This is a genomic window from Streptomyces fradiae, assembly GCF_041270065.1.
GTDB lineage: Bacteria > Actinomycetota > Actinomycetes > Streptomycetales > Streptomycetaceae > Streptomyces.
This window is the reverse complement of sequence record NZ_CP065958.1, coordinates 2,113,253-2,170,923: the sequence shown is the minus strand read 5'-3', so window position 1 is coordinate 2,170,923 and position 57,671 is coordinate 2,113,253. Positions and strand designations below refer to the sequence as shown.

Below are 57,671 nucleotides of genomic sequence, written 5' to 3'. Positions count from 1 at the left end.
CACCCACTGGTACGCCTGGGCGATGGTCGCCCCGGTGGTGCTCGTGATCGGCGTGATCATCGGATACCCGCTGGTCCGCGGCATCTGGCTGTCGCTCACCGACGCCAACGAACGCAATGTGGAACGCTCCATCGGCGTCAACCACATCCCGGCGACCTACGAGTTCGTCGGCGTCGACAACTACGTCGACGCGCTCACCGGAAACCAGTTCCTGGCCACCCTCGGCTGGACCCTGGTGTGGACGGTGGCGTGCGTGTCGGTGACCTTCGCCCTCGGCCTCGTCCTCGCGAACATGCTCCACCGCAAGATCGCCGGCCGCGGTGTCTACCGCATGCTGCTGATCCTGCCCTGGGCCGTCCCCGGCTTCGTCTCCGTCTTCGCCTGGCGCTTCCTCTACGACGAGCGCCGCGGCATCCTCAACCAGGTGCTCGCGGGCGGCGGCATCGACGCCGTCCCGTGGCTCAACGACCCCACCTGGGCCAAGTTCTCGGTCATCGCCGTCAACGTCTGGCTCGGCGTCCCCTTCATGATGGTCGCCCTGCTCGGCGGTCTGCAGTCCATCCCCGGCGAGATGTACGAGGCCGCCGAGATGGACGGCGCCAACGCCTGGCAGCGCTTCCGGCACATCACCCTGCCCGGCCTCCGGTCCGTCAGCACCACGGTGATCCTGCTGAGCACCATCTGGACCTTCAACATGTTCCCGGTGATCTTCCTGCTCACCCGGGGCGGTCCCGGCGAGGCCACCCAGATCCTGGTGACCCAGGCCTACAAGTTCTCCTTCGAGATCAGCCCGCGCGACTACGCGCAGTCCTCCACGTGGGGCGTGCTGATCCTGATCCTCCTGATGGTCTTCGCCGCGGTCTACCGGCGGGTCCTCCGCAAGCAGGGAGAAGTCTGGTGACCACCACGACCCCCGCGACCACCGCACCGCGCCACGCGCAGAACCGTGCCACGGCCCCGGCCCGCAAGAACGTCCGCCGCCGCGGCAGCCGTTCGCCGCTCGCCTCCGCCGGGCTGCACCTCGGCCTGATCGTCGCCTCCGTGATCGCCGTCTTCCCGGTGCTCTGGGTGCTGCTGACCTCGCTCAAGCCGGCGAAGTACGCGACCACCACGGACTTCGTGAAGGAGCCGACGCTCGAGAACTACACGAACCTGCTGAACGACACCCCGTTCCTCACCTGGTTCGGCAACTCGCTGCTCGTCGCCGCCCTCACCACCCTGCTCGGCGTCTTCGTCTCCTCCACCACCGGCTACGCCGTCAGCCGCTTCCGCTTCCCCGGCAAGCGCGGGCTGATGTGGACCCTGCTGATCACCCAGATGTTCCCGGTCGCCGTCCTCATCGTGCCGATCTACAACATCATGGCGTCGATGGGCCTGCTCAACACCTCGACCGGCCTGGTCGTCACGTACCTGACCATCGCCGTGCCGTTCTGCGCGTGGATGATGAAGGGCTTCTTCGACACCATCCCGAAGGAGATCGACGAGTCCGGTTACGTCGACGGGCTCACCCCCTTCGGCACCTTCTGGCGGCTCATCCTGCCGCTCGCCAAGCCGGGCATCGCGGTCACCGCGTTCTACTCCTTCATCACCGCCTGGGGCGAGGTCGCCTACGCCTCCGCCTTCATGGTCGGCGACGAGAACATGACCCTCGCCGGCGGACTGCAGAAGTTCGTCAACCAGTACGGCGCCCAGTGGGGCCCGATGACCGCCGCCTCCGTGCTCATCGCCATCCCCGCCGCCCTGGTGTTCCTCTTCGCCCAGCGCCACCTGGTGACCGGCATGTCGGCCGGCGCCGTCAAGGGCTGAGCCGAAGAGCGCCCGTGGCCGCGCACCCCGTGCCCGCACCCACACCCTCCTTACGAAGCAAGGAAGACATGACCCAGCACCTCGCCGCCCCCGCCGACGCCGCAACTCCCACCGGCACGCCGTCGGGCTGGTGGAGAGACGCGGTGATCTACCAGGTCTATCCGCGCAGCTTCGCCGACGGCAACGGTGACGGCATGGGCGACCTGCCCGGCATCCGCAGCCGGCTGCCCTACCTCAAGGCGCTCGGCGTCGACGCCGTCTGGCTGTCCCCCTTCTACGCCTCCCCGCAGGCCGACGCCGGCTACGACGTCGCCGACTACCGGGCCATCGACCCCATGTTCGGCACCCTGCACGACGCCGACGCGGTGATCCGCGAGGCCCACGCGCTCGGCCTGCGGATCATCGTCGACCTGGTCCCCAACCACTCCTCCGACCAGCACGAGTGGTTCCAGCGCGCGCTGCGCGAGGGCCCCGGCTCCCCGCTGCGCGAGCGCTACCACTTCCGTACCGGCAAGGGCGCGAACGGCGAACTCCCGCCGAACGACTGGGAGTCCATCTTCGGCGGCCCCGCCTGGACCCGCACCGAGAACCCGGACGGCACCCCCGGCGACTGGTACCTGCACCTCTTCGCGCCCGAGCAGCCCGACTTCAACTGGGAACACCCCGCCGTCCGCGACGAGTTCCGCTCCATCCTGCGCTTCTGGCTCGACATGGGCGTCGACGGCTTCCGCGTCGACGTCGCCCACGGCCTGGTCAAGGCCGCGGGCCTGCCCGACATCGGCGCCCACGACCAGCTGAAGCTGCTCGGCAACGACGTCATGCCCTTCTTCGACCAGGACGGCGTCCACGAGATCTACCGCTCCTGGCGGAACGTCCTGAGCGAGTATGACGGCGAGCGCGTCCTCGTCGCCGAGGCCTGGACCCCCACCGTCGACCGCACCGCGAACTACGTGCGCCCCGACGAGATGCACCAGGCCTTCAACTTCCAGTACCTGGGCACCCACTGGGACGCGGCCGAGCTGCGTACGGTGATCGACGCCTCGCTCGCCGCGATGCGCCCGGTCGGCGCCCCCACCACCTGGGTGCTCTCCAACCACGACGTCACCCGGCACGCCACCCGCTTCGCCAACCCGGCGGGCCTCGGCACCCAGCTGCGCACCCCCGGCGACCGCGAACTCGGCCTGCGCCGGGCCCGCGCCGCCACCCTGCTGATGCTGGCCCTGCCCGGCTCCGCCTACGTCTACCAGGGCGAGGAGCTCGGCCTGCCCGACGTCACCGACCTGCCCGACGAGGTCCGCCAGGACCCGTCCTTCTTCCGGGCCACCGGCCAGGACGGCTTCCGCGACGGCTGCCGGGTGCCGATCCCGTGGACCGCCGAGGGCTCCTCGTACGGCTTCGGCGCCGGCGGCTCCTGGCTGCCGCAGCCCGCCACCTGGGCCGCGCTCAGCGTCGAGGCGCAGACCGGCGACCCCGGCTCCACCCTGGAGCTGTACCGCAGCGCGCTCGCCGTGCGCCGCGAGCGCCCCGAACTCGGTGCGGGCGAGTCCGTCGAGTGGCTGGAGGCACCCGAGGGTGTGCTCTCCTTCCGCCGCGACGGATTCGCCTGCACCGCCAACACCACCGGCCGGGCCATCTCCGTCCCGCTGCCCGGCCGGTTGCTCCTCTCGTCCGCCGATTCGGCCGGCGAGGAGATCAGGATCGTCGACGACGAGGCCGTGCTGCCCGCCGACACCACCGCCTGGTGGGCGGTGTGACGATCCCCCTGCCGCGGGGCGCCGGAGGGGGCGCCCCGCGGCTCGCGGACATCGCGGCCCAGTCCGGGGTCAGCGAGGCCACCGTCAGCCGGGTCCTCAACGGCAAGGCGGGCGTGGCCGGCGCGACCCGGCACAAGGTGCTCGCCGCGCTCGACGTGCTCGGCTACGAACGTCCCGTACGTCTCAAACGGCGCAGCGCCGGCCTGATCGGCCTGGTGGTGCCCGAGCTGACCAACCCGATCTTCCCGGCCTTCGCCCAGGTCGTCGAACAGGTCCTGGCCGGGCACGGCTACACCCCGGTGCTCTGCACCCAGATGCCCGGCGGCGCCACCGAGGACGAGCTGGTCGAGCAGCTGGTGGAACGCGGGGTGGCCGGCATCGTGTTCCTGTCCGGGCTGCACGCGGACGCCTCCGCCGACCCGGCCCGCTACACCCGACTCGCCGACCGCGGTGTGCCGTTCGTCCTCATCAACGGCTTCAACGAGCACATCGACGCCAACTTCGTCTCGCCCGACGACCGGGCCGCGGCCCGGATGGCCGTACGGCACCTGGTGGAACTCGGCCACGAACGGATCGGGCTCGCCATCGGGCCGACCCGCTACGTCCCCTCGCGCCGCAAGGCCGAGGGCTTCGCCGCCGAGCTGCACGCCCTGCTCGGCATCGAGCGGGAGGAGGCCGAACGCTTCGTCCGGCCCACCCTGTTCGGCGTCGAGGGCGGGCACGCCGCCGCCGATCTGCTGCTCGCCGAGGGCTGCACCGGCATCGTGTGCGGCTCCGACCTGATGGCCCTCGGGGTGGTCCGGGCGGCCCGCGCCCGGGGCCTCGACGTGCCCCGGGACGTCTCGGTGGTCGGCTTCGACGACTCCCCGCTGATCGCGTTCACCGACCCGCCGCTGACCACCGTGCGCCAGCCGGTGCAGGCCATGGCGACGGCGGCGGTCGGCGCGCTCCTGGAGGAGATCGAGGGAAACCCGGTGCAGCGCACGGAGTTCGTGTTCCAGCCGGAGCTGGTGGTGCGCGGCTCCACGGCTGCGGCGGCTGCGGTGATCCCGTAACTCCTTGCGCAAGATGTTGCGTTCGGTTGTTCGAAGTATTGACCGCACGCCTGTACGCCCCTACGGTCGCGGCTGAAAACAGTTGCTGTCATTTTCGGCAACTTCTTGCGACAGGGACGTCGTACAGGAGGAAACATGGCCCGAAAGACCGTGGCCGCTGCACTCGCCCTCGTGGCGGGAGCCGCTGTGGCCGTCACGGGAGCCCCCACCGTTCAGGCCGCCCCGCCCGGCACGAAGGACGTCACGGCCGTGCTGTTCGAGTGGAACTTCGCCTCGGTGGCGAAGGCCTGCACCGAACAGCTCGGCCCCGCCGGTTACGGATACGTGCAGGTCTCCCCGCCTCAGGAACGTATCCAGGGCTCGCAGTGGTGGACGGCCTACCAGCCGGTCAGCTACAAGATCGCCGGCCCGCTCGGCGACCGCACCGCCTTCAAGAACATGGTCGACACCTGCCACGCCGCCGGGGTGAAGGTCGTCGCCGACTCCGTCATCAACCACATGGCCGGCCCGGCGGACCCCAACGCCGGCTACACCGGCACCGGCGGGTCCAGCTACAGCAAGTACAACTACCCCGGTGTCTACTCCGGCTCCGACCTGGACGACTGCCGCGCCAGCGTCTCCAACTACCAGGACAAGGCGAACGTCCAGAACTGCGAGCTCGTCGGCCTCGCCGACCTCGACACCGGCGAGGAGTACGTCCGCGGCAGGATAGCCGGGTACCTCAACGACCTGCTGACGCTCGGCGTCGACGGCTTCCGCATCGACGCCGCCAAGCACATGCCGGCCGCCGACCTCGCCAACATCAAGTCCCGGCTGACGAATCCTTCCGTCTACTGGAAGCAGGAGGCCATCTACGGCGCCGGCGAGGCCGTCTCCCCGAGCGAGTACCTCGGCAACGGCGACGTCCAGGAGTTCCGCTACGCCCGCGACCTCAAGAGGGTCCTGCAGGGCGAGAAGCTCGCCTACCTCAAGAACTTCGGCGAGGCATGGGGCTACATGCCGTCCGGCCAGTCCGCCGTCTTCGTCGACAACCACGACACCGAGCGCGGCGGCGACACCCTCAACTACAAGAACGGCGCCCAGTACACCCTGGCCTCCGTCTTCATGCTCGCCTGGCCGTACGGCTCCCCGGACGTCCACTCCGGCTACGAGTGGACCGACAAGGACGCCGGCGCGCCCAACGGGCACCAGGTGAACGCCTGTTACAGCGACGGCTGGAAGTGCCAGCACGCCTGGCGCGAGATCTCCTCCATGGTGGCCTTCCGCAACACCGCCCGCGGGCAGGCCGTCACCGACTGGTGGGACAACGGCAACAACGCGATCGCGTTCGGCCGGGGCGCCAAGGCGTACGTGGCCATCAACCACGAGTCCTCCGCCCTCACCCGCACCTTCCAGACCTCCCTGCCCGCCGGCACCTACTGCGACGTGCAGAGCGGCGGCTCGGTGACGGTGAACTCCGCCGGCCAGTTCACGGCCACGGTGGCCGCCAACACGGCCGTCGCCCTGCACACCGGTGCCATGAGCTGCACCACCCCGCCGGCCACCACCACCGGCGCCTCGTTCAACGTCACCGCCACCACCGTGGTGGGCCAGAACATCTACGTCACCGGCAACCGCCCCGAACTCGGCAACTGGTCCCCGACGGCGGCCCTGAAGCTCGACCCGGCGGCGTACCCCGTCTGGAAGCTGACCGTCCCGCTCCCCGCCGGCACGTCCTTCGAATACAAGTACATCCGCAAGGACGCCGCCGGAAACACCACCTGGGAGTCCGGCGCCAACCGCACCGCGACGGTCCCGTCCTCGGGCCAGCTGGTCCTGAACGACACCTTCCGCAACTAACGCCTCCCCCCACGCAAGGGCCGCCCCGGCCGGGGCGGCCCTCTCTTCCCGTACCTCCAGGGAGCACCCCGTGACCCGCAAGCGAACGGCGGCCGCACTGGCCGCCGCCCTGTGCGCCGCGCTCGTGCCCGCCGTCCCCGCGACGGCGGCCGCACCCCGGCCGTCCGCCCCGCCCTCCGACCGCGCCCTCGCCGCGACCCCCGCCCGGCACGACCTCACCCGCGAGCAGTTCTACTTCGTGCTGCCCGACCGCTTCGCCAACGGCGACCCGGCCAACGACCGCGGCGGTCTCACCGGCAGCCGCACCGCCACCGGCTTCGACCCGACGGACAAGGGGTTCTACCAGGGCGGCGACCTCAAGGGGCTGACCGAGCGCCTGGACTACATCAAGGGGCTCGGCACCACCGCCATCTGGATGGCGCCGATCTTCAAGAACCGGCCCGTGCAGGGCGAGGGCAAGGACGCCAGCGCCGGCTACCACGGCTACTGGATCACCGACTTCACCCAGGTCGACCCGCACTTCGGCACCAACGACGACCTGAAGAAGCTGATCGACGCCGCCCACGCCAAGGGCATGAAGGTCTTCTTCGACGTCATCACCAACCACACCGCCGACACCGTCGACTACGCCGAGAAGAAGTACGGCTACCGCCCCAAGGGCGCCTACCCCTACCTGGACAAGACCGGCCGCCCCTTCGACGACCGCACGACGATGCCGGATGCGCGGAAGGTCGACGCCGACTCCTTCCCGTACACCCCGGTCCAGAAGGCCGAGGCCGGCGCCGGCACCAAGGTCCCCGCCTGGCTCAACGACCCCACGATGTACCACAACCGCGGCGACTCCACCTGGGCCGGCGAGTCCGCCGAGTACGGCGACTTCGTCGGTCTCGACGACCTGTGGACCGAGCGCCCCGAGGTCGTCGAGGGCATGAAGAGGATCTACGAGAAGTGGGTCCGGGACTTCCGGATAGACGGCTTCCGCATCGACACCGTCAAGCACGTCGACCTGGACTTCTGGACCCAGTGGGCCACCGCCCTGGACGCGTACGCGAAGAAGCAGGGCCGCGAGGACTTCTTCATGTTCGGCGAGGTCTACTCCGCCGACACCTCCGTCACCAGCCCGTACGTCACCCGCGGCCGGCTCGACGCCACCCTCGACTTCCCCTTCCAGGACGCCGCCCGCGCCTTCGCGTCGCAGGGCGCCGGCGCCGACCGGCTCGCCAAGGTCTTCGCCGACGACTACAAGTACGGCTCCGACAAGGCCAACGCCTACGAGCAGGTCACCTTCCTCGGCAACCACGACATGGGCCGCATCGGCACCTTCCTCAAGCAGGACCACCGGGACGCGAGCGACGCCGAACTCGTGCAGCGGGCCCGGCTCGCCAACGAGCTGATGTTCCTCAGCCGCGGCAACCCCGTCGTCTACTACGGAGACGAGCAGGGCTTCACCGGCCCCGGCGGCGACAAGGACGCCCGCCAGACCCTCTTCGCCTCGCAGACCGCCGACTACCTCGACGACGACCAGCTCGGCACCGACCGCACGCACGCGACGGACGCGTACGACACCGGCCACCCGATCTACCGCTCCATCGCCGAGCTGTCGAAGCTCACGAAGGCCAACCCCGCCCTGCGCGACGGCGTCCAGCAGGAGCGCTACGCCGAGGGCTCCGTCTACGCCTTCTCCCGTACGGACGCCAAGGCGAAGACCGAGTACCTGGTCGCCACCAACAGCGCCACCGAGCCGAAGACGGTCACCGTCCCCGTCGACTCGGCCGACTTCCGCACCCTGTACGGGGGCCAGGGCGCCGTCGCCGCGAAGGACGGCAAGGTCACCGTCACCGTCCCGGCGCTCTCCTCCCTCGTCCTGAAGGCCGACGCGCCGCTGCCCGCCCCCGCCACCGCGCCCGCCGTCACCCTCAAGGCCCCGGCAGCCGGCGCCACCGGCACCGTCGAGCTGTCCGCCGACGTCACCGGCGGCGGCCTCAACCGGGTCGTCTTCGCCGCCCAGGTCGGCAACGGACGCTGGCAGACCCTCGGCACCGCCGACCACGCCCCGTACAAGATCACCCAGTACGTCACCGCGCCCGCCGGCACCGCCCTGCGCTACAAGGCCGTCGCGGTCGACGCCGCAGGCCGCACCGCGAGCGCTCTGGCCACCAGCACCGCCGGTCAGGCCCCCGCCCCCGAGAAGCCCGTGGCCGTCGAGCGCACCTACGCCGTCGTCCACTACAAGCGCGAGGACGGGAACTACGACGGCTGGAAGCTGAAGGCCGCGGACCAGGAGGCCGCGTTCACCGGCCGCGACGCCTACGGCGCCTTCGCCTGGGTCCGCGTCCCCGAGGGCGCGTCCACCCTCCCGTACACCGTGGAGAATGGGGGTACCTCCCAGGCCGGAGGCTCTGGGGGAGGAGCCGCCGACGGCCCGCAGCGAAGCATCAGCCTCGGCCGCACCGGCGAGGTCTGGATCACGCAGGGCGCCGACGGCCAGTCCGACACCAACCCGGCCCCCGCCCCGCAGGACAAGACCAAGGCCGTCATCCACTACCAGCGCGCCGACGGGAACTACGACGGCTGGGGCCTGCACCTGTGGACCGGCGCCGCCCAGCCCACCGACTGGTCCAGGCCGCTGATGCCGACCCGCGTCGACGCGTACGGCGCCGTGTACGAGGTCCCGCTGGCGGAGGGCGCGAGCTCGCTCTCGTACATCGTCCACAAGGGCGACGAGAAGGACCTGCCCACCGACCAGTCGCTCGACCTCGCCACGTACGGCAACGAGGTCTGGCTGCTCGCCGGCCAGCCCAAGTACCTCCTTCCGACCACCGGCGGCGCCCCGAACCTCGACCTCGGCAAGGCCGAGGCGCAGTGGATCGACCGGAACACCGTCGTCTGGAAGGTGAAGGCCACCGACGCCACCAGCCAGCAGCTGGTGTACGCGCCGGGCGCGGCGGCCGGCGGCATCACCGTCACCGACGGCGCCCTCAGCGACGAGGGCCGCTGGCTCCGGCTCAACGCCTCAAGCCTCACCGACGCCCAGAAAGCGAAGTATCCGCACCTCAAGGACTACCCGGCCTTCACCGTCGACCCGCGGGACGCGGACCGGGTACGGGACTCCCTGCGCGGTCAGCTCGTCGCCACCCAGCGGGCCGCCAACGGCGCCCTGCTCGCCGCCACCGGCGTGCAGACGGCGGGCGTGCTCGACGACCTGTACGCCGCCAAGGCCACGAAGGCCGCCCTCGGCCCGGTGTTCCGGAACGGCCGACCCACCCTCTCCCTGTGGGCCCCCACCGCCCAGTCCGTCGCCCTCGAACTCGACGGGCGCACCGTGCCGATGCGCCGTGACGCCGCCTCCGGCGTCTGGTCGGTCACCGGACCGCGGACCTGGGCGGGCAAGCCGTACCGCTACGTCGTGAAGGTGTGGGCGCCGAGCGTCCAGAAGCTCGTCGAGAACCGGGTCACCGACCCGTACTCCACCGCGCTCACCACCGACTCCGCCCGCAGCCTCGTCGTCGACCTCGCCGACCCCCGGCTCGCCCCCAAGGGCTGGCAGGGCCTGAAGAAGCCGGCCGCCGTGCCGCTGCGCGACGCGCAGATCCAGGAACTCCACATCCGCGACTTCTCCGTCGCCGACCCCACGGCGAAGGCCGACCACCGCGGCACCTACCTCGCCTTCACCGACCTCGGCAGCGCCGGCTCGCAGCACCTCAAGGCGCTCGCCGACTCCGGCACCTCCTATGTGCACCTCCTCCCGGCCTTCGACATCGGCACCATCCCCGAGAAGAAGTCCGACCGCACCGAACCCGCCTGCGACCTCAAGGTCTACGCCCCCGACTCGGAGGAGCAGCAGGCCTGCGTCGCCGCCGCGGCGGCGAAGGACGCCTACAACTGGGGCTACGACCCGCTGCACTACACGGTGCCGGAGGGCTCGTACGCCACCGACCCCAACGGCACCCGCCGCACCGTCGAGTTCCGGCAGATGGTCCAGGCGCTCAACGGCGAGGGCCTGCGCACCGTCATGGACGTGGTCTACAACCACACCGTGGCCGCCGGCCAGTCCGACAAGTCGGTGCTCGACCGCATCGTGCCCGGCTACTACCAGCGCCTCCAGGCCGACGGCTCCGTCGCCACCTCCACCTGCTGCGCCAACACCGCACCCGAGAACGCCATGATGGGCAAGCTCGTCGTGGACTCGGTCGTCACCTGGGCCAAGCAGTACAAGGTCGACGGCTTCCGCTTCGACCTCATGGGCCACCACCCCAAGGCCAACATCCTGGCGGTGCGCCACGCCCTGGACGAGCTGACCGTCGCCCGCGACGGCGTCGACGGAAAGTCGATCATTCTGTACGGCGAGGGCTGGAACTTCGGCGAGATCGCCGACGACGCCCGCTTCGTCCAGGCCACCCAGAAGAACATGGCCGGTACGGGCGTCGCCACCTTCTCCGACCGGGCCCGTGACGCCGTCCGCGGCGGCGGCCCCTTCGACGAGGACCCCGGCATCCAGGGCTTCGCCTCCGGCCTCTACACCGACCCCAACGGCTCCGCCGCCAACGGCACCCCGGCCGAGCAGAAGGCCCGCCTCCTGCACTACCAGGACCTCATCAAGGTCGGCCTGACCGGCAACCTCGCCGCGTACACCTTCACCGACAGCTCCGGCCGTACGGTCAAGGGCTCCGAGGTCGACTACAACGGCGCCCCGGCCGGGTACGCCGCCGCACCCGGCGACGCCCTCGCCTACGCCGACGCCCACGACAACGAGAGCCTGTACGACGCGCTCGCCTTCAAGCTCCCGGCCGGGACGTCGCCGGCCGACCGGGCCCGCATGCAGGTCCTCGCCATGGCCACCGGCACCGTCTCCCAGGGCCCGGCGCTCGCCCAGGCGGGCAGCGACCTGCTCCGCTCCAAGTCCCTCGACCGCAACTCGTACGACAGCGGCGACTGGTTCAACGCGATCCACTGGGACTGCCGCGACGGCAACGGCTTCGGGCGGGGCCTCCCGCCGGCCGCCGACAACAAGGCCAAGTGGTCCTACGGCAAGCCGCTGCTCGTCAACCCGGCCCTGACGGCCGGCTGCGCGGAGATCGACGGCGCCTCCGCCGCCTACCGCGACCTCCAGAAGATCCGCACCACCGAGCCCGCCTTCTCCCTCGCCACGACCGCCCGCGTCCAGGACGCCCTGTCCTTCCCGCTGTCCGGCCGCGACGAGACCCCGGGCGTGATCACCATGCGCCTGGGCGACCTGGTCGTCGTCCTCAACGCGACCCCGGGCAGCACCACGCAGCAGGTCGCCGAGCTGGCCGGCAAGGGCTACCGCCTGCACCCGGTCCAGGCCGCCGGCTCCGACGCGGTGGTGAAGTCCGCCGCGTACGACAAGGCCTCGGGCACCTTCACGGTCCCGGCCCGCACGGTGGCGGTCTTCACCGCCCGCTGATCCCGCACCCGTAACCCACATCCCCCCACGGGACACAAGGGACCGTCCGCTCGGCGGACGGTCCCTTGTGCGTGGGGCGGGGGCGCGGTCAAGCTGGGCCCGACATCCGCATCACCAGGAGTGACCCCCATGCCGTTCATCACCGTCGACTACTCCGCGCCCCTCGACCGGCGCGGCTTCGCGCTCGCGCTGCACCCGCTCGTCGCGGAGACCGTCGACGCCAGCGTCGAAGCCTGCAAGACCCGCTTCCGCGAGGTCGAGGAACTCGTCGTCGGCGACGGCTCCGGCGACGGTACCGTCGTGCACGTGGAGATCGCCCTGCTCACGGGCCGTACCGACGAGGCCAAGTCCCGGCTGCGCAAGGCCGTCCTCGCGCTCGTACCGGAATACCTCAAGGAGACGGACGGCGTGCACGTCTCCGCCGAGGTGCGCGACCTCGACCCGTCCTACTGACCGGGGACCCGCAGCCCTACTGGCCGGGGACCTGAGGCACCAGCGCCACGAGCCGGCCCACGAGGTCGCCGAACGGCCCGTCGGCCGGCTCGTCGGCGAGCATCCCCACCACGAGCCCCGCCATCTCCTCGTCGTACGCGGCGCTGACCGCGGTGAGCGCCGCGAAGTCGTGCACGAGCTGCAACTCCAGCTCCGCGCGCGGCACCCGGCGCCCGTCCAGCCACAGCAGCGCCGTCGACTCGGCGAGCGACACCCAGGAACGGACGACCAGTTCGAGCCGCGCGGAGGGCTTCTCGACCTCCAGGTGCGCCAGGATCTGCTCGTATGCCGCCTGCCGCACCTCGTCGATCATCGCGTTCGTCGTCGACGAGCCGACCGCGGGACCGCCCCGCATCAGCGCGGCGAAGCCCGGCCCGTGGTCGTCCACGAAGTCGAAGAAGCGGCCCATCACGCGCAGCAGCCGCGCCCCCAACGGGCCCTGCGGCGGCTCCAGGAAGCGGGCGGCCAGCTCGTCGGCCGCGCGGCGCAGGGCCGCCTCGTACAGGGACTGCTTCCCGGGGAAGTAGTGGTAGACGAGCGGCCGGGAGATGCCCGCGGCCGCGGCGATCTCGTCGATGGAGACCTCGTCGGGGGAACGGTGGCTGAACAGCTCAAGCGCCACCCCGATCAGCTGCTGTTTGCGCTCCTCGACGCCCATCCTTCGGCGTACCCCGGTCGTCATGCGAACAGCCTAACGGGAGTCCGTTACGCTCCCGCCACATGAGCGCTTCTGAGCAGGACATCCCGGAGACCGAGACAGAGACTGAGATCGGGACCGAGGCCGGGACCGAGGCGGAGTCGACCGGACTCACGCCCAGGCAGGCACGGCTCGCGCGTATCGTCGCCGGCTCGGTGCTGCTCGTCGTGACGGCCACGGTCCTGGTGACCCGCCTGGCGGCCCATACGTCCGTCCTCGTCGTCGGCGTGTACGGGCTCGCCATGATCCTGTGCGGCGTCGTCATCGAGCTGTCCCGCAACGGGCGTACGCGGCTTGCCACCTGGCTCCTGGTGGGCGGCCTGGCCACCGCGTTCGCCCTGGACTGGCTGGTGCTCCCGTAACGACTACAGATCGAGGACGAGCCGTTCCCCGGCGCACCGCGAGACGCAGATCAGCATCGAGTCGGCGCGCTCGGCGTCGGTGAGCAGCTCGTCGCGGTGGTCCACCTCGCCCGCCAGGACCCGCTGTTGGCAGGTCCCGCAGAAGCCCTGCCGGCAGGAGTACAGGACGCCCGGGACCGCCTCGCGCACCGCCGAGAGCACCGACTGGTCGCCCGCCACGGTCAACGTGCGCCCGGTGCGCCGCAGTTCGACCTCGAAGGGCGTACCGCCCTCCATACGGGTCGCGGAGAAGCGCTCCAGATGCGGCACCCGGCCCTCGGGCAGGGCGGCGGACACCGCGTCCATCAGACCCTCGGGCCCGCAGCAGTGCACCTCGGTCCCTTCCGGGAGGTCGGAGAGGAATCCGAGCTCCGGCCGCCCGTCGGTGTCCTCCGCCACGACCGTCGTCCGGTCGCCGCCCAGCTTCTCGACCTCGTCGAGATACGGCATCGTGGCCCGGCTGCGCCCGCAGTACAGCAGCCGCCAGTCGGCCCCGGCCGCCTCCGCCGCGCGCAGCATGGGCAGGACCGGCGTGATCCCGATGCCGCCGGCGACGAAGACGTACGAGGGCGCGGACGCCAGCGGGAAGCGGTTGCGCGGGCCGCGGATCTCGATCTCGGTGCCCACGTGGAGCTGCTCGTGGACCTCGCGCGAGCCGCCGCGACCGCCCTGTTCGGCCTCGATCAGCCGGGTCGCGACGGTGTAGACGTCGCGCTCGCCCGGGTCGCCGCAGAGCGAGTACTGGCGGACGGTGCCGGACGGCAGCACCAGGTCGATGTGCGCGCCCGGCTGCCACTCGGGCAGCCCGGAGCCCTCGAGGCGCAGCTGGACGACCCCCTCGGCGGGCTCGGTGCGGGCGGCGACCAGGACGTGCCGGGTCACGGTGGACTGCCGGCCGCGGCCCGAGACCGGGACGTCGAGGGCGGGCAACGGCCACAGCGGGGAGGCGTCGATCCGGCGCCGCAGCGCCCGCTTGGCGAGCAGCGCGGCCCCGGCGACGAGGACGACGGTACGCAGACGCATCAGACCCGGCCTCCGTTGGCGCCGGGGGAGGCGGCCAGATAGGCGGCGGCCTGGGCGGTGGAACCCTCCTGGGAGGGGTGGTAGTCCCGGCTGAGGTAGCGCGGGATCGCGCGCAGCAGGTCGGGGGTGGTCGGCAGCACGCCCTGGCGCCCCTTCCGTACGAACTGCCCGACGCTCGGCTTCGCGTCGAGGACCGTCGGGTCGTGCTCCATGAAGAAGCGCACCCCGCGCTGCCAGAGGAAGACCAGCGCGCCGAACGCGGTCGCCCAGGTGCGGGCCCGCCGCCGGTAGCCGCCGTCGAGGTGCATGAACAGCTCGAAGGCGACCGCGCGGTGCTCGACCTCCTCGGCGCCGTGCCAGCGCAGCAGGTCCAGCATCACCGGGTCGGCGCCGACCCGGTCCAGCTCCTCCGCGTTGAGCACCCAGTTGCCGAGGAAGGCGGTGTAGTGCTCGATGGCGGCGATCAGCGCGACCCGCTCCATCAGCCACCAGCGCCGCGGCCGCCCCGGCGGCAGCGTCCGGTCGCCGAGCAGCTTCTCGAAGAACCAGTCGACCTGCGCGGTGTACGGCGTGGGGTCGAGCCCCTGCTTCTTCAGGTGCGGCAGGACGTCGTCGTGCGCCTGCGAGTGCACGGCCTCCTGCCCGATGAAGCCGATCACGTCCGCACGTAGCCGCTCGTCGGTGATGTACGGCAGGACCTGCTTGTAGACGTGCACGAACCAGCGTTCGCCGGCCGGGAGCAGCAGGTGCAGCACATTGATGGTGTGGGTGGTGAACGGGTCGCCGGGAACCCAGTGGAGCGGTGTCTGTTCCCAGTCGAAGGAGACCTTGCGGGCCTTGAGCTCGATGTGCTCCGACGCGACCGGGGCGGGCTGCGTATTAGACATGGCGTCAATGTACTGAGGGGTAAGCCCGAGGAACAGGGGTCGCGCAGGTGCTTTTTCCCGGGGCGGGTACGGGGCCGGGCCGGGGCGGGTACGGGGCCGGGCCGGGTACGGCGCGGGTGTGCGTACGGGGCCGAGCCGGGGTGGGCACGGAGGCGGGCACCGTACGGAACCCGGATACGCGCAACGCGCCGTGTGCCCGCGGCTCAGCGCAGGGCGCCCACCCGCCGCCCGTCGTCGAGCGTCCCGGTGAGGTCCGCGCGGCTGCCCGCCGCGGCCTTCACCGCGAGCAGCGGTCCCTCCTCGCGCGCCTTCACCCCGCCCGACAGCGTCAGCGACGCGAAGTCCTTCGAGCCGGCCGCGAGCACGTACCACTGCCCGCTCCGCGCCTGCCACACCACGCCCGCGAGCACCCGCGGATCCTTCGGCCCGCACGCCGGGGTCCCCTCCGAGCGGGCGGCCGGCGCCGCGGGCCCGGTCGCACCCGGCGCCCCGAACAGCGCCAGGCTCCGGCTCCCCGTACCCCGCCAGGTCTCCGCCCGCGCGCACCACCACTCGGCGCGCCCGGCGCCCTCCGGGAGCCGCTGGGTCGCGTACGCCCAGGAGTTCACCGTCCGCACCCCGTGCGAGCTCAGCGCCGGCAGCCGGCACGCGATCCGCGCCCACTGCCCGAGCGCCGCCGCGCCCGTCACGTCGGCCGGCCGGTCGGGCGGGCCCGCGGTCAGCCGGGCCGGGGCCAGCTCGCCCAGGTCGGTGAGCAGCCGCGTCCCCGACCCGTCGCGCAGCTGGAGCGCCGACCAGCGGGTGCAGCTCGCGGCCGTCACCGGGCTCGGGATCGGCTCGGTCACCCCGGCCGCGTCCCGGGTCAGCACCCGCGGCGCCTTGCCCGGCAGAAGCAGGTCCCGGACCGCCGCCTCCCGCACCCACGGCGCCGTCAGATAGCGCACGTTGCCCCCGGCCCGGGACACCACGAGCGCCGCCGAACCCACCGCGTCCGCCCCGTCCGTACGCGCGAAGTCGAGCGCCACGCCGCTCGCGTCGCCGACCGGCTCCGCGTACCGCACCACCCGCAGTCCGTCGTGGAAGATCACCACCCGGTTCGCGTCCACCTCGCCCGCGAACAGCAGCTGCGGCGAGCCCATCGGCGGCCCCGGCGGGGTGCCCGGCGTCGCCGAGGCCCGCACGGCCGGCCCCGGCCGCGCCCACACCGCGAGCGCCCGGCGAAGCAGCGCCCGGTCCTCGGTCAGCCCGCCGCGGACCGGCCACACCGAGAAGTCGGTACGCGTCGAGATCCGCCAGTCGGCCGTCCCCACCCGCTTCAGGCCGCCCGGGTCGAGCGCCGCCTCCGCCGCCGGATTACGGGCGTACGAAGGGGCCGCAGCACCGTTTCTGCCCCACCCGTCACCCGGCAGCCCGAGCAGCGCCCCGCACACCGCCACCGCCACGGCCGCCACGAGCGCCGCCCGGCCGTGCTGGCGCCGCCGCATCAGATCCGTCGGCCGCGCCTGCAGCGAGCAGGGGTCGAACTCCGGTGACTCCAGGAGCACATACTGCGCCTCGACCCCGTCCGCCTCCGCGAGCGCCCCCTTCGGATCCGCCACCCCGGCCGCGCCGAGCACCCGCAGCACCTCCGGATCGCCCTGCCGCTCAAGACCGCGCAGCACGTACGCCGCCCTGGCCGGCCCGGACAGCGCGGAGAGCCGCTGGTCCAGGGCGAGTTCATCGGCGCCGCCGGCCCGCGGGAACACCCGCAGCCCCCACACCATCGGCAGCAGCGGCGGGAACTGTGCCCGCCGGGGCAGCGCCCGGCGCCGCAGCGGCAGCCCGGCCACCAGCGCCTGCCGCAGCACCTCGCCCCGTACGAACGCGTACCCGGGGTCGACCGCGTCCTCGTCCGCCCGCCGCGCCCCCGGCACCGCCCCGGCTCCGGCCCCCGACGCCCGGCGGCGCGGCAGCGAACGCTGCACGAGCGCGTGCGCGGTCAGCACCCGGCGGTTGCGGCCGAGGGAGGGCGGAAGCACCAGATAGGCGATCCGGACCAGCCGCGGATAGTGCTCGACGAGCGCGGCCTCGGCCTGCTCGACATCGACCGGACCGGGGGAGTCGGGGGTGGGGGCGAGTTCCTCGGTTTCCTGGCTGCTCACGTTCAGCAGAACGAGCGATTGGTGCGATGGTCACCCCGGCAGGCGTCCCCCGAACGGGTCAACCGTCTGCGCCCTGGTGGTTCAGGCGCCCTGGTGGTTCAGGCGGCGTGGACGGTCAGGCGGCGTGGACGGTCAGGCGGCGTGGACGGTCAGGCGCTCGCGCATCAGGCCGACGACCTCGTCCGGGACGCCGAGCCCCTCCCGTACGTACTTCTCCATCGACCCGTGCCGGACCGCCACCTCGTCCAGGGCCGCCTCCAGGTACGCCGGCACCACCCCGACGAGCGCGAGCGCCAGCTCCGGGTCGCCGCCCTGCGCCGTGAACCCCTCGATCAGCGGCCCGAACGCCTCCCGCACCCCCGGATTGACCGCCAGATACTCCGCCATCACCGTCCGCTCGTCCGCCCCGAGCAGCGACAGCACGATCGTCGCCGCCCACCCCGTGCGGTCCTTGCCCGCCGTGCAGTGGAACAGCAGCGGACCGGCGGCCGGATCGCCCAGCTCGGTGAGGAAGGCGCCGTACGAGGCCCGCGCCGACTCCGTGTTCACGAAGGCCCGGTAGGTGCGCGCGAACGCGGCCTGCGCCCTGCCCCCGCCGAGATGCTCCTCGGCCAGCGCCGGATCCGACAGCAGGGTCTTCAGCCGGGCGGCCGGCGGCAGCCCGCTGGTCGCCAGGAAGTCGGCGAGCACATCGGCCACCACCGTCCGGATCCCCGGCCCGCCCGGCGGCAGCCGGTCCGGCCGGTCGGCCCGCTCGGCGGCGGTCCGGAAGTCCACCACCGTCCGGATCCCCAGCCCGCCCACCACCGAATCCGCCGGATCGAGCCGGTCCAACTGCCCGGACCGGAACACCAGCCCCTCCCGCACACTGCGCCCCGCACCGAGCGGAAGCGTCCCGAGATCACGGAGGTTGGCGACGGTGGCGGCGGGGATGGCGGGCATACGTCGACTCCTCCGAACCAGAACGAAGCGCTGCAATTCCTACTTTTCCTCTATGCCCTCTATATCCCCTATTTCCTCCATTCCTGCGAACCGTAACCGATGGGCTCCGGCCCGGCCCCGGGAGGTGCCCTCCCGCCCGCGGCCCCGGGATGACACCATGTCCCCACCATGACGCACCCCCGGTCGCCCCTGCGCGCCCTCCGCGCCACGCTCTTCGCGGTGGTGTGCGTGACATTGGCGGCGACGGGTCATTCCTCCATGTCTGCCCACTCCGTCCCCCTCCCCTCCCTCCTCGCGGCCTTCGCGGTGACGGGCGCGCTCGCCTGGGCGGCCGCGGGCCGCCGACGGGGAGCGGTCGCTGTGGCGACCGGCTTGACGGGTGTGCAGGGCGCACTGCACGTGATTTTCGGGGCGGGGGAGCGGGGTGCGTCTGGCGCCGGGGCCGGGACCGGGGCGGGGGCGTTGAGCCTGATCTTCGGGCCGGGGCGGTCCGGCGCGCCCACCGGCTCCACCGAGATGCCGACGGCGATGCTCGCCGACCCCTCCCTCGCGCATACGGCGCACATGGCCCACGCCATGGGCGGGGCGGCCGGGATGGACCAGGCTCCGGGCTCGGGCGCCGGCATGTTCGCCGCGCACCTGCTCGCCGCGCTGGCCTGCGGCCTGTGGCTCGCCCGGGGCGAGGCGGCGCTCTTCACCCTGGCCCGTACGGCCGGCTCCCGCGCCCGCACCCCACTGCGGCTGCTCCTCGCCGCCGCCCGCCTCCGACTCCGCCTCCCCACCCCACCACCCCACCCCTCCCTCCGCCCCACCCCCCGGACCCGCCGCCTCCACGGCGTCGTCCTCACCCACGCCGTCTCCCGCCGCGGCCCACCGGCCCTGCCCGTACCCCGCGCCACGACCCTCGGAGCACTCGTCTGACATGACCGACCGGGGGTCGCTTCTCCCTTGTCGACACACGACCTGTGTCGCACGCAGGGTGCTGGATGCCGAGCAACGCCGAACGCCCGACGCTGTACGGCGCCGGCGCGGCGGCGGATGCCTATCGGTGAACGCCCGGCAACGCATGCCTGACGGTGAATGCCCAGCGGCAAGCGCCGGACGGCGGGTGCCTGGAGGGCTGGGGCCTGGCGGCGGACGCCCCCTGGCGGTCCTCCGCCCGTGCGGGTCAGTCGCCAGAGCGTCTCACGCCGGACGGGCGGAAGTCTGACGGCGGATGCCCGGCGGCGAGCGCCGGATGGCGGATGCCTGGAGGGCTGGGGCCTGATGGCGGACGCCCCGTGGCGGAGTTCCGCCCGTGTGGGTCAGTCGCCAGGCGCCTGACGCCCGACGGGCGGATGCCTGTGGCGAAAGCCCGGCGGCGGATGCCTGAAGGCTGAGGCCTGGCGGCGGACGCCTCGTGGCGGTCTTCCCCTCGTGGGGGTCAGTCGCCAGGCGGCTGACGCCGGACGGGTGGATGTCTGGTGGCGAAAGCCTGGCGGTGCACGCCCAGCGGTGGGCGCCGGACGACGGATGCCTGTGGCGAATGCCCGGCGGCGAGCGCCTGACGGTAAAGGCCTGCGGCCGAGTGCCCGACGGCGGATGCCCGGCGGTGGCTGCCTGATGGCGGACGCCGAGCGGCGAGCGCCTGGCATTGGACGACGCCTAAGGCGACTCGCTGGCGGCGAATGCCTGACTGCGGATGCCCCGTGGCGAGCACCTGCTGGTGAACGCCGGCGGCGGATGCCTCAGGGCGACTGGCTGACGGCGAATGCCGGACGGTCAAGGCCTGACGGTGAACGCCCGGCGGAATCCAGGCGGCGAGTTTGCCTGCGCTGATGCCTAGCGGCGGCTACCTGCTGGCAGAAGCCGAGGGCGAGCACCTGACGGTGAACGCCTGACGGTGAGCGCCCGGCGGCGGACGCTTAAGGGCGACTGGCCAGCGGCGGAAGCCGGACGGCAGCGGCCTGACGGCAGACGCCAGACGGCGGACGCCCAGCGGTGGCTGCCCGATGGCGCACGCCTAGCGGCGAGCGCCTGGCGTTGGACGACGCCCAGGGCAACTCGCCGGCGGCGAGCGCCGGACGGCAGGTGCCCGAGGGCCCGACGCGCGTCGGCCTCCGCCCGGCAGCGTCGCGCGCCGCTGGCACCGCGCCCGCCAGGCACCGGACGCCAGACGGCGGAGGCCGCAGGGGGGGGCGCGAGCAGCCCGCTCGCGCTCGTCGCAACGGCCACGCACCCGCGCATCCGCACCCGCGTACCCCCAGGTCGACGACCCCTAGGACCGTGATGACTCTCGACGACCTCGCACGCCGCCGTCCGGAACCGACCGGACCCACCGACCCGGCGGCCCCGGACGGGCCCCCGAACCCATCCCCCACCCGCCCGCGCGGCTGGGCCGCACTCCGCCCGCTCGTGCTGCGGATGCACTTCTTCGCGGGGGTGCTCGTCGCCCCGTTCCTGCTCCTGGCCGCCGTCAGCGGACTGCTCTACGCACTCTCCGTACCGGCGGAGAAGGTGCTGTACGCGCACGAGCTGGAAGTTCCGGCTCCCGCCGGCGGCGCCACCGCACTCCCGCTCGAACGGCAGGTCGCGGCGGCCCGCGCCGCCCGCCCCGACGGCGCGGTGACCGCCGTCTGGCCCGGGGCCGAACCCGGCGCCACCACGCGGGTGTTGATGGCCGACCCGGCGGCGCCCGAAGGCACCTCGACGGCCGTCTTCGTGGACCCGTACACCGCCGCGATACGAGGCGAGCTGCCCAGTTACGGAAGCTCCGGCGCGCTGCCGCTGCGCACCTGGATCTCGGGTCTGCACGTGGACCTGCACCTCGGTGAGCTGGGCCGCAACTACAGTGAACTGGCCGCCAGTTGGCTGTGGGTGGTCGCGCTCGGCGGCGTACTGCTCTGGGTGGGGCGGCGGCGCAGGAACCGGCGGGCGCTGTTCCTGCCCGAGGGCGGGGCGAAGTCCCGCCGTCGTACCCTCTCCTGGCACGGAACGGTCGGCCTGTGGGCGGCGGCCGGTCTCGTGGCGCTGTCGGCGACCGGGCTGACCTGGTCGCGGTACGCGGGCGAGAACATCGGCGGCGTGCAGGACCGCCTCGGCGGTGCGACCCCGAAGCTCTCCGCGACCGTCACCCCCGGCCCGGCCGCCGGTACGGGCGCGGGTACGGGCGCGGGTACGGGTACCGGTACGGGCGGGGAGCACGCGGGCCACGGCGCCGGCCACCACGAGTCGCCCACACCCGCAGCCCCCGGCACGGACATCGGCATCGACAGGGCGGTCGCGGCGGCCCGTGCCGCCGGCATCGACAGCCCGTCGATCGCGGTCGTACTGCCTGCCGACGGCAGCGGTTACGTCGTGAAGGAGACCGACAAGCAGTTCCCGGCGGAGCTGGACTCGGTCGCCGTGAACCCCGCCGACGGCGCCGTCCTGGACGAGCTCCGCTTCGCGGACTACCCGCTGCTCGCGAAGCTCACGAGGGTCGGCATCGACGCCCATATGGGCCTGTACCTCGGCCTGTTCAACCAGCTGGCGCTCGCCGCCCTCGCGCTCGCCCTGATCCTGCTGATCGTCTGGGGCTACCGCATGTGGTGGCTGCGCCGCCCGGGCCGCCCGGTCGCCAGGGGCGCCTGGCGCAAGGTCCCGCCGACGGTGCTGCTTCCGCTGCTCGCGGCGACGGCGCTCGTGGGCTGGTTCGTGCCGCTGCTCGGCCTCAGCCTGGTGGCCTTCCTGGCCGTCGACCTCGCCCTCGGGCTGATCTCGCGGACGAGGTCGAGGACGAGGTCGCGGCAGACCGGCTGAAATCCGGCTGATCAGGGGATGTACTTGTAGCCGACCCGCCGCACGGTCTGGATCGTGCGGCGGTGCTCGGCGCCCAGCTTGCGGCGCAGCCGCGCCACGTGCACGTCGACGGTCCGGCCGTCGCCCACGTGCCCGTACCCCCACACCGTGGTGACCAACTGGTCGCGGGTGTGCACCCGGTGCGGGTGGGTGACGAGATGGGCGAGGAGTTCGAACTCCAGATACGTCAGGTCCAGCGACCGCCCGTCGACACGGGCGATCCGCTGCACGCCGTCGATGACCACCGGACCAGGCGCCGGAACCGCCGCCGGCGCCGGCGCGGAAGCGGCGGCCGCCGTCTGCTGGTCGGCGGGCAGCAGCACCAGATAACCGACCATCGGCGGGCGCCCGGGCAGCGTGGGCAGGGCGTTCGGGGGCGCCGGCAGCAGCGTGGCGCCCGGCGGCAGGAAGTCGGCCACCCGGGCGAGCCCGGCGACCTCGTCGGCCGCCACGGCGCGCAGCCGCGGGCGCGGCAGGGCCAGGGGAGCGGCGGTGGCAGTGGTGGTGACAGCAGTGGCGGCGGTACGGGTGTGGGCCAGGTGGGCCATGGGAGCTCAGCTCATTTCGCGCGAGTCACGGACGGACGGAAGGCGTCGTACGTCGAACGTCATGCGCGGCGGCCGAAGGCCGTGGGACCGGAGACGGCTCCGGTCGGGCTTTAGAGGGCCGACGCGTTCCTCACGCGCCGACAGCACCGGTCGAAGTCGTGGTGCTGGCGGGAGGGCCAGAACGGCTCGAGGTCGTGGCGACCTGTCGCGGTGTCGTTCTGCGTCCTCTCCATATCCCTATTAAACCAGCAGGGAAGTGCGGTGGGCAGCCCCCGGCATCCCAAACCCCTTGTCGCCCTTCCCACATGCCGAGAGGGGCGCCCCCGTACGAAACGGGGGCGCCCCTCTCAGGACTGCTCGGGTCAGACCCGACCTCAGACCTGGCCTCAGACCTGGCCGGCCTTCTCCAGGGCCTCGCAGCAGGTGTCCACCAGGAGGCGGGTCACCGTGTACGGGTCCACGTTCGCGTTCGGACGGCGGTCCTCGATGTAGCCCTTCTGGTCCTGCTCGACCTGCCACGGGATGCGGACCGAGGCGCCGCGGTCGGAGACGCCGTAGGAGTACTGGTCCCACGGGGCGGTCTCGTGCAGGCCGGTCAGACGGTCGTCGATGCCAGCGCCGTAGTTCTTGACGTGGTCGAGCGGCTTCGAGCCCTCGCCCAGCGCCTCGCACGCGGTGATGATCGCGTCGTAGCCCTCGCGCATCGCCTTCGTGGAGAAGTTGGTGTGCGCGCCCGCGCCGTTCCAGTCGCCCTTCACCGGCTTCGGGTCCAGCGTCGCGGAGACGTTGAAGTCCTCGGCCGTGCGGTAGAGCAGCCAGCGGGCCACCCACAGCTGGTCGGCGACCTCGAGCGGCGCCAGCGGACCGACCTGGAACTCCCACTGGCCCGGCATGACCTCGGCGTTGATGCCGGAGATGCCCAGACCCGCCTTCAGGCAGTTCTCCAGGTGCGCCTCGACGACGTCACGGCCGAAGATCTCGTCCGCGCCGACACCGCAGTAGTAGCCGCCCTGCGGGGCCGGGAAGCCGCCGACCGGGAAGCCGAGCGGACGCTCGCCGTCGAAGAAGGTGTACTCCTGCTCGATGCCGAAGATCGGCTCCTGCGCGGCGTACTTCGCGTACACCTCGGCCAGCGCGGCCCGGGTGTTCGACTCGTGCGGCGTCATGTCCGTGTTCAGGACCTCGCACATCACCAGGATGTCGTTGCCGCCGCGGATCGGGTCCGGGCAGGAGAAGACCGGCTTGAGCACCCGGTCCGAGGCGTGACCCTTGGCCTGGTTCGTGCTCGAACCGTCGAAGCCCCAGATCGGCAGCTCCTCCAGCGGAAGGACCTCACCGGGGATGATCTTCGTCTTGGAACGGAGCTTGGCGGTCGGCTCGGTGCCGTCGATCCAGATGTACTCAGCCTTGAAGGTCACGGGGCCTCATCCTTTGGCGTGCTGCGGGTGCTGGTGCTCCGCGCTGCGGCGGCGGCTCGCGACATTGCGAGAGCTGCGGTGGCGGTGTCTGCGTCGTCCGCAGCTTCGCAACACCGGATTTCCCGTCGGTTGCCCGTTTGTGAACCCCGTGTTACTCAGCCTTCCTCCATTTCCCGCCCCCGCCGTGCGACGACGTGCGCGTCCAGGAGTCCACCGAACCCGGCCCGCCGGATCCGTCCCACGGGGTCCGCGCCGTATACGAGGCTTCACACGCGCCGGTCAGCGTGCCCCGGCCGCGCGCCCCGGGCGTGCGCTCCGGGGTGGGTCCGGGGTGGATCGGGGGGATCCCGGAGCCGCTACGGCCGGGGGGCCCGGCAGACTGTGGGCATGACGAACCTTCCTGGCACGAAGACCCGCATCGGACTCCTCGGCACCGGCCCCTGGGCCGAGCGCACCCACGCCCCCGCGCTCGCGGCGCATCCCGACGTGGAGTTCAGCGGGGTGTGGGGCAGACGGCCGGAGGCCGCGGCCGCGCTCGCCGCCGCGTGCGGGACGAAGGCGTACGAGGACGTGGACGCGCTGTTCGAGGCGAGCGACGCGGTCGCGCTCGCGCTGCCGCCGGACGTCCAGGCTCCGCTGGCCGCGCGGGCCGCCGCGGCGGGCTGCCATGTCATCCTCGACAAGCCGGTGACGACCTCGGCGGCGACGGCGCGCGAGCTCGCCGACGCCGTCACGGGCGCCGGTGTGGCCTCCGTCGTGTTCTGCACCCTCCGCTTCGCGCCGCCCACCGCGCGCTGGATAGACGAACAGGTCGCCGCCGGCGGCTGGTTCCTCGGCGAGGCGCACTGGCTGGGCGCGCTGTTCTCGCCCGACGCCGACAGCGTCTACGCCGCCTCGCCCTGGCGGCGCGACAAGGGCGGTCTGTGGGACGTCGGCCCGCACGTCCTCTCCGTCTTCCTGCCGATCCTCGGCGACGTCACCTCCATCAGCTGCACCGAGGGCCGGGCGGACACCCGCCACCTGACCCTGCGCCACACCTCCGGCGCGAGCAGCACCGCCACCCTCACGCTCAGCGCCCCGGCCGCCTCCGCCGAGGCCGCGCTCTCCCTCTACGGCGAGCGGGGCAAGGCCGTCATGCCGCACTGGGACGGCGCCCTCGACGCCTTCGGCGGCGCCGTCGACGGCCTCCTGGAGGCCGTCCGCACCGGCCGCCCCCACCCCTGCGACGTACGGTTCGGAGCCCGGCTCACCGAGATCCTCGCCGAGGCGGAAGCCGTGGCCCGGGCCGAGCGGGTCGCGGTCCGGTGAACCGCGCCGTGCCCCGTGAGCCGCGTGAGCCGTCCGCGTTCGACCTCGCCTACGACGCCGTCCTCGCGCACTGGCCGCAGGGCACCACCACGGCGGCCGTCCCCACCCCGTACGGCGCGACCCATGTCATCAGCCACGGCCCCGCCGACGGCCCGCCCGTGCTCCTGCTGCCCGGCGGCGGGGCCACCGCCACCGGGTGGTACGGCACGGCGGCGGCGCTCGGCGCGACCCACCGGGTGCACGCCGTCGACCTGGTCGGCGAGCCCGGCCGCAGCCTCGCGGACCCGGGCCGCCCGATCCGTACCGCCGCCGACCTCACGGGCTGGCTCGACGCGCTCCTCGACGCCCTCGCGATACCCGCCGAGCAGCCGGTGGGCCTGGCCGGGCACTCCTACGGCGCGTGGATCGCCCTGCAGTACGCGCTCGCCGCGCCCGACCGCGTCGGCCGGCTCGTGCTGCTCGACCCCACCAACTGCTTCACCGGCTTCGCCCCGCGCTTCCTGCTGCGGGCCCTGCCGGTGCTGCTGCGGCCGGGCGCGGCCCGCCGGGCCGCGTTCCTCGACTGGGAGACCGGGGGCGCCGCGCTCGACCCCGACTGGCGCCGGCTGCAGGTGCTCGCCGCCGACGTCCCGTCCGTCCGCCCGGTCAACGGGCCCCGGCCCGCGCCCGAGCGGCTCGCCGGGCTGCGCCCGCCCACCCTGGTGCTGCTCGCCGGACGCAGCCGGACCCATGACTCGTACGCCGTGGAGCGCAAGGCCCGCGCCGCCGTCCCCGGCGGGCGCCTGGAGACGGAGGTGCTGCCCGACGCCACCCACTTCGCCCTCCCGGTGGGCGCGGGGCCGGAGGCACACGCTCGAATGGCCCGCCACCTCACGGGAGAGGGGAACTGACCCGGGGGAGTCGGCTCAGCGGGACAGGGCGTCCCGCACCGCCTCCTCGGAGCGGCCGACCACGGCCGTGCCGTCCTCGGCGGTGATGATCGGGCGCTGGATCAGCTTCGGGTGCTCGGCAAGGGCCGTCACCCAGCGGTCGCGGCTCGCCTCGTCCCGCGGCCAGTCCTTGAGGCCCAGCTCCTTGGCGTCGGCCTCCTGGGTGCGGGTGATGTCCCACGGCTCCAGGCCGAGCCGCTCCAGGACCGCGCGGATCTCGTCCGGCGAGGGCACGTCCTCCAGGTAGCGGCGCACCGTGTAGTCGGCGCCCTCGGCGTCCAGCAGGGTCAGTGCGCTGCGGCACTTGGAACAGGCGGGATTGATCCAGATCTCCATGTCCCCAACGTACCGGCAAACGTCCCGCCGAACGTCCCGCCGAACGTCCCGTCAAACCTCCCTTCCATACCCCCTCAAGATGCGTCTGGCCAGGGGCGATTGTCAGTGGGGGGCACTAAAATAGGGGGTGAAGGTGAGGGTCCCGGGGAGGGCCCGCACCCCACCGTTCGCCAGGAGGTCGCCCATGGCTGTCGCCATGATCCGGACACCGTCCCTCGAACCCTGGAAGCCGCTCCAGAAGAAGCCGCTCCCCGCGGGCCGCCCCCGCGAGTGGTACGTCACGCACAACCGCCGGCTGAAGGCCATGCGCCTGGCCATCGCCCTGCTCGACGCGGGCGTCTACCTGCCCTCGCGGGCGACGAACGCGAAGATACGCACCACGGCGACCCAGCTCGGCATCCACCCGCCGTCCGACACCACCTGCCGCATGGTCCGCGCCCTGATCCGTTACGGCCGCTGACAACGGAAGGGCGCTGCCCGACCCCGACCCCGGCTCCGGCCGGGCCGGGCAGCGCCCCCGCGTGATCACATCCGACCGCTACCAGGCCACCGGCAGCCGCTCGGGGAGGCGCTTCATGAAGTTGGTGCGCCACACCAGCTGTTCGACCGGCACCGCGAGCCGCAGCTCCGGCAGCCGGTCGAGGAGCGTCTCCAGGGCGATCTCGGCGTGCCGCTTGCCGAGCGCCGTCGCCGGGCAGTAATGCGAGCCGCCGCCGAAGGACAGGTGGTCGGAGGCGTTCTCCCGGTCCGGCCGGAAGGTCAGCGGGTCGGGGAAGTGCTCCGGATCGTGGTTCGCGGCCTCCACGAGCACGAGGACCAGCTCACCGGCCCGCACGAGCGTGTCCCCGAGCCGTACGTCCTCCAGGGCGAGCCGCGGCAGCCCGTCGCCGATCGACAGATTGACCCGCAGCAGTTCGTCCATCGCCCCGGCGACCCCGCCACCGGAACCGCCCCCGCCGGTCAGCGCCTCCCGCACGTCCGGCCGGGTCAGCACCGACACAAGGGCCATCGTCAGGAACCCGGCGGTGGAGATCACCCCGGCCCCGAACAGCGTGACGCCCACCGTCGCCAGCATCTCGTCCGTCAGATGCGCGTAGTCGGGATCCTCGCGCAGCGCCGCGAGCTCCGCCATCAGCCCGCCGGTCGCCGGATCGTCCAGCCGCTCGGTCATGTACGCGATGTCCCGGTCCCAGTTGAGCCGGGCCGCCTCGATCTCGCGCGGCGCGTTCATGAAGGCCACGTCCAGGCTGCGCAGCAGTCGCGGTCCGTCCTCCTCCGGGATGCCCAGCATCCGGCAGTGCAGCCCCGCCGAGTACGGATCGGCGTACCCGCTGCGCAGCTCTCCGGGCGCCCCCTCGCCGACCAGCGCGTCCACCAGGCCCCCGGCCCGGGCCCGCAGCCACTCCTCCAGGCCGGGCGCCTTCGGGTTGATCGCCTTCATCACGGCCTTGCGCAGCCCGGCCCCGGTGATGTTGCCCATGTTGTTCACCACGTGCGGCGGGATCGTCAGCGCGTACTGCCGGGGCGCCCCGGGCGCGGACGTGTCCTTGAGGCTGAACCTCGGGTCCTCCAGGACCTGTCGGCACAGCTCGTACGAGGAGACCAGCCAGGCCTCGGCCCCGGCGATCGTGCGGACCTTGCGCACCGGCTCGGCGCGCAGCGCGCCGATCTCGGCGGGCAGCCGGGTCCCGTCCCAGTCGAAGGGGAAGGCCGGCAGTGCGCCTGCGCTTGCGGTGCCGGTGTCGGTGGCGGTGCTCATGCGGAGACTCCTTCGGCGGGCGTGAGGATGCCGTGGCCCTGGTTGCGCGAGGCCCGGAGCCCGGACCCCCGCCCGTACAGCAGATCGGCCAGCGGCAGCGCCTGGTGGTAGCAGTTGAGCGAGGACGGCACCCCGAGGATCGCCGGGGTGTCCAGGAACAGCGGCACCTCGGCGCAGATGTACGCCCGGCACACCTCCCGCTGCCGCTCGTCGATCAACTGCCCCGGCGCCAGCTTCCCGGCCAGGAAGATCCCGGTCAGCGCGTCGCAGGTCTCCCGCACCACCGGATCCGCCGCCACCGCGTCGAGCACGGTGCGGTGCAGCTCCCGGTACGCCGGGACGTCCCCGAACTCCGACATCCCCCGGGCCCGTACCCGTACCCCCGTGGGATCGGCCTCCGCCACGGCCGCCCCGACCTTGGCCCGCACCCCCCGCAGGTTCTTGACGGCCTTCCGCCGCGCCTCGTCGGCCCCGTACCCCAGCGCCTCGTACATGTCGGCGACATGCAGATCGGTGTAGACGAGATCGACCTGATCGAAGTGGTCCAAGCCCCAGCGCGTCAGCTCGCGCAGCCGCTGGGCGGTGAAATAACTGTTCCCCGGTGAGACGCCGATGACCACGTGCGCGCCCTCGTCGGCGATGACGCGGCAGTGATCGGTGTACGGCTGGAGTCGGAGCGTCTCTGCAGGGGCGAAAGCCGCCTGAGTCACGTCGGCAGTCCTCAATCGCGCCAGCTAGTCCCAGCGGAGCCCTGTGCTCCGGGTGTGGCGGCAGCGACGACGACACGCTATCGATCAGTCGCGGAGCGTGAACCCCCTACTCGTAGGTACGCACGAGAGTTCGTCAGCTGTTCGCCTTCTCGTGATCTTGGCCGGATCCCGGCGGCCCCGACCGGCCGGAAACGGCGAGGCCCGCCGCCCCCGTGAAGGGGGCGACGGGCCTCGGAAGAGCCTCGCTCGCGGGGTACGGCTTAGAGGTCGAAGTAGAGCTCGAACTCGTGCGGGTGCGGGCGGAGCTGGATCGGGGCGATCTCGTGGGTGCGCTTGTAGTCGATCCAGGTCTCGATCAGGTCGGACGTGAAGACGCCGCCGGCCTGCAGGTACTCGTTGTCCTCCTCCAGGGCGGTGAGGACGGCCTCCAGGTTGGTCGGGACCTGGGCGACGTTCGCGTGCTCCTCGGGAGCGAGCTCGTACAGGTCCTTGTCGATCGGCTCGGCCGGCTCGATCTTGTTCTTGACGCCGTCGAGGCCCGCGAGGAGGAGCGCGGAGAAGGCGAGGTACGGGTTCGAGGACGGGTCCGGGGCGCGGAACTCGACGCGCTTGGCCTTCGGGTTCGAGCCCGTGATCGGGATGCGCATCGCGGCGGAGCGGTTGCGCTGCGAGTAGACCAGGTTGATCGGGGCCTCGAAGCCCGGCACCAGGCGGTGGTACGAGTTCACCGTCGGGTTGGTGAAGGCGAGCAGCGACGGGGCGTGCTTCAGGATGCCGCCGATGTAGTAGCGCGCGGTGTCCGACAGGCCCGCGTAGCCGGCCTCGTCGTAGAACAGCGGGTCGCCGTTCGACCACAGCGACTGGTGGACGTGCATGCCCGAGCCGTTGTCGCCGAAGATCGGCTTCGGCATGAAGGTCGCGGTCTTGCCGTTGCGCCAGGCGACGTTCTTCACGATGTACTTGAAGAGCATCAGGTCGTCGGCTGCGGCGAGCAGCGTGTTGAACTTGTAGTTGATCTCCGCCTGGCCGGCGGTGCCGACCTCGTGGTGCTGGCGCTCGACCTTGAGGCCGACGTTCTCCAGCTCCAGGGAGATCTCCGCACGCAGGTCGGCGAAGTGGTCGACCGGCGGGGCCGGGAAGTAGCCGCCCTTGTAGCGGACCTTGTAACCCCGGTTGTCCTCCTCCTTGCCGGTGTTCCAGGCGCCGGCCTCGGAGTCGATGTGGTAGAAGCCCTGGTTCGCGGAGGTCTCGAAGCGGACCGAGTCGAACACGTAGAACTCGGCCTCGGGACCGAAGTACGCGGTGTCGGCGATGCCGGTGGAGGCCAGGTACGCCTCCGCCTTCTTCGCGATGTTGCGCGGGTCACGGCTGTACTGCTCGCCCGTGATCGGGTCGTGGATGAAGAAGTTGATGTTCAGCGTCTTGTCGCGGCGGAACGGGTCCAGGCGGGCCGTCGACAGGTCGGCGCGCAGGGCCATGTCCGACTCGTGGATGGCCTGGAAACCGCGGATCGACGAGCCGTCGAAGGCCAGCTCCTCGGACGGGTCGAACGCCGTCGCCGGGATCGTGAAGTGCTGCATCACGCCCGGAAGGTCGCAGAAACGGACGTCGACCATCTTGACGTCGTTGTCCTGAATGAACTTCTTGGCCTCGTCGGCGTTCTGGAACATCCAACTCCTCCTACTCCCGGCCCGGGGAGGGGCGGGGTTGCAGCTCGGTCGTGCGGCCAGTGCGGTGGCACACGCAGGACCCGACCATAGGCAGACGGGATTTCTCAAGCATGACCCATTTGTTTCGTCGAAGTTAACCGGGGCGGGTGCGGTCCAGGGGCCTCCGGGGACTCTCCGGGAACTCTTCGGGGCCTTGGCGACCCGGGCCGAAGTGATCAAAAACGGGCACAGTACCGTGGTCGGGTGGACAACAGGCAAGCACTCGGATCATGGCTCTCCGGCCCGCGCGCCGCGGCCGAAGAAGCGGGCGTGGACTTCGGTTACCGCGGGCAGCAGCTCGGCCTGCCCGAGGAGGGCCCCGGCTCCATCGCCCGCCCCGGCCGCCGCCTCGGCGCCCTCGCCGTCGACTGGGCCCTCTGCATGCTGATCGCATACGGCCTCATCACGCACGGCTACAACCAGGCCACCGGCAACTGGGCCCTGGTGATCCTGCTGGTCATGAGCGTGCTCACGGTCGGCACCATCGGCTTCACCCCCGGCAAGCGCCTCTTCGGCCTCCGGGTCGTCTCGGCGAACGGCGGCCGCCTCGGCCTCCTCCGGGTCGTGCTCCGCTCCCTCCTGGTCTGCCTCGCCATCCCGGCCCTCATCTGGGACCGCGACGGCCGCGGCCTGCACGACCGCTTCTCCGGCGCCGTCCAGGTCCGGATCTGAGTCGGCCTACGAGCAACGGGAAGCGCCCCGGACCTGTTCGGTCCGGGGCGCTTCCCGTTGCTCGTAGGGGTCTGGTGCGCGCTCAGCGCATCTTTCCGCCCCGCGGCATCCGCATGCCCTTCGGCATCGGACCCTTCGGCAGCGGCATGTTGCTCATCAGGTCGCCCATCGCGCGCAGCCGGTCGTTGGCCGCCGTCACCTGCGGGCCGGACAGCAGTCGCGGCAGCTTCAGCATCTTGGTGCGGACCTTCTTCAGCGGGATCTGGCCCGCCTCCTCGTCGTTGCCGACGAGGATGTCCGTCACCGGGACGTCCACCACGATTCGGGCCATCTTCTTCTTCTCGGCCGCGAGCAGCGTCTTCAGCCGGTTCGGGTTGCCCTCGCCGACCAGCACGATGCCCTGACGGCCGACCGCCCGGTGCACGACGTCCTGGTTGCGGTTCATCGCGACCGCCGGGGTCACCGTCCAGCCGCGCCCGATGTTCTGCAGCACCGCCGCGGCCGCGCCCGGCTGGCCCTCCATCTGACCGAAGGCCGCCTTCTCGGCGCGCCGGCCGAAGACGATGGCCATCGCCAGGAACGCCAGGACGAAACCGAGAATGCCCAGGTAAACGGGGTGACCGATCAGGAAGCCGATCGCGAGGAGGACACCGAGTACAACGATGCCCACGCCCGCGACGACGAGCCCGACCTTGGGGTCGGCCTTCCGGGTCATCTTGTACGTGAGGGCGATCTGCTTCAGTCGCCCGGGGTTCGCGGCGTCAGCGCCGCCCGTGTTTGCACTCCTCGCCATGTCCTGAAGTTTACGTGCCCCGGGACGCGAGGCCCTCCACGGCCTCCATCACGTGCTGGGCCTCCACCCGGTCCTTGGCCCGGCGGCGGTCCTCCAGGACCGAGGTCCAGGCGTTGCGCCGGGCGGTGCGCTGCCCGCGGGCGAGCAGCACGGACTCCACGGCGCGCAGGGCGTCGGTGACGGTCGGGATGGCGTTGGCTCGGATGTGCGCGGCCTGCATGGGCGAGGGCCTCCGTGAACGCTCGGTGGCGGTGAGTGAGAACAGCCTCACAGAACGGTGTTACCAGGGCGTGACCCGGGGGTCAAACACTGATGAAACCCTGAGGCCCGTACGCACACGCGTACGGGCCTCGGAGGAGAGCGGGGGCCGGCGGGGCCGGCAGGGGCCATAACGGCCCGCGGGGGCGTGGCCGGGGGCCTCAGACCGCCTGCGTGGCGTTGTCGACCGCGCCACGGCGCTCGATGGCCTGCTGGAAGAGCCGCCCGGCCCGGTACGAGGAGCGGACCAGCGGGCCCGACATCACACCGGAGAAGCCGATCTCCTCGGCCTCCTCCTTCAGCTCCACGAACTCCTGCGGCTTCACCCAGCGCTCCACGGGGTGGTGCCGGACGGAGGGGCGCAGGTACTGCGTGATGGTGATCAGCTCGCAGCCGGCGTCGTGCAGGTGCTGCAGCGCCTCGCTGACCTCCTCGCGGGTCTCGCCCATGCCGAGGATCAGGTTGGACTTCGTGACCAGACCGTAGTCCCGCGCCTTGGTGATGACGTCGAGGGAGCGCTCGTAGCGGAAGCCGGGGCGGATCCGCTTGAAGATCCGTGGCACCGTCTCCACGTTGTGCGCGAAGACCTCGGGGCGGGAGTCGAAGACCTGCTCCAGGAGCTCCGGCACCGCGTTGAAGTCGGGGGCGAGCAGCTCGACCTTGGTGCGGCCGGCGGCGCGCTCCGCGGTCTGCTGGTGGATCTGGCGCACGGTCTCCGCGTACAGCCAGGCGCCGCCGTCCTCCAGGTCGTCGCGCGCGACGCCGGTGATGGTGGCGTAGTTCAGGTCCATCGTGACGACGGACTCGCCGACGCGGCGCGGCTCGTCGCGGTCCAGCGCCTCCGGCTTGCCGGTGTCGATCTGACAGAAGTCACAGCGGCGGGTGCACTGGTCACCGCCGATGAGGAAGGTCGCCTCGCGGTCCTCCCAGCACTCGAAGATGTTGGGACAGCCCGCCTCCTGGCAGACCGTGTGCAGTCCCTCGCTCTTCACCAGGCCCTGGAGCTTGTTGTACTCGGGCCCCATCTTCGCGCGGGTCTTGATCCACTCGGGCTTGCGCTCGATGGGGGTCTGGCTGTTCCGGACCTCCAGGCGCAGCATCTTGCGTCCGTCGGGTGCGACTGCGGACACATCGGCTCCTGTAGCTTCGATTCTTCGGCGCCCACCAGGGTACGCCCGTTGCTTCCATGCCTTAACGCTCTGGCCAACCCTGGGCCAGAGCTCGGCATTCCTCAGGCGGTGGCCGGCTCGGCGGCCCGCTCCGTCTCACGCTCGGACACGGCTGTCGCCGGTGCCGCCGGTGCCGCGGTCTCCGCCTCGCGCACGATCTCGCGCGGCTTGAGCACCGCGTCCGCCATGACGTCCCGCAGGTGCTTCTCGACGACCGGGAGCACCTCCTCGATCGTGAGGTCGCGGCCCAGCTCGTTGGCGAGCGAGGTGACGCCCGCGTCGCGGATGCCGCACGGGATGATCCGGTCGAACCACGCGTTGTCCGGGTTCACGTTCAGGGCGAAGCCGTGCATGGTGACGCCCTTGGCGACCCGGATGCCGATGGCCGCGAGCTTGCGGTCCTCCCGGCGCTGGCCGGCGTTGGAGGGGGCGTACTCCGGGCCGTTCAGGCGGGGGTCGAACTCCTCGTCCTGCAGTCGCGGGTCGAAGTCCAGCGAGAGTCCGCCGATCTGCGGCCGCTGCTCGACCGGGTCGCCGAGCACCCACACACCGCTGCGGCCCTCGACCCGGGTGGTGGCCACGCCGAAGTCGGCGGCGGTACGGATCAGTGCCTCCTCCAGGCGGCGTACGTGCGCGACCACGTCGACCGGGCGGGGCAGCTTCATGATCGGGTAGCCCACCAGCTGGCCGGGGCCGTGCCAGGTGATCTTCCCGCCGCGGTCGACGTCCACGACCGGCGTCCCGTCGAGCGGGCGCTCGTTCTCTGCGGTGCGCCGGCCCGCCGTGTACACGGGCGGGTGCTCCAGGAGCAGACAGGTGTCCTCGACCTCGTCGGCGAACCGGGCGGCGTGCACCTCGCGCTGCTTGTCCCACGCCACCTGGTAGTCGACGGCGTCGTCGCCGAAGCCCAGACGGACGAATCGCAGCTCACTCACGGCCATGCCTCCTCCTGGGGTGCCGCGGGCCGGGTTCCCGGGGATCGTCCCGGGGGCGGGAGCCGGCTCGGCACCATGCGTCATTCGCGCCCATGCCACTGTACGGCGGTACGCCCGATCGCCCTCCGGCAGGTGCGCGAGCGCCCCTCCGGCGCAAGGACGAGAGCTTCTACGCCGGTCCGCGAGCCCCTCGTCAGCGGACAGTCAATCCTCACACGATCGGATGAATGTGGGGCGAAGGTGGCGGTAATGGCCGTGACTGCCGCTAAATTCACGCCGTTCCATGAGGGCCACGAGGGTCCATACGGGCTGCCACCCCGGGCCCGGAAGGCAGGAGACCGCACAGCTGATGACGGAACGACCCTCGCAGCGCATCCCGAACCGCCAGCTCGCCGCGCTCATCGCCGAGGCGGGCTTCTCCAACGCGGGTCTCGCCAGACGGGTGGACCAGCTCGGACTGGAACACGGCCTCGACCTCCGGTACGACAAGACCTCGGTGACCCGGTGGCTGCGCGGGCAGCAGCCGCGCGGCACCACGCCGGCGCTGATCGCCGAGGTGTTCACCCGCCGCCTCGGCCGCCGGCTCTCCGCGCAGGACCTCGGCCTGGACGCCTGCGCACCCGTCTACGCGGGCCTGGAGTTCGCGGCCACCCCCGAGGAGGCCGTCGACATCGTCAGCGGCCTGTGGCGCAAGGACTCCGGCAGCCACGCGGAGCTGCGGAAGATCGCCTTCACCCCGGCCGGTCTGGTGGTCCCCAGCCGCGACTGGCTGATCGGCCGCGCGGACGAACGGGTGGCGCGCGGCGAGCCCGCCGGCCCGGGCGCAGGCCATGGACCCGCCGGCCACGGACCCGCCGGGCACGGCCCCGGCGGCCGGGGCGGCCCGGCCGGTGCCGACCCGCGGGTGCCCCTCCAGGGCCGCTACTCCGTGCCCCGTCAGCGCGGTACGGACCGGGGCCCCGGCCAGCGGGTGTCCAGCGGCGACATCGCCGCCCTGCGCTCGGTCGGCGAGCTCTTCCGCACCCTCGACCACGCATACGGCGGCGGCCACGCCCGCCAGGCCCTGGTGCGCTACCTGGAGCACGAGGCCGAGCCGATGCTGCGCGGCACGTACGGGGAGAGCGTCGGCCGCCGCCTGTTCGGCGCCGCCGCCGACCTGACCCGCCTGGCCGGCTGGACCTCGTACGACATCGCCGCGCACGGCCTGGCCCAGCGCTACTTCGTGCAGGCGCTGCGGCTCGCCCAGGCCGCCGGGGACCGGGCCTACGGCTCGTACGTCCTCATCACCATGAGCCACCAGGCGGTCTACCTCGGGCACGGCCGCGAGGCCGTCCAGCTCGCCCGGGTCGCCCAGCAGGGCGTCGGCGCCGCCGCCCCGCCGGTCGTCCAGGCCCTGCTCCACTCGGTCGAGGCGCGCGGGCACGGCGTCCTCGGCGACTCCCGGGCCTGCGGCGCCGCGCTCGCCCGCGCCGAACGGGCCCTGGAGGCGGCCCGGCCCGGCGACGAGGTGCCGTACTGGGCGCGCTCCTTCGACGAGGCACAGCTCGCCGACGAGTTCGGGCACTGCCACCGCGACCTCCAGCAGTACCGCGCCGCCGCCCAGCACGCCGAACGCGCCCTCCAGCTCCGGCCCCCGGGCTTCGCCCGCAGCCGCCTCTTCTGCCGGGTCGTCCTCGCCTCCGCCCGCCTCGCCCTCGGCGAACTCGACCAGGCCTGCGCGCTCGGCGCCGAAGCCGCCCAGCAGGCCGCCGAGATGCGCTCGGCCCGCGCCGTGGAGTACGTCCGCGACTTCGAACGCCGCCTGGAGCCCTACCGCGACGCCCCCGCCGTCCGCACGTACCGGGACCGGGTCTCGGCGCTGGGCTGACCCCTCTAGTGGCCTGTCCGGCCTTGATCCGCCGGACAGGCCCTAGGCCGCCTTCGCCTCCGTGGGCGTTTCCCGGCGCATCCCCAGGTCCGAGAGCAGCGCCGTCGCCGTCCTGCGGGCCGTCGTCAGGGCGCCGAAGGGGGTGCCGGTGCCGCGGTGGGCGCCGCAGACGTAGAGGCCGGCGAGGAGCCGGACGGGGCGCTCGGGGTCGAAGGGCGGGCGCAGGGACGGGTGGGCGTGCGGGGTGTGGCGCAGGGCCAGCAGCTCCCAGTCGTCCGTGGAGACCCCGTACAGCGTCGCCAGGTGCTTGCGGACCCGCCGCTCGGTGTCGTCGGGAGGCGTGCCGAGGACGACTGAGGTGATCAGGACCCGGCCGTCCGGCGCGCGGCCCGGGTCGACCGCGCTCATCACCGCCGTGTGCGCCACCGGGCCGCCGGGGTCGGACTCCAGGATCAGCACCGGGTCCGCCGTCGGGGCGGCCGGCGCCGTGTGGTGCAGGACGGTCGCCGCGTGGTACTCCGGCACCCGCAGCCCGGGCAGCAGCTCCGCCGCCGTCCGGCCGTCCGTCGCCACGACCACCGCGCGGCAGCCGAACACCCCGTGCTCCGCCGTCGTCACCCGCGAGATCGACGCGTCGGTGACCCGGACGCCGGTACGGACCGTGCCCGGCGGCAGCGCCGCCGCGAGCCGCGCCACCAGCGCGCCCGACCCGCCCTCCGGCACCCCGAGCCGGCCGCGTGCGAAGGAGCGCAGTGCGAGGTCCGCGCGCCGGCTGGAGGTCGACAGGTCCGGATCGCCGAGCAGCGCGGCGAGCAGCGGGCGCAGCACCCCCTGCACGGTACGGGCGGGCAGCCGGGCCGACAGGGCCTCCTGCGCGGTGCGCTCCGTACGGGTGAGGATCCGCTGGGCGGGCGTGGTGGCGAGCCGTACCAGCGAGGCCCCCAGGCGCGCCTGGTCGAGCGAGACGGCGGGGTTCCGGGGGGCGCCCGCGAGGGCGCGCGCCATACCGCGCGCGCCCCCCAGGCTCCGTACGCCGCCTCCCAGGCCCCGTACGCCCCCCGTGCCCCAGGGGCCCGTGCCCCACGGTGTGTGCGGCGCCCCCCAGCGGGCGCAGCGCCCGTCGCTGTGCACGAGCACCCCCGGGGCGAACGGGCGCAGCGGCACGCCCGCGACCTCCGGCGCGGTGAACAGCGGCCCGACCCGGTCGAGCCGGAAGCCGTCGACGGTGTCGGTCGCCATCCGGCCGCCGACCTGCGGCGCGGCCTCCAGGACCGTGACCGAGAGACCGGCCGCGGTCAGCTGATGAGCGGTCGCGAGACCCGCGATCCCGGCTCCTACGACGACGACGTCCGCGTTGTTGAGCACGTGCCCCTCCCCAGGTCGGCGCGGCTTGTGGGAGGCCTATGCCCCCAACGGGCCCCCGGAATGCCCTCGTTCGGCACGAGACTAGGGAGCGCTCCCGCGGCGGGCAGCCGCGCGCGACGGGGTGCACGCAGCACGGGGGAGCACACCCGGGAGCACACCGGGAAGGCGCGCGGGTGAAGGGAGGGTGGCGGTTCGTCAGCGGGCGGCGGCCCGCACCGCCTCGTCGATCGTCGGGAAGGCGAAGTCGAAACCGGTCTCCAACAGGCGCCCCGGCAGCACCCGCTGACTGCCGAGCACATCCGCGGCGAACTCCCCGAGCGCCACCCGCAGAGCGGGCGCCGGTACGTGGAGGACGGCCGGGCGGCGCAGCACCCGCCCCATCGCCGCCGTCACCTCGCGGTTGGTGACCGGCTCGGGCGCCGTCAGGTTCACCGGACCGGACGCGGCCGGGGTGTCGACGAGATGGCGCAGGGCCGCGACCTCGTCGTGCAGCGAGATGAAGCTCCAGTACTGGCGCCCGTCGCCCATCCGCCCGCCCAGCCCGGCGCGGAACAGCGGGAAGAGCCGCCCCCAGGCGCCGCCCTGACGGGCCACCACCAGACCGGTACGGGCGTACGCGACGCGGATCCCGGCCGCCTCGGCGGGCGCCGCCGCGGCCTCCCAGTCCACGCACACCTCAGGGAGGAAGCCCTCGCCGGCGGGCGCGCTCTCGTCGACCGCGCGGGTGCCGGTGTCGCCGTAGTAGCCGAGGGCGGTGCCGCAGACCAGGACCTCGGGCGGGTCGGCGAGCGAGGCCAGGGCCTCGGCGATCGCCCGGGTGCCGAGCACCCGGCTGTCCCGGATCTCCTTCTTGTACGCGTCGTTCCAGCGCCGCTCGCCGACGCCCGCGCCCGCCAGGTGCACGACCGCGTCGACCCCGACCAGGCCCGCGGTGTCCACGTACAGCCGGGCCGGGTCCCATTCGACCTCGTCGGCCAGGACGGCAGGGCGGCGGACGAGCCGCAGGACCTCGTGGCCGTCGGCGCGCAGGGAGCGCACGAGGGCGGCGCCGATGAGCCCGGACGCGCCGGTGACGGCGATGCGCTGGCGAGTCTGTCGCTTCATACCGCCATCCTGCCCCTCCCGGGTCCTGCCATGGCACAGTGGCCCGCATGATCGTGCCGGAGACACCGCGACACCTGGAGCGCCCGGAGATACGGGTCCGCGCCGCGACGCCCGCCGACGAGCCCGCCCTCGCCGCGCTCGACCGGTCCACCTGGTCGCCCCTGCACGCCGTGCTGCCGGCGCCCGAGGCCGGGGAGCCGTTCTTCGACGAGCGGCACCTGCCCGCGCACTACCTGGTGGCGGAGTCCGAGGAGGCCGGGGTGCTCGGCTACCTCCGCCTCGTCCCGCCCACCCCGATGGCCTGCAACGCCCACGTCCGCCAGATCCAGGGCCTCGCCGTCGCCGAGTCCGCCCGCGGCCGGGGCGTGGCCCGCACCCTGCTGCGCGCCGCCATGGACCGGGCCCGGGCCGAGGGCGCCCGGCGCATCACCCTCCGCGTACTCGGCCACAACGCCCCGGCCCGGGCGCTCTACGAGAGCGAGGGCTTCGCGGTCGAGGGCGTGCTGCCGGGCGAGTTCTTCCTGGCCGGCGGGTATGTGGACGACGTCCTGATGGGGCGCTCACTCCTCCCCTGAACCGGGCGCGAGGAGCCGCATCCCGCCCATGAGTTCGCGCAGGCAGCGCACCGCCAGGTCGGCCGGCGAGCCGGGGCCGTGCACCGGGGCGTCGGTCTCGGCCCAGGTCTCCAGGGCGATCCGGATCGCGTCGGTGGCCGCCGCGGCCGCGAGCCGCAGCTCCAAGGGGTCGGTGCCGGGGCCCGCCAGCTCGGCGAGCACCGCGCGCAGCCGGTCCTCGGACTCCTGGTTGACCCGGTACCAGACGGCCCGCAGGGCCGGGTCGTGCTCGGCCGCGCGCAGCAGCCCGCGGGTCCAGCGCAGGCCCTCCTCGGCCTCGGTGTCCGCGGCGGCCAGTGAGTCGGCGATGGACCGCTCCAGGGCGGTGGGCACGGCGGTGCCCGGTCCGGCGGCGGCGAGCTCGGCGCGCCAGCGGTCGGCGCCGCCCGCGAGCAGCGGGGCGACGGCGTCCTGCTTGGAGCGGAAGTAGCGGTAGAAGGTGCGCAGGGCGACCCCGGCCCGCTGGGCGATGTCCTCGGCGGTGGTGTCGTCCGGCCCGCGCTCGGTGAACAGCTCGGCCGCCGCACGGGCGATGTCGAGCTGGGTGGCGGCCTTGCGGCGCTCCGTCAGGGAGGGGGGCTTGGTGCTCACGCGACCAGCGTACGCCCGCGCCTGCCAGAAATGCACTCCATGCAGCTATGGCAAATCGTGCCACTTAGGCGTACGGTGGTCAGTACCCTGGAAAGTGTGAGATCGAGAGGTTGTCGTCATGAATCAGCTGACCCGTTACGAGGGACGCCGCGCACTCGTCACCGGCGGCGGCTCCGGCATCGGCCAGGCCACCGTCCTGCGCATGCTGGCCGAGGGCGGGCGCGTCGTCGCCGCCGACATCAGCGAAGACGGCCTCAAGGACACCGTCGCCAAGGCGGGAGCCGACGCCGACCGCCTCACCACGCTCGTCGTGAACATCGGCGACGAGAGCTCCGTGCGCGCGGGCGTCGCCGCCGCCGTCGAGACCCTCGGCGGCCTTGACGTGCTGGTCAACGCGGCGGGCATCCTGCGCTCCGCGCACACCCACGAGACCACCCTCGACTCCTTCGAGCAGGTCCTGCGGATCAACCTCACCGGTACGTTCCTGATGATCCGGCAGGCCATACCGGCGCTCCTGGAGGGCAACGGCTCCGCCGTCGTCAACTTCTCCTCCACCTCGGCGATGTTCGCCCACCCCTACATGGCGGCCTACGCGGCCAGCAAGGGCGGCATCCAGTCCATGACCCACGCGCTCGCCGCCGAGTACGCCAAGCAGGGCATCCGCTTCACCGCCGTCCAGCCCGGCTCCATCTCCTCCGGTATGACCGACGGCTCCGGCGAGTCCAAGCAGTCCCAGGGCCCCGGCCTGCCCGAGGACACCGACTGGTCGCTCTTCGCCAAGCTGGCCCCCGCCCTCGGCCAGGGCTTCGCCGGCCCCGAGACCGTCGCCGGCGTCGTCGCGATGCTCGCCTCCGAGGACGGGAAGTTCATCACCGGCACCGAGATACGCATCGACGGCGGCACGCACTTCTGACGTACGCCCCGAGCGCTGCCGAGCGGGGGCCTCTCAGCCGGGGCCGAAGCGGGCCCACAGGCGCGGGAAGCGGGCCGCGAGCACGCCGTCGTCGTCCAGGTCGAACGGCGTGCCCAGCGGCTCCGCGCCCTGCGGCGGAATGCCCAGCTCGGGCGTCTCGCCGCCGGTCAGTCCCTCGTACGCCTCGTCCGCCGCGAAGCCCAGCTCCTCGCCGTCCCCGTCGATCTCCGGATCGAAGTCCTCAAGGAGCTCCGCCAGCGCGTCCGGATCGTGCACCGCGCCCTCGAAGACCTCCCGCCCCTGGCCGATCAGCCAGCAGCGGAACCAGTCGAAGGTGTCGTCCGCCGCACCGTCGAGCAGCACGGCGGCCGCACCCCACAGCTCCCAGGTGAAGGCGCGGTTGTAGCGGGCCTCGAAATGCCGGGCGAAGTCCACCACGGAGTCCGGGTCGAGCCGGGTGAGGCGCTCCACGAGCAGGTCGGCGTGCTCCTCCGGGTCGCCCTCGGCGCGCTCCCGGGTGGAGTCGATGATCTCCCAGAACTCCGTCTCGTCCATCACGGGACAAGCATCGTGCGTGCCGCCGGGCGACGCACCCGGAATCGGCTGAAATCAATCCGGACAGAAGATGTCGGATTTCCCTGCCAGGCTGCTCGCATGACCACCGAGAACACCACGGAGAACCCGGAGAACACCGACAGCAAGCCCCTCGCGGGCCGGATCGCCCTCGTCGCCGGCGCCACCCGGGGCGCCGGACGCGCCATCGCCGTCCAGCTCGGCGCCGCCGGAGCCACCGTCTATGTCACCGGCCGCACCACCCGCGACCGGGTCAGCGAGGTCGGCCGCGGCACCGAGACCATCGAGCAGACCGCCGAGCTCGTCACCGCCGCCGGCGGCGAGGGCGTCGCCGTCCCCACCGACCACCTGGAGGAGGATCAGGTCCGCGCCCTGGTCGAGCGGATCGACCGCGAGCGCGGCCGGCTCGACGTCCTCGTCAACGACGTGTGGGGCGGCGAACACCTCATCGGCTCCTCCTTCGGCAAGAAGACCTGGGAGATCGACCTCGCCGACGGCCTGCGCATGCTCGAACTCGGCGTGAAGACACACCTCATCACCTCCCACACCGCCCTCCCGCTGCTCACCCGTCACCCCGGCGGCCTGGTCGTCGAGGTCACCGACGGCACCACCGCGTACAACGGCACCCGGTTCCGCGAGAACCTCTTCTACGACCTCGCCAAGAACGCCCCCATCCGGATGGCCTTCGGCCTCGCCAAGGAGCTCGCGGACTCCGCCGGCACCGCCGTCTCCGTCAGCCCCGGCTGGCTGCGCTCCGAGCAGATGCTCGCGGGCTTCGGCGTCACCGAGGAGAACTGGCGCGAGGCCACCGACAAGGTCCCCGACTTCGCCGTCTCCGAGTCCCCCGTCTACGTCGGACGGGCGGTCGCCGCCCTCGCCGCCGACCCCGACCGGGCCCGCTGGAACGGGCAGTCCCTGGACAGCGGACGGCTCGCCCGGGAGTACGGCTTCACCGACGCGGACGGCTCGCGGCCCGACGCCTGGGGCTTCCTGCTCGCCAAGGAGACCCACCCGGACACGGACCCGGCGGACTACCGCTAGACCGCCCGATAGCGCTCGGCCATCGCCCGGGCGGCCGCCGCGAACCGCTCGCGCAGGCCGTCCGGGGCCACCACCTCCACCTCCGGGCCGAGCCCGAGGAGCTGCCCGAAGGCCACCTCCTCGTTCTCCACCGGCAGCACCACCCGCAGCCGGCCGTCCGTCTCGGTCACCCCCGCCGCCACCGCCTCGCCGGCCGCCGCGCGGTCCGTCACGTACGGCAGCCGCCGCGCCCCCGCCTCCGTCAGCCGCAGCACCACCTCCGCACGCAGCAGCGAGCGCGCGAACTGGGCCGACCGCTCGTTCCAGAACGCCGCCAGATCGAAGTCCGGATCGCGCTCGAAGGGCTCCTCGCCCACCGCCACCTCGGTGAACCGGTCCACCCGGTAGGTGCGGTACGAGGAGCCGGCCCGGGCGCACACGTACCAGACGCCGGCCTTCAGGACGAGACCGTACGGTGCGAGCTCCCGCGTCACCTCGCCGTCGCCCCGCCGGTAGCGGGCCCGGACCGGCAGGTCGCCCCACACCGCCTCCGCCACCGGCGCGAGCAGCTCCGGCGTCTCCGGCTCCTGGAACCAGGCGGGCGCGTCCAGGTGGAAGCGCCGCCCCACCGCCTCCGGCGCGTCCCGCAGCGAGGGCAGCAGCGCCGCCGACACCTTCAGGCGGGCCGCCGAGGCCGCGTCCGCGAGCCCCAGGTCCCGCAGCGCCCCCGGCAGCCCGGACAGGAACAGCGCCTCCGCCTCTCCGCGGGCGAGGCCGGTCAGGCGCGTCCGGTAGCCGCCGACAAGGCGGTACCCGCCGGCCCGCCCCCGGTCCGCGTACACCGGCACCCCCGCCTCCGAGAGCGCCAGGGCGTCCCGGGTGATGGTCCGCTCCGACACCTCCAGCTCGGCGGCGAGTTCGGCGGCCGTCATCGACGGCCGGGACTGGAGCAGCAGGACCAGCTTGATCAGGCGGGCGGCACGCATGCCCCCCATCATGCTGTCCTCAGCCGCGCAGGGTGGCGGCGGCCTTGTACGTACGGAGCACGGGCGCCGTCTCGATCCGGGTGATCGCGTCCAGGGCGAGGCGCCGGGTCAGGTAGTGGTGCAGGGCCTCGGCGTCCGAGCACAGGGCGTGCGCGACCAGGTTCGTCGGACCGGTGGTCGCCGCGACGACCGCGAGCTCGGCATGCCCGGCCAGGGCCGTGGCGACCTCGTCGAGCCGGCTCGGGGCGACCTGCATCCACAGCAGCGCGGAGACGGTGACACCGAGCACGGCCGGCTCGATGTCGATGTCGAAGAACAGGGCGCCGCGCACCCGCAGTTCGGTCAGCCGGCGGGCGACGGTGGCCGGCGTGGTGCCGGTCGCGGCGGCCAGCTCCGCGTACGGGGCGCGGGCGTCCTCCCGCAGCGCGGCCAGCAGCCGGCGGTCGGCCTCGCCCAGCGGGTACGGCTCCGGGTCCGCGGCCGGGTCCACGGCCGGTCCCGGGTGCCCGGCCCGCAGTCGGGCCTCCTGCTCGGGGCTGAGCGTGCCGAGCCGGCCGCGCCAGGGGGTGGGCCCGCCGAGGTAGGTGTGCAGCAGATAGTGCGCGGAGACGGCGGTGATGCCGGCGGTGCGCGGGATGTCGCGCAGCAGGAGCGAGTGGGCGTCCGGGCCGCTCGGCGGGGCGTGCACGATCGCGACGATCTCGGTGCCCCCGGAGGTCAGCCGCACCCACGAGGTGTCGGGGCGGCGGGCCAGCGCGACGGCGAGGTCGTGAGCGGTACGGGTCGCGGCCGTCAGCCGCAGGAACCACTGGTGGGTGCCGGCGCTGCGCGGGTCCGGCAGGGCCACCACGCGAAGCCCGCCCTCGGCGCGGAGCCGGCGGTAGCGGCGTACGACGGTCTGGGTGGAGGAGCCGAGGACCTCGGCGACGAGGGTGAAAGGGGCCCGGGCGTCCACGTGGAGGGCGTGGATCAGGCCGCGGTCGAGGTCGTCGAGTACGGGCATGTTCCGCACGCTAGCGGGTAGAGATGGAAGAAATCACCGATCCCATCACCAGACATGGAAGTGCGTGCAGGCCGGGCCGCACGGTGGTGCCCATGACACAGCCAGCCCTGACCGCTTCCACACCCGCTTCCGCGCCCGCCGCCGTCCCGTATCCCGCCCGCTGGACCGCCCTGATCGCGCTGCTCGTCGCCGAGGCCATGAACCTCCTCGACGCGACCGTCGTGCAGGTCGCCGGACCCGTCATCCACGCCGACCTGGGCGGCCCGGCCGCCGCGATCCCCTGGTACTCCGCCGCGTACACCCTCACCTTCGCGCTCGGCCTGCTCACAGCCGCCCGCCTCGGCGACATCGCGGGCCGCCGCCGGGTCTTCCGGATCGGGGTCGCGGCCTTCGCGCTCACCTCGCTGGCCTGCGCGCTCGCGCCGGGCGGCGGCGTGCTCATCGGGCTGCGCGCGGCGCAGGGCCTGGCGGCGGCGCTGATCATCCCGCAGACCTTCGGGCTGATCCGGGCGATGTTCGACGGTGACGAACTGCCCAGGGCGCTGGGCGCGATCGGCCCGGTGATGGGCCTTTCCGCGGTCCTCGGGCCGGTGCTCGGCGGGATCCTCACCCACGCCGACCTGCTCGGCACCTCCTGGCGCGCGGTCTTCCTGGTCAACCTGCCGCTCGCCGCCGCCGTCCTGCTGCTCGCCCGGCACCTGCGCGAGGACCGCGCGCCCGTACGGCCACGCCTTGACCCGGTCGGCACGGTCCTCGCGATGGCCGGCACCGCGCTGCTCGTGTGCCCGCTCGCCGCCGGGACCGGGGCTCCGGGCGGCGCCGCGTGGGCCGCCGCCGGGCTCGGCGCGCTCGTGCTCGCCGGGTTCGTCGTCCACCAGCGTCGGGCGGCCGCCGCGGGCCGTACGCCACTGGTCGAGCCGTCGCTGCTGCGCGGGCGCGCGTTCCCGGCCGCGCTCGCCACCTCCACGCTGTTCTTCGCCGTCATGAACGGCGTCATGATCACCGTGGTGCTCCAGCTGGAACTCGGCCTGGACCGCGGCCCGCTCGCCGCCGGCCTCACCCTGCTGCCCTGGTCCGCGGGCCTGGCCGTCGGCTCCTGGGCCGCCGGCAGCCGGTTCGTCCCGCGCCACGGCGGCGCCCGCGTCCTGTGCGCCGGGCTGGTCGCCCTCGCGGCCGGCCTGGCCGCCGCCGCACTCGCCTACCGCGCCGCCCCCACCGGGCACTACCCCCTCGGCCTCCCCTTCGCCCTCGCCCTCGCCGGCCTCGGCGTCGGCCTCTTCACCGCCCCCTTCTTCACCCTCGCCCTGCGCCCCGTCTCCGACCAGGAGGCCGGCTCCGCCGCCGGCCTCCTCAACGCCGTCCAACAACTCGGCGGCACCCTCGGCGTCGCCGTCATCGGCGGCATCTACCTGACCACCACAAGCCCCCACCAGGCCCTGGCCACGTCCGCCGCCCTCCTCGCCCTGACGGCCCCGGCGGCCCGGGCGATGCTGGCCCGGCCCCGTACCCCCACAGCAAAGTGAGGGGCCGCCCTCGTTCGTACGTGTCGGCGTACGAACGAGGGCGGCCCCTCAGGCACTCACTGCCCAGGCGTGGCGACCGGCCTTACAGGCCGTAGCGCTCCCGGGCCTCCTTGACCGCGGTCGCCTGGACCTCGCCGCGGCGGGCGAGCTGGGCGAGGGCGGCGACGACGATGGACTCGGCGTCGATGCCGAAGTGGCGGCGGGCCGCCGCGCGGGTGTCCGAGAGGCCGAAGCCGTCGGCGCCGAGCGAGGTGTAGTCCTGCTCGATCCACTGCGCGATCTGGTCCGGGACCTGGCGCATGTAGTCGGAGACCGCGAGGACCGGGGAGTCCACGCCCTCCAGGACCTGGCGGACGTACGGCACGCGCTCCTCGCCGCGCAGCAGGGCCGCGTCGGCCTCAAGCGCGTCGCGGCGCAGCTCGGTCCAGGAGGTCGCGGACCACACGTCGGCGGCCACGCCCCACTCGGCGGCGAGCAGCTTCTGCGCCTCCAGGGCCCAGTGGATCGCCGTGCCGGAGGCGAGCAGCTGGATGCGGGCGGCGTTCGCGGGCAGCTCCAGGCCGGCCGACTCGGCCGTGTTGAAGCGGTAGAGGCCCTTGACGATGCCCTCGTCGACGCCCGCGTGGCCCGGCTTGGCCGGCTGCGGCATCGGCTCGTTGTAGACGGTGAGGTAGTAGAAGACGTTCTGGTCCTCGCCCTCGGCCGCCTCGCCGTACATCCGGCGCAGGCCCTCCTTGACGATGGCCGCGACCTCGTACGCGAACGCCGGGTCGTAGCTCAGCGCCGCCGGGTTGGTGGCCGCGATGACGGGGGAGTGGCCGTCGGCGTGCTGCAGGCCCTCACCGGTCAGCGTCGTACGGCCCGCGGTCGCGCCGACGAGGAAGCCGCGGCCGAGCTGGTCGCCGAGCTGCCACATCTGGTCGGCGGTCCGCTGCCAGCCGAACATCGAGTAGAAGATGTAGAACGGGATCATCGCCTCGCCGTGCGTCGCGTACGCGGTGGACGCGGCGATGAAGTCGGCCATCGAGCCGGCCTCGGTGATGCCCTCGTTCAGGATCTGGCCGTTGACGGCCTCCTTGTAGTACATCAGCTGGTCGCGGTCGACCGGCTCGTACGTCTGGCCCTTCGGCGAGTAGATGCCGAGCGAGGGGAACAGCGACTCCATGCCGAAGGTACGGGCCTCGTCCGGGACGATCGGGACCCAGCGCTTGCCGGTCTCCTTGTCGCGGACCAGGTCCTTGACCAGGCGCACGAAGGCCATCGTGGTGGCGACGGACTGCGTGCCGGAGCCCTTGTCGAAGGCGGCGAAGGCCTTGTCGGCCGGGGCCGGCAGCGGGGCCAGCGGGTGCACCCGGCGGGCCGGGGCCGGGCCGCCGAGGGCCGCGCGGCGCTCCTGGAGGTAGCGGACCTCGGGGGAGTCGGCGCCCGGGTGGCCGTACGGCACCACGCCGTCGACGAACTGCGCGTCCGAGATCGGCAGGTCGAGCAGGTCCCGCATGTTCTTGAACTCGTCCGTGGACAGCTTCTTCATCTGGTGGTTCGCGTTCTTCGACGCGAAGCCCTCGCCCAGGGTGAAGCCCTTCACGGTCTGCGCCAGGATCACCGTCGGCGCGCCCTTGAACTCCAGGGCGGCCTTGTACGCGGCGTACACCTTGCGCGGCTCGTGGCCACCGCGGGAGAGGTGGAAGCACTCGAGGATCTTGTCGTCGGACAGCAGCTGCGCCATCGCGACGAGCGCCGGGTCCTTGCCGAAGAAGTCCTGGCGGATGTACGCGGCGTCGCGGGTCTGGTACGTCTGGACCTGCGCGTCCGGGACCTCGCGGAGGCGGCGGACCAGGGCGCCGGTGGTGTCGAGCGCGAACAGCTCGTCCCAGGCGTTGCCCCACAGCGACTTCACGACGTTCCAGCCGGCGCCGCGGAACTGGGCCTCCAGCTCCTGCACGATCTTGAAGTTGGCGCGGACCGGGCCGTCGAGGCGCTGCAGGTTGCAGTTGATGACGAAGGTCAGGTTGTCCAGGCCCTCGCGGGCCGCCAGTGCGAGGGCCGCCGTCGACTCGGGCTCGTCCATCTCGCCGTCGCCCAGGAAGGCCCAGACGTGCGAGGAGGAGACGTCCTTGATGCCGCGGTTGGTCAGGTAGCGGTTGAAGCGCGCCTGGTAGATCGCGGAGAGCGGGCCGAGACCCATGGAGACGGTGGGGAACTCCCACAGCCAGGGGAGGCGCCGCGGGTGCGGGTAGGAGGGCAGGCCGTTGCCGCCGGACTCCTGCCGGAAGTTGTCGAGGTGCGCCTCGGTAAGCCGCCCGTCGAGGAAGGCGCGGGCGTAGATGCCGGGGGAGGCGTGGCCCTGGATGTAGAGCTGGTCGCCGGAGCCGGCGGCCTCGCCGGACTCCTTGCCCTTGAAGAAGTGGTTGAAGCCGGTCTCGTACAGCCAGGCCGCGGACGCGAAGGTCGCGATGTGGCCGCCGACGCCGTGCTTGGAGCCGCGGGTGACCATCGCGGCCGCGTTCCAGCGGTTCCACGCGGTGATCTTCCGCTCCAGCTCCTCGTCTCCGCCGAAGTCGCTGATGACCGGCTCGGCGGAGGTGGGGATGGTGTTGAGGTAGTCCGTCTCCAGCAGCTTCGGCAGGGCGAGGCCCGCCGTGTCGGCGTGCTGGAGGGTGCGGCGCATCAGGTAGGCGGCCCGGTGGGGGCCGGCGGCCTTGGTGACGGCGTCCAGGGAGGCCGCCCACTCGGCGGTCTCCTCGGTGTCACGGTCCGGGAGCTGGTCGAGCTCGCTCGGAATCTTGCCTACGGGATCGGTCATGATCGCCGCCTTCCGGACAGATGGGGGTGGAGATAAAGGGGCCTTGTCTGGCAGGACAGGGCGAAGGGCCGGGGTACGGCCCCGGAAGACTGTATGTCGGCGATCGATGATCGATCAAAGCTTCGGGGCGAAAAAGATGCCCGGAGCACCAAAGTCGGCACAGGGTGCCGCAGAAATGGGCACCCGGTGCCTTGTTTTCGCAGGTGGGGTGACGGGATGAGGCCTCGTACGCACGAATGAGCGGGCCGAGCGGGCACGAAAGAGCGGGCCCGCCGCAGCGAGCCCGCTCTCGTCAGTCCCTGGCCGGATTCACGCCCTCGGCGCGCACCCCAGCACATGCGCCTTCACCAGGGCCCCGATGTTCGGATCCGCCCGGCGGAAGGCCTCCACCAGCTCCTGGTGCTCCTCCGCGTACGACTTCTGCACCGTGCCCAGCCAGCGGATCGACAGGGCCGTGAACACCTCGATGCCCAGGCCCTCCCAGGTGTGCAGCAGCACGCTGTTCCCGGCCGCCCGCACCAGCTCCCGGTGGAAGGCCACCGTGTGCCGCACCTGCGCCGTGCCGTCCGAGGCCGCGTCCGCCTCGTACAGTGCCGTCACGTGGGGCTCCAGGGCCGAGCAGTCGGTGGCGAGCCGGCCGGCCGCCAGCTCCGCCGCGATCTGCTCCAGACCGGCCCGCACCGGGTAGCTCTCCTCCAGGTCCGCGGCGGTCAGATTGCGCACCCGGACGCCCTTGTTCGGCGCCGACTCGATCAGCCGCAGCGACTCCAGCTCGCGCAGCGCCTCCCGGACCGGGGTCTGCGAGACCTCCAGCTCCGTCGCGATCCGCCGCTCCACGATGCGCTCGCCCGGCTTCCAGCGTCCGCTGACGATGCCCTCCACGATGTGCTCGCGGATCTGCTCGCGCAGCGAGTGGACGACGGGGACGGTCATTGAGCGGCTCCTCCGGGAGTTCTTGACCCTTAGACAATACGGCGGTGTCCCCGCCCGGACACACATCCGGACGGGGACACCGCTGGTGAGGCTCGTTACGTTGCCTTACAGGCCGAGGTCGACCTCGAACTCGCCGGCCTCCAGGATCGCCTTCACGGCCACCAGGTAGCGGGCGGCGTCGGCGCCGTCCACCAGACGGTGGTCGTAGGAGAGCGTCAGGTACGTCATGTCGCGCACGCCGATGACGGTGCCCTCGGCGGTCTCGATCACGGCCGGACGCTTCACCGTGGCGCCGATGCCCAGGATGGCGACCTGGTTCGGCGGAACGATGATGGTGTCGAAGAGCGCGCCGCGCGAACCCGTGTTGGAGATCGTGAAGGTCGCGCCCGCCAGCTCGTCCGGGGTGATCTTGTTGCCGCGGACCTTGCCGGCCAGCTCGGCCGTGGCCTTCGAGATGCCGGCGATGTTCAGGTCGCCCGCACCCTTGATGACCGGGGTCATCAGGCCCTTCTCGGAGTCCACCGCGATACCGATGTTCTCGGTGTCGAAGTAGGTGATCGTGCCCTCGTCCTCGTTGATCCGGGCGTTGATGACCGGGTGGGCCTTCAGCGCCTGGGCCGCCGCCTTGACGAAGAACGGCATCGGGGAGAGCTTGACGCCCTCGCGGGCCGCGAACGCGTCCTTGGCGAGGCCGCGCAGCTTCATCAGCTTGGTGATGTCGACCTCGACGACCGAGGACAGCTGGGCCTGGCCGTGCAGCGCCTTCATCATGTTGTCGCCGATGACCTTGCGCATGCGGGTCATCTTGACGGTCTGGCCGCGCAGCGGGGAGACCTCGAGGGCCGGGGCCTTCGCGGCGGCGGCCGGAGCGGCAGCGGCGGCGGGGGCCGGGGCGGCCTTCTTGGCCTCGGCGGCCGCGAGGACGTCCTGCTTGCGGATACGGCCGCCGACGCCGGAGCCCTTGACGCTCGACAGGGCCACGCCGTGCTCGGAGGCGAGCTTGCGGACCAGCGGCGTCACGTAGGCGCCCTCGTCCTCCGCGGCGGCCGGGGCGACGGCCGGAGCGGCAGGCGCGACCGGGGCCGGGGCGGCCACGGGGGCGGCCGGGGCGACCGGAGCCGGAGCGGCGACCGGCGCGGCCGGGGCCACCGGCGCGGGGGCCGGAGCCGGGGCGGCGGGAGCAGCCGGAGCCGGAGCGGCGGCAGGGGCCGGGGCGGCAGGGGCCGGGGCGGCCGGAGCGGCACCTGCGGCGCCGATGACGGCCAGCTTGGCGCCGACCTCGGCGGTCTCGTCCTCGCCGACGACGATCTCCAGGAGAACGCCGGAGGCGGGGGCGGGGATCTCGGTGTCGACCTTGTCCGTGGAGACCTCGAGCAGCGGCTCGTCGGCCTCGACGGTCTCGCCGACCGACTTCAGCCAGCGGGTCACGGTGCCCTCGGTGACGGACTCGCCGAGCGCGGGCAGCACGACGTCGGTGCCCTGGGCGCCACCGGCGGGGGCGGCGGCCGGAGCCTCGGCGGCGGGCGCCGGGGCGGCGGGAGCCTCGGCCACGGGGGCCGGAGCGGCGGCCGGAGCCGGAGCGGCCTCGGCGGCGGGGGCCGGGGCAGCCGCGGGGGCGCCGGAGCCGTCGTCGATGATGGCCAGCTCGGCGCCGACCTCGACCGTCTCGTCCTCGGCGACCTTGATGGAGGCCAGGATGCCCGAGGCGGGGGCGGGGATCTCGGTGTCGACCTTGTCGGTCGAGACCTCGAGCAGCGGCTCGTCGGCCTCGACACGCTCACCCTCGGCCTTGAGCCAGCGGGTGACGGTGCCCTCGGTGACGCTCTCGCCGAGCGCCGGCAGGGTTACGGAAACCGACATGGTTTCAGTTGCTCCTAACGAATTGCGGAAAGTGGTCGTCGCGCCCTGTGATGACGTGAGCGTCAGTCGTGGGAGTGCAGAGGCTTGCCGGCCAGGGCCAGGTGGGCCTCGCCGAGTGCCTCGTTCTGCGTCGGGTGGGCGTGGATGAGCTGCGCGACCTCGGCCGGCAGCGCCTCCCAGTTGTAGATCAGCTGCGCCTCGCCGACCTGCTCGCCCATGCGGTCACCGACCATGTGGACGCCGACCACGGCACCGTCCTTGACCTGGACGAGCTTGATCTCGCCCGCGGTCTTGAGGATCTTGCTCTTGCCGTTGCCCGCGAGGTTGTACTTCAGGGCGACGACCTTGTCCGCACCGTAGATCTCCTTGGCCTTGGCCTCGGTGATGCCGACGGAGGCGACCTCCGGGTGGCAGTACGTCACCCGCGGCACGCCGTCGTAGTCGACCGGGACCGGCTTCAGACCCGCGAGGCGCTCCGCGACCAGGATGCCCTCGGCGAAGCCGACGTGCGCGAGCTGGAGCGTCGGGACCAGGTCGCCCACGGCCGAGATCGTCGGCACGTTGGTGCGCATGTACTCGTCGACCAGGACATAGCCGCGGTCCATCGCGACGCCCTGCTCCTCGTAACCGAGACCGGCCGAGACCGGGCCGCGGCCGATGGCGACGAGCAGCACCTCGGCCTCGAAGGTCTTGCCGTCCGCCAGGGTGACCTTCACACCGGTCTCGGTGTACTCGGCCGACTGGAAGAAGGTGCCCAGGTTGAACTTGATGCCGCGCTTGCGGAAGGCGCGCTCGAGCAGCTTGGAGCTGTTCTCGTCCTCGACCGGGACGAGGTGCTTCAGGCCCTCGATCACCGTGACGTCGGTGCCGAAGGACTTCCACGCCGAGGCGAACTCGACGCCGATGACGCCGCCGCCGAGGATGATCGCGGACTCCGGGACCCGGTCCAGGGTCAGCGCGTGGTCCGAGGAGATGATCCGGTTGCCGTCGATCTCCAGACCCGGCAGGGACTTCGGGACGGAGCCGGTGGCGAGCAGGACGTGACGGCCCTCGACCCGGCGCCCGTCGACGTCGACGGAGGTCGGGGAGGACAGGTGGCCGGTGCCCTCGATGTAGGTCACCTTGCGGGAGGCGACGAGACCCTGCAGACCCTTGTAGAGGCCCGAGATCACATCGTCCTTGTACTTGTGCACGGCCTTGATGTCGATGCCCTCGAAGGAGGCCTTGACACCGAACTGCTCCGCCTCGCGCGCCTGGTCGGCGACCTCGCCGGCGTGGAGCAGGGCCTTCGTCGGGATGCAGCCGTTGTGCAGGCAGGTGCCGCCGAGCTTGTTCTTCTCGATCAGTGCGACGTCCAGGCCCAGCTGCGCTCCACGGAGCGCGGCGGCGTAACCGCCGCTACCGCCGCCGAGGATCACTAGGTCGAAAACGGTGCTGGCGTCGTTCGCCACGTCACGTCCTCCATGCATGTGCGCTCGTCGCCCGTCTGCGGTGACGGGGCGGCGGCTCCGGTGGTCCGGCCGCATATTTGTCGGCCCTGTGGTGGGGGCCCTGTCCTGCCGAGAACCCATCTTCGCACTTGTTGCCGGACGGCGGGACGCGGGGCCGCGCTCTGAGACGGTGGATGGTCCGTACGGCGGGGTGACAGCCACGTACGAAGCTACGGATTTCGTCGCGAGCGAACGGCCCCCAGGTCGGTGACCTGGGGGCCGTTCGCCGGATCACTCGGTGATCAGAGCTCGCCGTCCGCCGTGCGCTCCGCGAGGCGCACCAGGGTGCGCACCGAGGAGCCGGTGCCGCCCTTCGGGGTGTAGCCGTAGGGGGCGCCCTCGTGGAAGGCGGGGCCCGCGATGTCCAGGTGGGCCCAGGTGATGCCCTCGCCCACGAACTCCTTCAGGAACAGACCGGCCACCAGGCCGCCGCCCATCCGCTCGCCCATGTTGGAGATGTCGGCGGTCGGGGAGTCCATCGCCTTGCGCAGGTCCGCCGGCAGCGGCATCGGCCAGGACTGCTCGCCGACCTCGTCCGCGATCTCGTGCAGCGCGGAGCGGTAGTCGTCGTCGTTGGCCATGATCGCGAAGGTGCGGTTGCCGAGCGCCAGGACCATGGCACCGGTCAGGGTGGCCACGTCGACGATCGCGTCCGGGTGCTCCTCGGAGGCCTTGGTCAGCGCGTCGGCCAGGACCAGACGGCCCTCGGCGTCCGTGTTCAGGACCTCGACGGTCTTGCCGCTGTACATGCGCAGCACGTCGCCCGGGCGGGTGGCGGAGCCGGACGGCATGTTCTCGGCCAGGGCGAGCCAGCCGGTGACGTTGACGGCGAGGCCGAGGCGGGCCGCGGCGACGACGGTGGCGAAGACGGCGGCCGCGCCGCTCATGTCGCACTTCATCGTCTCGTTGTGGCCGGCCGGCTTCAGGGAGATGCCGCCCGAGTCGTAGGTGATGCCCTTGCCGACCAGGGCGAGGGTCTTCTCCGCCTTCGGGTGGGTGTAGGCGACCCGGACCAGCCGCGGCGGGTTCACCGAGCCGTTGCCGACGCCCAGGATGCCGCCGAAGCCGCCCTTGGCGAGCGCCTTCTCGTCGAGCACCTGCACCTTGAGGCCGTGCTCCTTGCCGGCGGCCTGCGCGGCGGCGGCGAACGCGGCCGGCGTCAGGTCGTTCGGCGGCTGGTTGATGAGGTCGCGGGCGCGGTTCATCTCCTCCGCGACGGCGATGGCGCGCTCCGCGGCGGCCTTGTGGGCCTTGTCGCGGGGCTTGGCGCCGAGCAGGGCGACCTCGGCCAGCGGCTTCTTGCCGCCGTTGCCGTTCTCCTGGTACGCGGTGTAGGCGTACGCGCCGAGCAGCGCGCCCTCGGCGATGGCGGCGGCGGCGTCGGCGTCGGCGACGGGCAGCGCGAAGGCGGCCTTCTTCGAGCCGGTCAGCGCGCGGGCGGCGGTGCCCGCGGCCCGGCGCAGCGCCTCGGTGCCATAGGCCTCGCCGTCCTCGGGCGCGGCACCCAGGCCGACGGCGAGCACGACGGGGGCCTTCAGGCCGGCGGGGGAGGGCAGCTTGGTCGCCTCACCCTCGGCGCCCGAGGCGCCCAGGGTCTCCAGGACGCCGGCCAGGCCACCGTCGAAGGCCTGGTCGACGGCCTCGGCGCCCGGGGCGACGACCAGCGTCTTACCGGACTTCGCGACGCCGACGACGACCGCGTCGGCGCGCAGCGTCGCCGCTCCGGCAGTGCTGAGAGTGAGAGCAGTCACGGTGGTGAATTCTCGCTTCCATTGAGTTCTGTGGCGGTCGAGGGATGGGCCGACCGTGCCCGCCGCATCGTATTTCGGCCCGATGAGCGCCGGTAATGAGCCTACGCTCGCTCGCCGTTTTCGTTCACGGCGGTGGTGATTCACTCATCCGTGGTGTCTCTGCCGGGTTTGACGCCCGGTCCGGCCGGCCACGTTTCACACTCGCCTCAATCAGGCAAGGGCGACACACCGCCCTTCGCCCATCTGACACATCTCCACAGGTCCGCCGCCCGCGCGGGCCTGCCGAGGGGGGACACCCACCGATGGATTCCGGCCGCTCCCGCACGCCCAGAACCGGCGCCGCCGCCCGCTCCCACCGCGCCGCCCGCGCCGCCCGTACGGCGCGCGCTCCCCGTACGGCGCGGGCTCCCCGTACCGCCCGGCTCGCCGCCCTCGCCGCGGCCGGGCTGCTCGCCACCGTCGTACCGTCCGCGCAGTCGGCCGCCGCGGCCACGCCGGTCCCGCGGATCGACCTGACCGTCCTCGTCGTCGACGACGGCGGCAGCGCCGTGGACGCGATCACCGCCGAACTCGAGGGCTCCGGCGTCCCGTACCGCACCCTCGACCTCGCCGACCCGAACCGCCCGGTGGTCACCGCCGGCTTCCTCAGCGACACGGTCGACGGGCGGCCGCGCGCCAAGTACCAGGGCGTGGTCCTGCCGTACGAGTCCGTCTTCGGCCCCGACTCCGCCGAGCAGGCCGCCCTCGTCGCGTACGAGCAGGGCTTCGGCATCCCGCAGGTCGACGCCTACACCTGGGCCCACCCCGGCGTCGGCCTCGACTACACGTCCGACGGCGGCTGGTCCGGCGTCCTCGACGGCGCCACCGGCCATGTCACCGCGGCCGGCCAGGCCGGGCCCTTCCGCGACCTGCGCGGGCCGGTCGTCTTCGAGGACAACGACCCGGGCGTCTCCGAGAGCTACGGCTACGCGGGCCGCCCCCGGGCCGGCTTCACCAGCTACCTCGACATGCCCGCCGCCGACGGCGGCCGCATCAGCCTGATCGGCGAGTACGCCCACGACGGACGCCGCGAACTCGTCGTCACCTTCGCCTACAACCGCCACCAGCGGCAGTTCCGGGCGCTCGCCCGCGGCATCGTCGAATGGCTCACCCAGGGCGTCCACCTCGGGCAGTCCCGCAACTATCTCTCCGTGCACGTCGACGACGTCTTCGCCCCCGACGCCCGCTGGGACACCGCCCGCAACTGCACCCCCGGCGACCTCGACTGCCCCGGTGGCGACGGCGAGGCCGGCGACAACCCGGTCCGGATGACCGCCGCCGACGCGGCCTACGCCGCCGCCTGGCAGCAGTCCGCCGGCTTCCGGCTCGACCTGGTCTACAACGGCGGCCAGGGCGAGCAGTGGAGGACCGAACACGGCGGCACCGACCCGCTCGCCACCCGGCTGATCGCCGACCGCGCCCAGTACCGCTGGATCAACCACACCTACACCCACCCCTTCCTCGGCTGCGTCCAGGACGCCACGACCGTCCCGTGGAGCTGCGCCAAGGACACCGGCGGGGCGACCAAGTGGGTCACCCGGTCCGAGATCTCCGCGCAGATCCGGGACAACCTCAACTGGGCCACCGGCAAGGGCATCGCCGTCGACCGCACCGAACTCGTCACCGGCGAGCACTCCGGTCTGAAGACCCTGCCCCAGCAGCCCGCCGACAACCCCAACCTGGCCGGCGCCCTCGCCGACAACGGCGTGAAGTGGACGGCGAGCGACAACTCCCGCGAACCGGCCCAGCGCACCGTCGGCACCGGTTACGGCGCCGCGAAGACCGTGCCCCGGCACCCCATGAACGTGTACTACAACGTGGGCACCGCCGCCGAGATGGCCGACGAGTACAACTGGATCTACACCTCCCGCGCCGACGGCGGCAGCGGCCTGTGCGAGGACAACCCCTCCTCCACCTGCCTGCCCGCCCCGCTCGACACCGCCACCGGCTACGCGAGCCACATCGTGCCGCAGGAGGCGCGGACCGCCCTCACCCACGTCATGGGCAACGACCCGCGGCCGCACTACGTCCACCAGTCCAACCTCGCCGAGGACCGGCTCCTCTACCCGGTCCTCGACCGGGTCCTCGCGGACCACCGGGCGCTCTACGCCGCCAACACCCCGCTGGTGAACCCGAGCCAGAAGGACACCGGCACCGAGCTCGACCGCCGGGCCGCCTGGGACCGGGCGCTCGACGCGGGCCAGGTCACCGCCTACCGGATCGGCGCCACCGTTACCGTCAAGGCCCCCTCCGGCGTGGCCGTCCCGCTCACCGCCCCCGAGGGCACCCGCAAGCAACTCCTCCTCGGCACGGCCGTGTTCGGCACCGCCTACGCCGGCACCCGGTCGGCCTGGAGCACACCCGAACTGCTGCAGAGCGCGGTCACGCTCAAGCTCCCGACCGCCTGACCG

The 57,671-nt window shown here is 72.8% G+C and carries 46 protein-coding genes (1 of these 46 cut by a window edge); 20 read left to right on the top strand and 26 right to left on the bottom strand.

All coding sequences use genetic code 11. The features are described from left to right. From JAO84_RS09735 to JAO84_RS09705, 7 genes are all read left to right on the top strand, one after another. Nucleotides 1-901 carry the 3' portion of a carbohydrate ABC transporter permease gene (locus tag JAO84_RS09735; protein WP_370412240.1) on the top strand. The gene continues 122 nt to the left of window position 1, outside the view, so only the last 901 of its 1,023 coding nucleotides appear in the window; the start codon falls outside the window, past its left edge; its stop codon occupies nt 899-901. Next, nucleotides 895-1,806, top strand: a complete 912-nt coding sequence (locus JAO84_RS09730; protein WP_370416700.1) for a sugar ABC transporter permease — start codon at nt 895-897, stop codon at nt 1,804-1,806. Before JAO84_RS09735 ends, JAO84_RS09730 begins: the two co-directional genes overlap by 7 nt. 68 nt (nt 1,807-1,874) lie before the next feature. Further along, nucleotides 1,875-3,560: a glycoside hydrolase family 13 protein gene (locus JAO84_RS09725; protein WP_370412238.1), complete on the top strand. Its 1,686-nt coding sequence runs from the start codon at nt 1,875-1,877 to the stop codon at nt 3,558-3,560. Further along, nucleotides 3,548-4,615: a LacI family DNA-binding transcriptional regulator gene (locus JAO84_RS09720; RefSeq protein WP_370412236.1), complete on the top strand. Its 1,068-nt coding sequence runs from the start codon at nt 3,548-3,550 to the stop codon at nt 4,613-4,615. Before JAO84_RS09725 ends, JAO84_RS09720 begins: the two co-directional genes overlap by 13 nt. Before the next feature lie 135 nt (nt 4,616-4,750). Next, nucleotides 4,751-6,454, top strand: a complete 1,704-nt coding sequence (locus tag JAO84_RS09715; RefSeq protein ID WP_370412234.1) for a carbohydrate-binding module family 20 domain-containing protein — start codon at nt 4,751-4,753, stop codon at nt 6,452-6,454. Between the two features lie 70 nt (nt 6,455-6,524). Continuing rightward, complete coding sequence (gene pulA, locus JAO84_RS09710) at nt 6,525-11,879, top strand: pullulanase-type alpha-1,6-glucosidase (protein ID WP_370412232.1); 5,355 nt, start codon at nt 6,525-6,527, stop codon at nt 11,877-11,879. A gap of 129 nt (nt 11,880-12,008) precedes the next feature. Then, on the top strand, nt 12,009-12,332 hold the full coding sequence (locus tag JAO84_RS09705) for a 5-carboxymethyl-2-hydroxymuconate Delta-isomerase (RefSeq protein WP_370412230.1): 324 nt from the start codon (nt 12,009-12,011) through the stop codon (nt 12,330-12,332). A 16-nt stretch (nt 12,333-12,348) separates the two neighbouring features. Here the strand turns inward: JAO84_RS09705 and JAO84_RS09700 are convergent, their stop codons facing one another. After that, a complete protein-coding gene (locus JAO84_RS09700; RefSeq protein WP_370412228.1) occupies nt 12,349-13,053 on the bottom strand; it encodes a TetR/AcrR family transcriptional regulator in 705 nt (234 codons plus the stop codon). Between the two features lie 38 nt (nt 13,054-13,091). Between JAO84_RS09700 and JAO84_RS09695 the strand changes: the two genes are divergently transcribed. Further along, a complete protein-coding gene (locus JAO84_RS09695) occupies nt 13,092-13,430 on the top strand; it encodes a hypothetical protein (protein WP_370412226.1) in 339 nt (112 codons plus the stop codon). A 3-nt stretch (nt 13,431-13,433) separates the two neighbouring features. On the opposite strand, the gene JAO84_RS09690 is transcribed toward JAO84_RS09695, so the two are convergent. The 4 genes from JAO84_RS09690 to JAO84_RS09675 form a co-directional block, all read right to left on the bottom strand. Further along, nucleotides 13,434-14,492, bottom strand: a complete 1,059-nt coding sequence (locus JAO84_RS09690; RefSeq protein ID WP_370412224.1) for a 2Fe-2S iron-sulfur cluster-binding protein — start codon at nt 14,490-14,492, stop codon at nt 13,434-13,436. Next, a complete protein-coding gene (locus tag JAO84_RS09685) occupies nt 14,492-15,379 on the bottom strand; it encodes a metal-dependent hydrolase (protein WP_265861824.1) in 888 nt (295 codons plus the stop codon). Before JAO84_RS09685 ends, JAO84_RS09690 begins: the two co-directional genes overlap by 1 nt. A gap of 203 nt (nt 15,380-15,582) precedes the next feature. Beyond that, a complete protein-coding gene (locus JAO84_RS09680; RefSeq protein ID WP_370412222.1) occupies nt 15,583-17,520 on the bottom strand; it encodes a hypothetical protein in 1,938 nt (645 codons plus the stop codon). A 132-nt stretch (nt 17,521-17,652) separates the two neighbouring features. Continuing rightward, complete coding sequence (locus tag JAO84_RS09675) at nt 17,653-18,462, bottom strand: tyrosine-protein phosphatase (RefSeq protein ID WP_370412220.1); 810 nt, start codon at nt 18,460-18,462, stop codon at nt 17,653-17,655. A gap of 462 nt (nt 18,463-18,924) precedes the next feature. Between JAO84_RS09675 and JAO84_RS09670 the strand changes: the two genes are divergently transcribed. Then, a complete protein-coding gene (locus JAO84_RS09670; protein WP_370412218.1) occupies nt 18,925-19,383 on the top strand; it encodes a hypothetical protein in 459 nt (152 codons plus the stop codon). Nucleotides 19,384-20,730: 1,347 nt separating this feature from the next. Continuing rightward, nucleotides 20,731-22,242, top strand: a complete 1,512-nt coding sequence (locus JAO84_RS09665) for a PepSY-associated TM helix domain-containing protein (protein WP_370412216.1) — start codon at nt 20,731-20,733, stop codon at nt 22,240-22,242. An 11-nt stretch (nt 22,243-22,253) separates the two neighbouring features. On the opposite strand, the gene JAO84_RS09660 is transcribed toward JAO84_RS09665, so the two are convergent. Together JAO84_RS09660 and glnII are read right to left on the bottom strand one after the other, a co-directional pair. Next, a complete protein-coding gene (locus JAO84_RS09660; RefSeq protein ID WP_370416699.1) occupies nt 22,254-22,820 on the bottom strand; it encodes a winged helix-turn-helix domain-containing protein in 567 nt (188 codons plus the stop codon). A gap of 395 nt (nt 22,821-23,215) precedes the next feature. Further along, nucleotides 23,216-24,247, bottom strand: a complete 1,032-nt coding sequence (glnII, locus tag JAO84_RS09655; RefSeq protein ID WP_370412214.1) for a glutamine synthetase — start codon at nt 24,245-24,247, stop codon at nt 23,216-23,218. 387 nt (nt 24,248-24,634) lie between these two features. On the opposite strand from glnII, the gene JAO84_RS09650 reads away from it, so the two are divergent. Further along, on the top strand, nt 24,635-25,555 hold the full coding sequence (locus JAO84_RS09650) for a Gfo/Idh/MocA family protein (protein WP_370412212.1): 921 nt from the start codon (nt 24,635-24,637) through the stop codon (nt 25,553-25,555). Nucleotides 25,556-25,563: 8 nt separating this feature from the next. After that, the gene (locus JAO84_RS09645) at nt 25,564-26,445 is read left to right on the top strand and encodes an alpha/beta fold hydrolase (protein ID WP_370412210.1); all 882 of its coding nucleotides are present in this window, start codon (nt 25,564-25,566) and stop codon (nt 26,443-26,445) included. A 15-nt stretch (nt 26,446-26,460) separates the two neighbouring features. On the opposite strand, the gene JAO84_RS09640 is transcribed toward JAO84_RS09645, so the two are convergent. Then, nucleotides 26,461-26,820: an arsenate reductase family protein gene (locus tag JAO84_RS09640; RefSeq protein ID WP_370412208.1), complete on the bottom strand. Its 360-nt coding sequence runs from the start codon at nt 26,818-26,820 to the stop codon at nt 26,461-26,463. 184 nt (nt 26,821-27,004) lie between these two features. Between JAO84_RS09640 and JAO84_RS09635 the strand changes: the two genes are divergently transcribed. Then, entirely contained in the window at nt 27,005-27,280 is a 276-nt protein-coding gene (locus JAO84_RS09635) for a hypothetical protein (RefSeq protein ID WP_265861804.1), read from the top strand. A gap of 78 nt (nt 27,281-27,358) precedes the next feature. Here JAO84_RS09635 and JAO84_RS09630 read toward each other — a convergent pair whose 3' ends face one another. The 3 genes from JAO84_RS09630 to glnA all read right to left on the bottom strand — a co-directional run bounded on the left by JAO84_RS09630 (nt 27,359) and on the right by glnA (nt 30,959). Next, entirely contained in the window at nt 27,359-28,579 is a 1,221-nt protein-coding gene (locus JAO84_RS09630) for a cytochrome P450 (protein WP_370412205.1), read from the bottom strand. Continuing rightward, entirely contained in the window at nt 28,576-29,289 is a 714-nt protein-coding gene (locus JAO84_RS09625; protein WP_370412203.1) for a tRNA-dependent cyclodipeptide synthase, read from the bottom strand. Before JAO84_RS09625 ends, JAO84_RS09630 begins: the two co-directional genes overlap by 4 nt. 260 nt (nt 29,290-29,549) lie before the next feature. After that, a complete protein-coding gene (gene glnA, locus JAO84_RS09620; protein WP_265861800.1) occupies nt 29,550-30,959 on the bottom strand; it encodes a type I glutamate--ammonia ligase in 1,410 nt (469 codons plus the stop codon). A 243-nt stretch (nt 30,960-31,202) separates the two neighbouring features. Here glnA and JAO84_RS09615 point away from each other — a divergent pair, with 243 nt between their 5' ends. After that, nucleotides 31,203-31,670: an RDD family protein gene (locus JAO84_RS09615; protein ID WP_370412201.1), complete on the top strand. Its 468-nt coding sequence runs from the start codon at nt 31,203-31,205 to the stop codon at nt 31,668-31,670. An 82-nt stretch (nt 31,671-31,752) separates the two neighbouring features. On the opposite strand, the gene JAO84_RS09610 is transcribed toward JAO84_RS09615, so the two are convergent. The 4 genes from JAO84_RS09610 to lipB all read right to left on the bottom strand — a co-directional run bounded on the left by JAO84_RS09610 (nt 31,753) and on the right by lipB (nt 34,825). Continuing rightward, on the bottom strand, nt 31,753-32,463 hold the full coding sequence (locus JAO84_RS09610; RefSeq protein ID WP_265861797.1) for a DUF4191 domain-containing protein: 711 nt from the start codon (nt 32,461-32,463) through the stop codon (nt 31,753-31,755). A gap of 10 nt (nt 32,464-32,473) precedes the next feature. Next, nucleotides 32,474-32,683 carry a hypothetical protein gene (locus JAO84_RS09605; protein WP_265861796.1) on the bottom strand — a complete coding sequence of 70 codons (210 nt, stop codon included), beginning with the start codon at nt 32,681-32,683 and terminating at the stop codon, nt 32,474-32,476. A gap of 199 nt (nt 32,684-32,882) precedes the next feature. Then, nucleotides 32,883-33,851 (bottom strand): lipoyl synthase, encoded by a 969-nt coding sequence (gene lipA / locus JAO84_RS09600; protein WP_265861794.1) that lies wholly within the window; start codon nt 33,849-33,851, stop codon nt 32,883-32,885. A 101-nt stretch (nt 33,852-33,952) separates the two neighbouring features. Beyond that, nucleotides 33,953-34,825 (bottom strand): lipoyl(octanoyl) transferase LipB, encoded by an 873-nt coding sequence (lipB, locus tag JAO84_RS09595; RefSeq protein WP_370412198.1) that lies wholly within the window; start codon nt 34,823-34,825, stop codon nt 33,953-33,955. 349 nt (nt 34,826-35,174) lie between these two features. Here lipB and JAO84_RS09590 point away from each other — a divergent pair, with 349 nt between their 5' ends. Further along, nucleotides 35,175-36,692, top strand: coding sequence for a regulator (locus JAO84_RS09590; RefSeq protein WP_370412196.1), 1,518 nt, complete (start codon nt 35,175-35,177; stop codon nt 36,690-36,692). 42 nt (nt 36,693-36,734) lie between these two features. Here JAO84_RS09590 and JAO84_RS09585 read toward each other — a convergent pair whose 3' ends face one another. After that, a complete protein-coding gene (locus tag JAO84_RS09585; RefSeq protein WP_370412194.1) occupies nt 36,735-38,057 on the bottom strand; it encodes an NAD(P)/FAD-dependent oxidoreductase in 1,323 nt (440 codons plus the stop codon). Between the two features lie 195 nt (nt 38,058-38,252). Then, on the bottom strand, nt 38,253-39,161 hold the full coding sequence (locus JAO84_RS09580) for a TIGR01777 family oxidoreductase (protein WP_265861790.1): 909 nt from the start codon (nt 39,159-39,161) through the stop codon (nt 38,253-38,255). Nucleotides 39,162-39,208: 47 nt separating this feature from the next. Between JAO84_RS09580 and JAO84_RS09575 the strand changes: the two genes are divergently transcribed. Beyond that, nucleotides 39,209-39,736: an N-acetyltransferase family protein gene (locus tag JAO84_RS09575; protein ID WP_370412192.1), complete on the top strand. Its 528-nt coding sequence runs from the start codon at nt 39,209-39,211 to the stop codon at nt 39,734-39,736. On the opposite strand, the gene JAO84_RS09570 is transcribed toward JAO84_RS09575, so the two are convergent. After that, a complete protein-coding gene (locus JAO84_RS09570) occupies nt 39,722-40,366 on the bottom strand; it encodes a TetR/AcrR family transcriptional regulator (protein ID WP_370412190.1) in 645 nt (214 codons plus the stop codon). The two genes, JAO84_RS09575 and JAO84_RS09570, sit on opposite strands and share 15 nt — an antisense overlap. A gap of 118 nt (nt 40,367-40,484) precedes the next feature. Here JAO84_RS09570 and JAO84_RS09565 point away from each other — a divergent pair, with 118 nt between their 5' ends. Beyond that, nucleotides 40,485-41,279 carry an SDR family NAD(P)-dependent oxidoreductase gene (locus JAO84_RS09565; RefSeq protein ID WP_370412187.1) on the top strand — a complete coding sequence of 265 codons (795 nt, stop codon included), beginning with the start codon at nt 40,485-40,487 and terminating at the stop codon, nt 41,277-41,279. Between the two features lie 33 nt (nt 41,280-41,312). Here the strand turns inward: JAO84_RS09565 and JAO84_RS09560 are convergent, their stop codons facing one another. Beyond that, entirely contained in the window at nt 41,313-41,834 is a 522-nt protein-coding gene (locus JAO84_RS09560) for a DUF4240 domain-containing protein (RefSeq protein WP_265861916.1), read from the bottom strand. 99 nt (nt 41,835-41,933) lie between these two features. Here JAO84_RS09560 and JAO84_RS09555 point away from each other — a divergent pair, with 99 nt between their 5' ends. After that, on the top strand, nt 41,934-42,893 hold the full coding sequence (locus tag JAO84_RS09555; RefSeq protein WP_370412185.1) for an SDR family oxidoreductase: 960 nt from the start codon (nt 41,934-41,936) through the stop codon (nt 42,891-42,893). On the opposite strand, the gene JAO84_RS09550 is transcribed toward JAO84_RS09555, so the two are convergent. After that, a complete protein-coding gene (locus JAO84_RS09550) occupies nt 42,890-43,858 on the bottom strand; it encodes a helix-turn-helix transcriptional regulator (RefSeq protein WP_370412183.1) in 969 nt (322 codons plus the stop codon). The two genes, JAO84_RS09555 and JAO84_RS09550, sit on opposite strands and share 4 nt — an antisense overlap. A 19-nt stretch (nt 43,859-43,877) precedes the next feature. After that, nucleotides 43,878-44,861, bottom strand: coding sequence for an Lrp/AsnC family transcriptional regulator (locus JAO84_RS09545; protein ID WP_370412181.1), 984 nt, complete (start codon nt 44,859-44,861; stop codon nt 43,878-43,880). Between the two features lie 92 nt (nt 44,862-44,953). Here JAO84_RS09545 and JAO84_RS09540 point away from each other — a divergent pair, with 92 nt between their 5' ends. Beyond that, complete coding sequence (locus tag JAO84_RS09540) at nt 44,954-46,384, top strand: MFS transporter (RefSeq protein ID WP_370412179.1); 1,431 nt, start codon at nt 44,954-44,956, stop codon at nt 46,382-46,384. Nucleotides 46,385-46,466: 82 nt separating this feature from the next. Here the strand turns inward: JAO84_RS09540 and aceE are convergent, their stop codons facing one another. The 5 genes from aceE to JAO84_RS09515 form a co-directional block, all read right to left on the bottom strand. Continuing rightward, nucleotides 46,467-49,187, bottom strand: a complete 2,721-nt coding sequence (gene aceE / locus JAO84_RS09535; protein ID WP_370412177.1) for a pyruvate dehydrogenase (acetyl-transferring), homodimeric type — start codon at nt 49,185-49,187, stop codon at nt 46,467-46,469. Between the two features lie 309 nt (nt 49,188-49,496). Next, nucleotides 49,497-50,120 carry a GntR family transcriptional regulator gene (locus tag JAO84_RS09530; RefSeq protein ID WP_370412175.1) on the bottom strand — a complete coding sequence of 208 codons (624 nt, stop codon included), beginning with the start codon at nt 50,118-50,120 and terminating at the stop codon, nt 49,497-49,499. Between the two features lie 105 nt (nt 50,121-50,225). Then, entirely contained in the window at nt 50,226-51,980 is a 1,755-nt protein-coding gene (gene sucB / locus JAO84_RS09525) for a 2-oxoglutarate dehydrogenase, E2 component, dihydrolipoamide succinyltransferase (protein WP_370412173.1), read from the bottom strand. Nucleotides 51,981-52,042: 62 nt separating this feature from the next. Then, the gene (gene lpdA / locus JAO84_RS09520; protein WP_265861778.1) at nt 52,043-53,431 is read right to left on the bottom strand and encodes a dihydrolipoyl dehydrogenase; all 1,389 of its coding nucleotides are present in this window, start codon (nt 53,429-53,431) and stop codon (nt 52,043-52,045) included. 281 nt (nt 53,432-53,712) lie between these two features. Further along, nucleotides 53,713-55,221 carry a leucyl aminopeptidase gene (locus tag JAO84_RS09515; RefSeq protein ID WP_370412171.1) on the bottom strand — a complete coding sequence of 503 codons (1,509 nt, stop codon included), beginning with the start codon at nt 55,219-55,221 and terminating at the stop codon, nt 53,713-53,715. 302 nt (nt 55,222-55,523) lie between these two features. On the opposite strand from JAO84_RS09515, the gene JAO84_RS09510 reads away from it, so the two are divergent. Beyond that, nucleotides 55,524-57,668: a hypothetical protein gene (locus JAO84_RS09510; RefSeq protein ID WP_370412169.1), complete on the top strand. Its 2,145-nt coding sequence runs from the start codon at nt 55,524-55,526 to the stop codon at nt 57,666-57,668. Nucleotides 57,669-57,671: the final 3 nt, after the last annotated feature.

Bases quoted from the DNA above. Each gene is read 5' to 3' on its own strand.
- JAO84_RS09725 (WP_370412238.1), top strand. From the start codon at position 1,875: ATGACCCAGCACCTCGCCGCCCCCGCCGACGCCGCAACTCCCACCGGC.
- JAO84_RS09715 (WP_370412234.1), top strand. From the start codon at position 4,751: ATGGCCCGAAAGACCGTGGCCGCTGCACTCGCCCTCGTGGCGGGAGCC.
- JAO84_RS09705 (WP_370412230.1), top strand. From the start codon at position 12,009: ATGCCGTTCATCACCGTCGACTACTCCGCGCCCCTCGACCGGCGCGGC.
- JAO84_RS09700 (WP_370412228.1), bottom strand. From the start codon at position 13,053: ATGACGACCGGGGTACGCCGAAGGATGGGCGTCGAGGAGCGCAAACAG.
- JAO84_RS09695 (WP_370412226.1), top strand. From the start codon at position 13,092: ATGAGCGCTTCTGAGCAGGACATCCCGGAGACCGAGACAGAGACTGAG.
- JAO84_RS09690 (WP_370412224.1), bottom strand. From the start codon at position 14,492: ATGCGTCTGCGTACCGTCGTCCTCGTCGCCGGGGCCGCGCTGCTCGCC.
- JAO84_RS09685 (WP_265861824.1), bottom strand. From the start codon at position 15,379: ATGTCTAATACGCAGCCCGCCCCGGTCGCGTCGGAGCACATCGAGCTC.
- JAO84_RS09675 (WP_370412220.1), bottom strand. From the start codon at position 18,462: ATGCCCGCCATCCCCGCCGCCACCGTCGCCAACCTCCGTGATCTCGGG.
- JAO84_RS09665 (WP_370412216.1), top strand. From the start codon at position 20,731: ATGACTCTCGACGACCTCGCACGCCGCCGTCCGGAACCGACCGGACCC.
- JAO84_RS09650 (WP_370412212.1), top strand. From the start codon at position 24,635: ATGACGAACCTTCCTGGCACGAAGACCCGCATCGGACTCCTCGGCACC.
- JAO84_RS09640 (WP_370412208.1), bottom strand. From the start codon at position 26,820: ATGGAGATCTGGATCAATCCCGCCTGTTCCAAGTGCCGCAGCGCACTG.
- JAO84_RS09635 (WP_265861804.1), top strand. From the start codon at position 27,005: ATGGCTGTCGCCATGATCCGGACACCGTCCCTCGAACCCTGGAAGCCG.
- JAO84_RS09630 (WP_370412205.1), bottom strand. From the start codon at position 28,579: ATGAGCACCGCCACCGACACCGGCACCGCAAGCGCAGGCGCACTGCCG.
- glnA (WP_265861800.1), bottom strand. From the start codon at position 30,959: ATGTTCCAGAACGCCGACGAGGCCAAGAAGTTCATTCAGGACAACGAC.
- JAO84_RS09610 (WP_265861797.1), bottom strand. From the start codon at position 32,463: ATGGCGAGGAGTGCAAACACGGGCGGCGCTGACGCCGCGAACCCCGGG.
- JAO84_RS09605 (WP_265861796.1), bottom strand. From the start codon at position 32,683: ATGCAGGCCGCGCACATCCGAGCCAACGCCATCCCGACCGTCACCGAC.
- JAO84_RS09590 (WP_370412196.1), top strand. From the start codon at position 35,175: ATGACGGAACGACCCTCGCAGCGCATCCCGAACCGCCAGCTCGCCGCG.
- JAO84_RS09580 (WP_265861790.1), bottom strand. From the start codon at position 39,161: ATGAAGCGACAGACTCGCCAGCGCATCGCCGTCACCGGCGCGTCCGGG.
- JAO84_RS09575 (WP_370412192.1), top strand. From the start codon at position 39,209: ATGATCGTGCCGGAGACACCGCGACACCTGGAGCGCCCGGAGATACGG.
- JAO84_RS09565 (WP_370412187.1), top strand. From the start codon at position 40,485: ATGAATCAGCTGACCCGTTACGAGGGACGCCGCGCACTCGTCACCGGC.
- JAO84_RS09560 (WP_265861916.1), bottom strand. From the start codon at position 41,834: ATGGACGAGACGGAGTTCTGGGAGATCATCGACTCCACCCGGGAGCGC.
- JAO84_RS09555 (WP_370412185.1), top strand. From the start codon at position 41,934: ATGACCACCGAGAACACCACGGAGAACCCGGAGAACACCGACAGCAAG.
- JAO84_RS09550 (WP_370412183.1), bottom strand. From the start codon at position 43,858: ATGCGTGCCGCCCGCCTGATCAAGCTGGTCCTGCTGCTCCAGTCCCGG.
- JAO84_RS09545 (WP_370412181.1), bottom strand. From the start codon at position 44,861: ATGCCCGTACTCGACGACCTCGACCGCGGCCTGATCCACGCCCTCCAC.
- JAO84_RS09540 (WP_370412179.1), top strand. From the start codon at position 44,954: ATGACACAGCCAGCCCTGACCGCTTCCACACCCGCTTCCGCGCCCGCC.
- aceE (WP_370412177.1), bottom strand. From the start codon at position 49,187: ATGACCGATCCCGTAGGCAAGATTCCGAGCGAGCTCGACCAGCTCCCG.
- JAO84_RS09530 (WP_370412175.1), bottom strand. From the start codon at position 50,120: ATGACCGTCCCCGTCGTCCACTCGCTGCGCGAGCAGATCCGCGAGCAC.
- sucB (WP_370412173.1), bottom strand. From the start codon at position 51,980: ATGTCGGTTTCCGTAACCCTGCCGGCGCTCGGCGAGAGCGTCACCGAG.
- JAO84_RS09510 (WP_370412169.1), top strand. From the start codon at position 55,524: ATGGATTCCGGCCGCTCCCGCACGCCCAGAACCGGCGCCGCCGCCCGC.